Annotated in this window: 43 protein-coding genes; 19 read left to right on the top strand and 24 right to left on the bottom strand. The window is 61.5% G+C overall.

Features of this window, described 5'->3' with window-relative positions:
* Window positions 1-465 precede the first annotated feature (465 nt).
* Complete coding sequence (locus VOI27_RS19810; protein ID WP_323767769.1) at window positions 466-2,424, bottom strand: bifunctional 2',3'-cyclic-nucleotide 2'-phosphodiesterase/3'-nucleotidase; 1,959 nt, start codon at window positions 2,422-2,424, stop codon at window positions 466-468.
* Window positions 2,425-2,540: 116 nt separating this feature from the next.
* On the opposite strand from VOI27_RS19810, the gene VOI27_RS19805 reads away from it, so the two are divergent.
* The 12 genes from VOI27_RS19805 to VOI27_RS19750 all read left to right on the top strand — a co-directional run bounded on the left by VOI27_RS19805 (window position 2,541) and on the right by VOI27_RS19750 (window position 14,305).
* Window positions 2,541-3,116 (top strand): DUF6151 family protein, encoded by a 576-nt coding sequence (locus VOI27_RS19805; RefSeq protein WP_323767767.1) that lies wholly within the window; start codon window positions 2,541-2,543, stop codon window positions 3,114-3,116.
* Between the two features lie 119 nt (window positions 3,117-3,235).
* The gene (locus tag VOI27_RS19800; protein WP_323767766.1) at window positions 3,236-3,691 is read left to right on the top strand and encodes a TerB family tellurite resistance protein; all 456 of its coding nucleotides are present in this window, start codon (window positions 3,236-3,238) and stop codon (window positions 3,689-3,691) included.
* Between the two features lie 242 nt (window positions 3,692-3,933).
* Window positions 3,934-4,371: a TerB family tellurite resistance protein gene (locus tag VOI27_RS19795; RefSeq protein ID WP_323767764.1), complete on the top strand. Its 438-nt coding sequence runs from the start codon at window positions 3,934-3,936 to the stop codon at window positions 4,369-4,371.
* 149 nt (window positions 4,372-4,520) lie between these two features.
* Entirely contained in the window at window positions 4,521-5,297 is a 777-nt protein-coding gene (locus VOI27_RS19790; protein ID WP_323767762.1) for an ABC transporter ATP-binding protein, read from the top strand.
* Between the two features lie 26 nt (window positions 5,298-5,323).
* Window positions 5,324-6,052: a transporter substrate-binding domain-containing protein gene (locus VOI27_RS19785; protein ID WP_323767761.1), complete on the top strand. Its 729-nt coding sequence runs from the start codon at window positions 5,324-5,326 to the stop codon at window positions 6,050-6,052.
* A 277-nt stretch (window positions 6,053-6,329) separates the two neighbouring features.
* Window positions 6,330-7,214 carry an ABC transporter permease gene (locus VOI27_RS19780; RefSeq protein WP_323767775.1) on the top strand — a complete coding sequence of 295 codons (885 nt, stop codon included), beginning with the start codon at window positions 6,330-6,332 and terminating at the stop codon, window positions 7,212-7,214.
* Window positions 7,215-7,311: 97 nt separating this feature from the next.
* Window positions 7,312-8,118: an ABC transporter permease subunit gene (locus tag VOI27_RS19775; protein WP_323767759.1), complete on the top strand. Its 807-nt coding sequence runs from the start codon at window positions 7,312-7,314 to the stop codon at window positions 8,116-8,118.
* Window positions 8,119-8,242: 124 nt separating this feature from the next.
* On the top strand, window positions 8,243-9,577 hold the full coding sequence (locus tag VOI27_RS19770) for a glutamine synthetase family protein (protein WP_323767773.1): 1,335 nt from the start codon (window positions 8,243-8,245) through the stop codon (window positions 9,575-9,577).
* A 15-nt stretch (window positions 9,578-9,592) separates the two neighbouring features.
* Window positions 9,593-10,270 (top strand): type 1 glutamine amidotransferase, encoded by a 678-nt coding sequence (locus VOI27_RS19765; RefSeq protein WP_323767756.1) that lies wholly within the window; start codon window positions 9,593-9,595, stop codon window positions 10,268-10,270.
* Window positions 10,267-11,628 (top strand): glutamine synthetase family protein, encoded by a 1,362-nt coding sequence (locus VOI27_RS19760; RefSeq protein ID WP_323767754.1) that lies wholly within the window; start codon window positions 10,267-10,269, stop codon window positions 11,626-11,628. The genes VOI27_RS19765 and VOI27_RS19760 overlap by 4 nt, the downstream gene beginning before the upstream one ends.
* A gap of 79 nt (window positions 11,629-11,707) precedes the next feature.
* Window positions 11,708-13,003, top strand: a complete 1,296-nt coding sequence (locus VOI27_RS19755) for an FAD-binding oxidoreductase (RefSeq protein WP_323767753.1) — start codon at window positions 11,708-11,710, stop codon at window positions 13,001-13,003.
* Window positions 13,004-13,105: 102 nt separating this feature from the next.
* Window positions 13,106-14,305 carry a DegT/DnrJ/EryC1/StrS family aminotransferase gene (locus VOI27_RS19750; protein WP_323767751.1) on the top strand — a complete coding sequence of 400 codons (1,200 nt, stop codon included), beginning with the start codon at window positions 13,106-13,108 and terminating at the stop codon, window positions 14,303-14,305.
* 63 nt (window positions 14,306-14,368) lie between these two features.
* Here the strand turns inward: VOI27_RS19750 and phaR are convergent, their stop codons facing one another.
* The 4 genes from phaR to VOI27_RS19730 all read right to left on the bottom strand — a co-directional run bounded on the left by phaR (window position 14,369) and on the right by VOI27_RS19730 (window position 18,535).
* Complete coding sequence (gene phaR, locus VOI27_RS19745; protein ID WP_323767749.1) at window positions 14,369-14,917, bottom strand: polyhydroxyalkanoate synthesis repressor PhaR; 549 nt, start codon at window positions 14,915-14,917, stop codon at window positions 14,369-14,371.
* A 110-nt stretch (window positions 14,918-15,027) separates the two neighbouring features.
* Window positions 15,028-15,975 carry an HlyD family secretion protein gene (locus tag VOI27_RS19740; protein ID WP_323767747.1) on the bottom strand — a complete coding sequence of 316 codons (948 nt, stop codon included), beginning with the start codon at window positions 15,973-15,975 and terminating at the stop codon, window positions 15,028-15,030.
* A 172-nt stretch (window positions 15,976-16,147) separates the two neighbouring features.
* Window positions 16,148-16,609 carry a phasin family protein gene (locus tag VOI27_RS19735; protein ID WP_323767745.1) on the bottom strand — a complete coding sequence of 154 codons (462 nt, stop codon included), beginning with the start codon at window positions 16,607-16,609 and terminating at the stop codon, window positions 16,148-16,150.
* A 132-nt stretch (window positions 16,610-16,741) separates the two neighbouring features.
* Window positions 16,742-18,535: a class I poly(R)-hydroxyalkanoic acid synthase gene (locus tag VOI27_RS19730; protein ID WP_323767743.1), complete on the bottom strand. Its 1,794-nt coding sequence runs from the start codon at window positions 18,533-18,535 to the stop codon at window positions 16,742-16,744.
* 115 nt (window positions 18,536-18,650) lie between these two features.
* Here VOI27_RS19730 and phaZ point away from each other — a divergent pair, with 115 nt between their 5' ends.
* Window positions 18,651-19,913, top strand: coding sequence for a polyhydroxyalkanoate depolymerase (gene phaZ / locus VOI27_RS19725; RefSeq protein ID WP_323767741.1), 1,263 nt, complete (start codon window positions 18,651-18,653; stop codon window positions 19,911-19,913).
* Window positions 19,914-20,011: 98 nt separating this feature from the next.
* Here the strand turns inward: phaZ and VOI27_RS19720 are convergent, their stop codons facing one another.
* From VOI27_RS19720 to VOI27_RS19710, 3 genes are all read right to left on the bottom strand, one after another.
* Entirely contained in the window at window positions 20,012-20,986 is a 975-nt protein-coding gene (locus VOI27_RS19720; RefSeq protein ID WP_323767739.1) for a Gfo/Idh/MocA family oxidoreductase, read from the bottom strand.
* Window positions 20,987-21,232: 246 nt separating this feature from the next.
* On the bottom strand, window positions 21,233-22,129 hold the full coding sequence (gene rpoH, locus VOI27_RS19715; protein ID WP_323767737.1) for an RNA polymerase sigma factor RpoH: 897 nt from the start codon (window positions 22,127-22,129) through the stop codon (window positions 21,233-21,235).
* Between the two features lie 259 nt (window positions 22,130-22,388).
* The gene (locus tag VOI27_RS19710; RefSeq protein WP_323767735.1) at window positions 22,389-23,408 is read right to left on the bottom strand and encodes an RluA family pseudouridine synthase; all 1,020 of its coding nucleotides are present in this window, start codon (window positions 23,406-23,408) and stop codon (window positions 22,389-22,391) included.
* Here VOI27_RS19710 and VOI27_RS19705 point away from each other — a divergent pair.
* Window positions 23,407-23,718 (top strand): DUF6476 family protein, encoded by a 312-nt coding sequence (locus tag VOI27_RS19705; RefSeq protein WP_323767733.1) that lies wholly within the window; start codon window positions 23,407-23,409, stop codon window positions 23,716-23,718. The two genes, VOI27_RS19710 and VOI27_RS19705, sit on opposite strands and share 2 nt — an antisense overlap.
* On the opposite strand, the gene VOI27_RS19700 is transcribed toward VOI27_RS19705, so the two are convergent.
* Genes VOI27_RS19700 through VOI27_RS19690 form a run of 3 tightly spaced genes read right to left on the bottom strand, consistent with a single transcriptional unit; the run spans window position 23,705 to window position 25,667 of the window.
* Window positions 23,705-24,190 carry a hypothetical protein gene (locus VOI27_RS19700; RefSeq protein WP_323767731.1) on the bottom strand — a complete coding sequence of 162 codons (486 nt, stop codon included), beginning with the start codon at window positions 24,188-24,190 and terminating at the stop codon, window positions 23,705-23,707. The genes VOI27_RS19705 and VOI27_RS19700 overlap by 14 nt on opposite strands.
* A complete protein-coding gene (locus VOI27_RS19695; protein ID WP_323767729.1) occupies window positions 24,187-25,014 on the bottom strand; it encodes a c-type heme family protein in 828 nt (275 codons plus the stop codon). Before VOI27_RS19695 ends, VOI27_RS19700 begins: the two co-directional genes overlap by 4 nt.
* Window positions 25,011-25,667: a cytochrome c3 family protein gene (locus tag VOI27_RS19690; protein WP_323767727.1), complete on the bottom strand. Its 657-nt coding sequence runs from the start codon at window positions 25,665-25,667 to the stop codon at window positions 25,011-25,013. Before VOI27_RS19690 ends, VOI27_RS19695 begins: the two co-directional genes overlap by 4 nt.
* A gap of 520 nt (window positions 25,668-26,187) precedes the next feature.
* Between VOI27_RS19690 and VOI27_RS19685 the strand changes: the two genes are divergently transcribed.
* Both VOI27_RS19685 and VOI27_RS19680 read left to right on the top strand, forming a co-directional pair.
* The gene (locus VOI27_RS19685; protein ID WP_323767725.1) at window positions 26,188-27,297 is read left to right on the top strand and encodes an integrase family protein; all 1,110 of its coding nucleotides are present in this window, start codon (window positions 26,188-26,190) and stop codon (window positions 27,295-27,297) included.
* Between the two features lie 40 nt (window positions 27,298-27,337).
* Window positions 27,338-27,562, top strand: coding sequence for an AlpA family phage regulatory protein (locus VOI27_RS19680; protein WP_323767723.1), 225 nt, complete (start codon window positions 27,338-27,340; stop codon window positions 27,560-27,562).
* Between the two features lie 189 nt (window positions 27,563-27,751).
* Here VOI27_RS19680 and VOI27_RS19675 read toward each other — a convergent pair whose 3' ends face one another.
* Both VOI27_RS19675 and VOI27_RS19670 read right to left on the bottom strand, forming a co-directional pair.
* Complete coding sequence (locus tag VOI27_RS19675; RefSeq protein ID WP_323767721.1) at window positions 27,752-28,015, bottom strand: hypothetical protein; 264 nt, start codon at window positions 28,013-28,015, stop codon at window positions 27,752-27,754.
* A 1,309-nt stretch (window positions 28,016-29,324) separates the two neighbouring features.
* A complete protein-coding gene (locus tag VOI27_RS19670) occupies window positions 29,325-30,740 on the bottom strand; it encodes an MFS transporter (protein WP_323767719.1) in 1,416 nt (471 codons plus the stop codon).
* Window positions 30,741-30,808: 68 nt separating this feature from the next.
* On the opposite strand from VOI27_RS19670, the gene VOI27_RS19665 reads away from it, so the two are divergent.
* Both VOI27_RS19665 and VOI27_RS19660 read left to right on the top strand, forming a co-directional pair.
* Window positions 30,809-31,219, top strand: coding sequence for a helix-turn-helix domain-containing protein (locus VOI27_RS19665; protein ID WP_323767717.1), 411 nt, complete (start codon window positions 30,809-30,811; stop codon window positions 31,217-31,219).
* A gap of 39 nt (window positions 31,220-31,258) precedes the next feature.
* Window positions 31,259-32,236, top strand: a complete 978-nt coding sequence (locus VOI27_RS19660) for a hypothetical protein (protein ID WP_323767715.1) — start codon at window positions 31,259-31,261, stop codon at window positions 32,234-32,236.
* 1,435 nt (window positions 32,237-33,671) lie between these two features.
* Here the strand turns inward: VOI27_RS19660 and VOI27_RS19655 are convergent.
* From VOI27_RS19655 to VOI27_RS19630, 6 genes are all read right to left on the bottom strand, one after another.
* Window positions 33,672-33,995 (bottom strand): hypothetical protein, encoded by a 324-nt coding sequence (locus VOI27_RS19655; protein ID WP_323767713.1) that lies wholly within the window; start codon window positions 33,993-33,995, stop codon window positions 33,672-33,674.
* A gap of 195 nt (window positions 33,996-34,190) precedes the next feature.
* Entirely contained in the window at window positions 34,191-35,405 is a 1,215-nt protein-coding gene (locus tag VOI27_RS19650) for an IS256 family transposase (protein ID WP_323767711.1), read from the bottom strand.
* A gap of 589 nt (window positions 35,406-35,994) precedes the next feature.
* Entirely contained in the window at window positions 35,995-36,885 is an 891-nt protein-coding gene (locus tag VOI27_RS19645) for a calcium-binding protein (RefSeq protein ID WP_323767709.1), read from the bottom strand.
* Between the two features lie 503 nt (window positions 36,886-37,388).
* Complete coding sequence (locus tag VOI27_RS19640; protein WP_323767707.1) at window positions 37,389-37,832, bottom strand: cupin domain-containing protein; 444 nt, start codon at window positions 37,830-37,832, stop codon at window positions 37,389-37,391.
* A 155-nt stretch (window positions 37,833-37,987) separates the two neighbouring features.
* Window positions 37,988-39,478 (bottom strand): winged helix-turn-helix domain-containing tetratricopeptide repeat protein, encoded by a 1,491-nt coding sequence (locus VOI27_RS19635; protein WP_323767705.1) that lies wholly within the window; start codon window positions 39,476-39,478, stop codon window positions 37,988-37,990.
* Between the two features lie 526 nt (window positions 39,479-40,004).
* Window positions 40,005-40,997, bottom strand: a complete 993-nt coding sequence (locus VOI27_RS19630; protein ID WP_323767702.1) for a YHYH protein — start codon at window positions 40,995-40,997, stop codon at window positions 40,005-40,007.
* Window positions 40,998-41,280: 283 nt separating this feature from the next.
* Here VOI27_RS19630 and VOI27_RS19625 point away from each other — a divergent pair, with 283 nt between their 5' ends.
* On the top strand, window positions 41,281-41,913 hold the full coding sequence (locus tag VOI27_RS19625; RefSeq protein ID WP_323767700.1) for a tyrosine-type recombinase/integrase: 633 nt from the start codon (window positions 41,281-41,283) through the stop codon (window positions 41,911-41,913).
* Between the two features lie 232 nt (window positions 41,914-42,145).
* On the opposite strand, the gene VOI27_RS19620 is transcribed toward VOI27_RS19625, so the two are convergent.
* The 5 genes from VOI27_RS19620 to VOI27_RS19600 all read right to left on the bottom strand — a co-directional run.
* Complete coding sequence (locus VOI27_RS19620) at window positions 42,146-42,793, bottom strand: ABC-type transport auxiliary lipoprotein family protein (protein WP_323767698.1); 648 nt, start codon at window positions 42,791-42,793, stop codon at window positions 42,146-42,148.
* Entirely contained in the window at window positions 42,790-44,529 is a 1,740-nt protein-coding gene (locus VOI27_RS19615; RefSeq protein WP_323767696.1) for an MCE family protein, read from the bottom strand. The genes VOI27_RS19620 and VOI27_RS19615 overlap by 4 nt, the downstream gene beginning before the upstream one ends.
* A 1-nt stretch (window position 44,530) precedes the next feature.
* The gene (locus VOI27_RS19610) at window positions 44,531-45,328 is read right to left on the bottom strand and encodes an ABC transporter ATP-binding protein (RefSeq protein ID WP_323767694.1); all 798 of its coding nucleotides are present in this window, start codon (window positions 45,326-45,328) and stop codon (window positions 44,531-44,533) included.
* On the bottom strand, window positions 45,325-46,449 hold the full coding sequence (locus VOI27_RS19605) for an MlaE family lipid ABC transporter permease subunit (protein WP_323767771.1): 1,125 nt from the start codon (window positions 46,447-46,449) through the stop codon (window positions 45,325-45,327). Before VOI27_RS19605 ends, VOI27_RS19610 begins: the two co-directional genes overlap by 4 nt.
* A 651-nt stretch (window positions 46,450-47,100) precedes the next feature.
* On the bottom strand, window positions 47,101-47,435 hold a 335-nt coding region (locus VOI27_RS19600), incomplete at its 5' end, for a VIT1/CCC1 transporter family protein (RefSeq protein WP_323767692.1).

The raw sequence follows: 47,435 nt of genomic DNA, 5'->3' as shown, positions 1-47,435 counted from the left end.
CGCGAAACAGGCCATCATCGCGGTCGCCCGCAAGCTGCTGACGATCCTCAACGCGATGCTGCGAACGGGCAAACCCTTCGACCCGAAAACCGTCTGACACGCGGTGACCGATTACGGTTGCCGGATCCGGCCCGGACAGCGCCGAAGGCGCCGGGCCAGTGGCGCCCCGCCCCCCGGGCTGCCGCTTTGGCAGAGGCAGGCGCGCGATTGGTTAAATTAAGGACCTTGCCGGCATTAAGTGGACCCAAGCAAACCGGGTGGCGGCAGCCCGCGGGCCCCCGCTGGCCCGGTTCGGCAGAGGTTTCAGGCGGACAGGTCAGGCGGGTTGCAAACCCACCCTACGGCCCCCACCGTCCCGGAGCGGCCACGCTGCGCGCCAAGGAGACGGCCCGCCGCGCAGCCCGCTCCGTAGGGTGGGTTTTCAACCCACCGCCACCTGCAGGGTGGATTGCCCCACCCTCCGCCTCACAGCGAGATGCGGAACTGCGCAAACCCGCTGTCGGACATGCCGGCCTCCTCGATCGTCACCCCCGGTACACCATCGGCATATTGCGCCCCGGCAGGCCCGGTCTCGAAGATCACCGTGGTGCCCTCCATCGGCGCAAACGACCAGTTGCCATCGGCGCGCGGGCTGACCGTGCCCTTCTCGACGATGTAGCGCACGATCACGTCGCGGTTCGTGTCGGGGCCCTCGAACACCGTGGTCTCTGGCGAGGCCCCGGGGAAGTCACCGCCGCCACCGGCGCGGTAGTTGTTCGAGGCCACGATGAACGCCTGATCCGGGTCGATCGGTGCGCCGTTGTATTCCAGGTTCACGATCCGGCTGGCCTCGGGGTTGATGAGCTCGCCCTTGGGGCCGAACTTCGACGGCTGCGACAGGTCGATCTGATAGGTCACCCCGTCCATGACGTCGAAATTGTAGCTCGGGAACTCCGGGTTCAGCAGGGTGGCATCCTCGGCCCCCGGTGCGATCTGGTTGAACATGCCGGCCGAGCGTTCGAGCCAGTCCTTGACCTGCGCGCCGGTCACCTTCACCGCGCGCACGGTGTTGGGATAGAGGTAGAGGTCGGAGACATTCTTGATCGCCACGTCGCCCACTGCGACATCGGTGTAATACTCCGGCCCGCCGCGGCCACCGGCCTTGAAGGGCGCCGCCGCCGAGAGGATCGGCAGGCCCTCGTACTCGGTGCCCTGCATCATCTGCTCGATATACCAGGTCTGGGCGTTCGAGACGATCTGCACCGAGGGGTCATCGGCAACCAGCGCGAAATAGCTGTGCAGCGGCGCGTCGGTCTTGCCGACGGCGCGGCGCACATAGGCCAGGGTCTCCTGATGCTCCTGTTCGGCGGCGGCCAGCACCGCATCGACGCTCTCGACCGTGGGCGTGATCGAACGGTCCTCGCCGCGGGTGTAGATCGGCCGCGCCTCGGAGGTATGCGAGAGCACCCGCCACCCCGCGCCGTCGCGTTCGATCATCAGGTCGATCAGCCCCATGTGCGAGCCCCAGAAGCCGCCCATCACCGCCGGCGTGCCCATGATCGTGCCCGCCTCGACGTCGAGTCCGGCGAAATCGGCATAGGTGGATGAAGGGAACACCAAGTGGCTGTGGCCGGTGAGGATGGCGTCGATGCCGTCGACCGCGGCCAGCGGCACCGAGGCGTTTTCCATCCCTTCGACATGCTCCGCCGGGCCGATGCCGGAATGCGACAGCGCCACCACCAGATCGCAGCCCGCCTCGCGCATCTGCGGCACATAGGCCTTGGCGGTCTCGACGATGTCGCGCGCCTCGACGTTGCCTTCGAGATGGCGGCGATCCCAGTTCATCACCTGCGGCGGGACAAAGCCGATCAGGCCGAGTTTGATCGGATGGCTCTCGCCGGCACCATCGGTCACCGTGTGATCGAGGATCACATAGGGCGGCAGAAGGGTCTCGTCCTCGGTCGGGCTGGCGCCTTTTCTGGTGGCAATGTTGGCGCAGACCACGGGGAAGTTGGCGCCTGCGAGGGACTTTTGCAAAAAGCTGAGCCCGTAGTTGAACTCGTGGTTGCCCAGTGTCGAGGCATCGAAGCCCAGCGCGTTCATCGCGGCGATCACCGGGTGCATGTCACCCTCCTTCATGCCGCGCTCATAGGCGATGTAATCGCCCATCGGGTTGCCCTGCAGGAAGTCGCCGTTGTCGATCAGGAGCGCGTTGGTCGCTTCGGCGCGTACGTCGTTGATCAGTGCGGCGGTGCGGGCGAGGCCGACGGTGTCGATCGGCCGATCCGCGTAGTAGTCGTAGGGAAAGACGTGCACATGCAGGTCGGTGGTTTCCATGATCCGCAGATGCGCCTGGTTGGCGGCGGCGCGGACCGAGAACGGGTGCAGCGCGACGAACCCGGCCGTGCTGGCCAGAAAGCCGCGGCGGGACAAGGACATAGGCATGAGTAACCCCCCTTATTGGTCTGAGTATGTGGGCGGATGGTACACCGCCGGGCTGATTCCGCGAAGAAAAGCCGACAGGCTTGCCGTCGCGTCGCCCGGCGGCTAGCGTCGCGCGTATGGATGCAAAGTTTGCCTGCCGCTGCGGCGCCACCGAATGGCATGTCGCCGCGCCCCGACGGGGCACGCGGCTGATCTGCTATTGTGCCGATTGCCAGAGCTTTCCGCGCCACCTTGGCGCCGATGTGCTGACCGAGGCGGGCGGCACCGACCTGCTGCAGCTGGCGCCGTCGCAGGTGACCTTTGTTCGAGGCGCCGACACCCTGCGGATGCTCAGGCTGTCGCCCAAAGGGCTGTCGCGCTGGTACACCGGCTGCTGCGGCACCCCGGTGGGCAACACGCTGAAATCGGCAAAGCTGCCCTTCGTCTCGCTGCTCTGTGCCGCGCATCAGGGCGAGGACAGGGCGCTGGGGCGCGTGCGGGCGCAGGCCAACACCGTCTGGGCCAGCGGTCCCGGTAAGCCACGCAAGGACAGCGGGCTGGGCCGGATGGTGCTGGCGGTGGCGCAGAGGATGCTCTCCGAGCGGCTCTCGGGGCGCTGGCAGCAGACGCCGTTCTTTGCCCCGCCGGACTGGGCGCCGGTGGCCGAGCCGCAGGTGCTGAGCAAGCGCGAGCGTCTGAGGGCGCGCTCCTGACGTTACGTCATCGCGCTGCCGCGCGCATTTGCACGGGCGCCTGTCGACAAGCCGCACGGCTTTGCGCATCGTGGAACCAGCGCTCCGGTCGCGGGGCGGACCCCCGAGAGAGGCTTGCCATGCCGACGATCTTCGACCGACTGACCCGGTTCTTCAACGGCGAGGCGCCGCCCGCCAAGCCCTTGCCAGAGCTCGACGCCGCCCATGCTCTGGGCGCGCTTCTGGTGCGGGTGGCCAAGGCCGATCGCGCCTATCTGTTCGAAGAGCTGGAGCAGATCGACCGCATCCTCGCACATCGCAACGGGCTCAATGCCGTGGCGGCGGCCAAGCTGCGCGCCGAATGCGAACGGCTCGAGACGGCGGTGCCGGAGACACCGGAGTTCGTCGCCAAGCTGCGCGAGGGGGTGGACTATGAGGAACGCCGCAAGATCGCCGAGGCGATGTGGGCAGTGGTGATCGCCGACGGGGTGCGCGAGGAACACGAGGTGGCGCTGGTCGAGCTGATCGAGGACATGCTGGGCGTATCGAGCGACCACAGCCTCGAAGCGCGTCAGGCGGCCGAGAGCATTGGCTGAGGTGGTTCGGGCCGCGCCTTGAGGGCCGTTCCTTCCACGACCGTAGAACCTCGAAACGTGGTGCCTGCAGCAGCCAAATCGCCGTGCCAAGGGACGGCGTCATGCCGCAGGCATGCCTGCGGCATGACGATGTGCGGAGGCCTGCCGGTCTCTACTCAGGCGCCTCTCCCGAAGACCGCCCGAACACACACTTCGAGCAGATTTCCTTGGCCCTGCCCCGGCTTGCCCCTATATCCCTCACCATGTTCGCAGATTTCCTCAAACGGCTGACCCAGCCCGAGCCCGCCCAACTGCCCGACGAAGACGCCCGCCTCGCGCTCACCGCGCTTCTGGTGCGGGTGGCGCGGTCGGACGAAAGCTATGACGCCGACGAGGCCGCGCTGATCGACCGGATCGCCGCCAGCCGCTACGGGCTCACGCCAGACGCGGCCAGCACGCTGCGCCGCGAGGCCGAACAGCTCGAATCCGAGGCCCCCGACACCGTGCGCTTTACCCGCGCGATCAAGGACGCGGTGCCCTTTGAGGCACGGATCGCGGTGATCGAGGCGCTCTGGCAGGTGGTGCTGGCCGATGGCACGCGCGACGAGTCCGAGGATGCGCTGCTGCGCATGGTGGCGCCGCTGCTGGGCGTCAGCGATGTCGACAGCGCCATGGCGCGACAGCGCGTCGCCGGCGACTGACCGGAAGTCAGACCCCGCAAATCGGCCGGTATCCGGACTGCCGTGACGGCAAGACCGGCGGATTCAGCGCATTTCCGCCGTTTTGCAAGTTGCACCACCGCGAAATTACTGCCCTATTACAGGGACCCTTCACCGACAGAATGCGCACCGTGACCGACCAGCCTCCCGTCATCGAGATCCGCGACCTGCACAAGAGCTACGGCCAGCTCGAGGTGCTCAAGGGCGTGTCGATCACGGCGCAGCGCGGCGAGGTGATCTCGCTGATCGGCTCGTCGGGCTCGGGCAAGTCGACGCTCCTGCGCTGCGCCAATCTGCTGGAAGACAGCCAGCAGGGCGAAGTGCTGTTCAAGGGCGAGCCGGTCAGCTGGAAGGGCCGCGGCCTTGCCCGACGGCCGGCCGATGCCAAACAGGTGCTGCGGATCCGCACCAACCTCAGCATGGTGTTCCAGCAGTTCAACCTCTGGGCCCATATGACCATCCTGCAAAACGTGATGGAAGCGCCTGTGACGGTGCTGGGCCGCGACCGCTCCGAGGTCGAGGAGCGCGCCCGCCACTACCTGGCGCAGGTCGGCATCGGCGACAAATGCGACGCCTACCCGGCGCAGCTGTCCGGCGGCCAGCAGCAGCGCGCGGCGATTGCCCGCGGGCTCTGCATGGAGCCGGAGGCGCTGTTGTTCGACGAGCCCACCTCGGCGCTCGATCCCGAGCTCGAGCAGGAAGTCGTCAAGGTGATCAAGGACCTGGCCGGCGAAGGCCGGACCATGCTGATCGTCACCCATGACATGAAGATGGCCCATGACGTGAGCGACCACGTGGTCTTTCTCCACCAGGGCCTGATCGAAGAAGAAGGCGCGCCAGAGACGCTGTTCGGCGCGCCCAAATCCGAGCGGTTGCGGGGATTTCTGTCCTCGACACAAGCCGCCTGAACCTACCAACCAAGGGAGCCTCACTCATGAAATCCATCCTTCTCGGCACCGCCGCCCTGGCCCTGACCGCCGGCATGGCGATCGCCGCCAGCCATTCGGACACCGTGCGCCTGGGCACCGAGGGCGCCTACCCGCCGTTCAACTTCCTCAATGACGCGGGCGAGGTCGATGGCTTCGAACGCGAGGTCGGCGACGAACTCTGCAAGCGCGCCGAGCTGACCTGCGAATGGGTCACCAACGAATGGGATTCGATCATCCCCAACCTCGTCTCGGGCAACTACGACGCGATCATCGCCGGCATGTCGATCACCGAGGAACGCGCCGAGGTCATCGACTTCACCCAGAACTACACCCAGCCGGACCCTTCGAGCTTCCTCGGCATGGCAGGCAGCGAGATCGACCCGTCCGGCGCGGTGATCGCGGCCCAGGCCGGCACCATCCAGGCGGCGCATGTGGCCGAGATCGGCGCCACGCTGCTGGAATTCGCCAACCCCGAGGAGACCATCGGCGCGGTGCGTGACGGCGAGGCCGACGCGGTGCTGGCCGACAAGTCCTTCCTTTCGCCCTACGCCGAGGAAAGCGCCGAGCTCGACTGGGTCGCCGAGGACATCCTGCTGGGTGGCGGCATCGGCATGGGCTTCCGCAAGAGCGACACCGAGCTGCGCGACACCTTCGACGCCGCGATCCAGTCGATGAAGGACGACGGCTCGCTCAATGAGTTGATCGAGAAATGGGAGGTCGGCGAGACCTTCTGATCGGCGGGCGGTTCCGGCCGCGTATCGTGGTGGGCAGACCTGCCCAGCCTGCGGTTTATCCGAGGGCGCGCCTGATGGCCTGACGGCGTTCGTCGCACCTGTCAGGCGCCGCCCGACACGAGGTGGGCAATTCTTGCCCACCTTCCGACGCCTCCGGCAGGACGGGCCGTCTTGCCCTTGCCGACACCGACTTCTCCGCCAGGTCCGGCAACCGCCGCGCGCCTTGCGCCGCCCACTATCCGCATCTGACCACCACCCTGCCCCGAGGAGGTCCGCCATCTTCAGCAACTGCGCAGATCCCCAAATGCTCGAGGGCCTGAGCTGGCTCGGCTGCTACCTGACCACCGGCAAGCACATGGCCTTCTATGCCTCTTTCGGCACGGTGCTGCTGTTGCTGGCGATCACCGCGCCGGTGGCGCTGGGCTTCGGCTTTCTCGGCGCAATGTCGGCGCGCAGCCATGTCTTTCCGCTCAACTGGATCGGCCGGACCTATATCGCCATCGTACGCGGCGTGCCCGACATCGCCTTTTTCCTGTTCTTCGTGATCGCCCTCGACCAGGGCTTCGAATGGCTGCGCCACCAGGTGCTCTGCCCCGGCTGGGACCAGCCGATCCGTCAGGGCAGCGATTTCGTGGTCTGCGACGCCGCCAAGCTGCCGCTCAGCACCGCGCCGCAATGGCTGCACGAGATCTACGGCTTCCTCTTGGCGGTGCTGACCTTTGCCATCGTCTTCGGTGCCTTTGCCGCCAACGTGCTCTTCGGCGCCATGCGCGCGGTGCCGCGGGCGCAGATCGAGACCGCCGAGGCCTATGGCATGACCCGGAGGCAGAGCTTCTGGCGCATCCTGGTGCCGCAGATGTGGGTCTATGCGCTGCCGGGGTTGTCGAACCTCTGGATGGTGCTGATCAAGGCCACGCCGCTGCTGTTCCTGCTGGGGGTCGAGGATATCGTCTACTGGGCGCGCGAGCTGGGCGGCAGCAAGAACCCGCGCTTTACCGACTACCCGCATGGCGACTGGCGGATGTGGTATTTCCTGGCGCTGCTGGTGTTCTACCTGGGCTTTACCAAGCTGTCGGAGGTGGTGCTCGACCGGGTGATGAAACGTCTGACCCTGGGCCAGGCCACGGCCGGCGGCGAAGCAAAGAGAACGGCCGCGGCTTGAGCGGGGCTGGCGGTGTCCCGGGGGCTCTGCCCCCGTCGCCTCTGGCGACTCCCCCGAGGGTATTTGTGAACAGAAGAAGCTGCGGGGGATCTCTGGCATGAGCTGTTGGGAGACCATCGCCGATTACGCTCTGCGCTCGGTCGGCGTGGGCGAGCGGCTGTTGCCGCGGTCGGACTTCACCCTGTGTCAGCAGGTGGTGTTGATCGGCTCTGGGATGATCTGGAACGTCTATTTCGGGGTGCTGGCGCTTTTTGCCGGGTTCTTTCTGGCCACGGCGGTGGCGCTGGGCAAGGCGGCGCAAAACCCGCTGCTGCGCAAGCCGGCAGAGTGGTTCATCTTCCTGTTTCGCGGCTCGCCGCTCTTCATCCAGTTCTTCTTTGCCTATTTCCTGTTCCTGTCGCTGAAACAGGTGGCGCCGTTCTTCACCCCGCTGACCTCGGCCTGGGCCGGGGCGCTGGTGGTGCTGTTTCTCAATACCGCCGCCTATTCCGGCGAGATCTTCTATGGCGCGCTGCTCTCGGTGCCCAAGGGCGACACCGAGGCGGCGGACGCCTACGGGTTTTCCGGCTGGCCCCGGTTCCGGCGGGTGATCTGGCCGACCATGCTGCGGCTGGCCTGGCCGGCCTATACCAACGAGGCGATCTTCCTGTTTCACGCCACGACGCTGGTCTATTTCTCGGGGTTTCCGGCGTTTCAGCAGCGCGGAGATGCGCTCTATTACGCCAGCTACTTTGCCGACAAGACCTTCAACCCCTTCGTGCCCTACCCCATTCTTGCCGGGTATTTCATCCTGCTGACGCTGCTGCTGATCGGGCTGTTCGGGCTGATCAACCGGCGGCTCAACCGGCATCTGCCACAGGAACGGCGCGAGAAGATGCGGCTGCGGCTGAACCTCATTCGCTAGGCCGGACCGGGGTCCGGGGCGGGCAGGTTCCAAATCAAATCGCCCCTTGCCAAACACCCTGACGGGTCGCTATCCATAATTTGATCAAATTATTCATCCAAGGTGCCCCATGTCCGGCAATGCAATGAAATCCTGGCTGCGCAAGAACCCGCAGGTGCGCACCATCCGTGTCGCCGCTGCCGACCTCAACGGTCAGCCGCGCGGCAAGCGGGTGCCGGTGCGTTTCGCCGACAAGGTGGTCGAGAGCGGCACGCGGTTCCCGGTCTCGGTGCTCAACCTCGACATCTGGGGCGAGGATATCGACGACAGCCCGCTGGTCTTTGAAAGCGGCGACCGCGATGGTGTGCTGCTGCCCACCGAACGCGGCTTCCTGCCGATGCCCTGGCTCGAGGCGCCGACCGCGCTTCTGCCGATCTGGATGTTCCGCGAGGATGGCTCGCCCTACGAGGGCGACCCGCGACAGGCGCTCAAACGGGTGCTCGACCGCTACAAGGCCAAGGGGCTGACGCCGGTGGTGGCGGTGGAGCTGGAGTTCTACCTGATCGACGATTCCGGCCGCTCGTTGCAGGTGCCGGTGAGCGAAAGCACCGGCAAGCGGCGCAAGGCGGCCGAGACCATGTCGATCCGCGCGCTCGACAGTTTCGACCAGTTCTTCACCGATCTCTACGACGCCTGCGAAGAGATGGACATTCCCGCCGATACCGCGATCTCCGAGGCCGGGCTGGGGCAGTTCGAGATCAACCTGATGCATTCCGACGACGCGCTGCGCGCCGCCGATGACGCCTGGCTGTTCAAATGGCTGGTCAAGGGTCTGGCGCGGCGGCACGGCTTTGCCGCGTCGTTCATGGCCAAGCCCTATGGCGATTATGCCGGCTCGGGGCTGCACACGCATTTCTCGGTGCTCGACCAGGACGGCACCAACATCTTCGACGATGGCGGTGACAAGGGCACCGACGTGCTGCGCCATGCGATCGGCGGCTGTCTCGATGCGATGGCCGACTCGGCGCTGATCTTTGCGCCGCACCACAACTCCTATGACCGGCTGGTGCCCGAGGCGCATGCGCCCACCGGCATCTGCTGGGCCTATGAGAACCGGACAGCGGCGGTGCGCGTGCCCTCTGGCGATCACCGGGCGCGGCGGATCGAGCACCGGGTGGCGGGCGGCGACGTGAACCCCTACCTGATGCTGGCGGTGATCCTCGGCGCGGCAATGAACGGCATGGACGATGCCATCGCGCCCGCGGCACCGATCACCGGCAATGCCTATGCGCTCGAGTTGCCGCGGATCCCCGCCACCTGGGAGGGCGCGATGGATGCCTTCGAGGCCAGCGAGCATATCCGGCGGATCTTTGCCCCCGAGATCATCCGCAACTTCCTGCTCACCAAGCGGCAGGAGGCTCATTATATGGAAGAACTGACTGAAACGGAGCGAGTCGAGATCTATCTCGACACCGTCTAACCCCACAGGTGACCCATGAAGATCGGCATCCTCACCACCGGGCACAGGCCCGAGGCGCTGCCAGAGCACAAGACCTATTCCGGCATGTTCCGCGACCTGCTGGATGGCCAGGGCTTCGACTTCGACAATTACGACGTGGTCGATGGCGAGATGCCGGGCAGCGTGCGCGACGCCGACGGCTGGCTGATTACCGGCTCGAAACACGGCGCTTATGAAGACCTGCCCTGGATCGCCCCGCTCGAGGCGCTGATCCGCGAGGCCCATGCCGCCGACATTCCGGTGGTGGGCATCTGCTTTGGCCATCAGATCCTCGCCCAGGCGCTTGGCGGCACGGTCGAGAAATTCACTGGCGGCTGGTCGGTGGGCCGGGTGGAGTATGACTTCGGCGGTGAGATGCTGCCGCTTTACGCCTGGCACCAGGATCAGGTGACAGCGCGGCCAGAAGGCGCAGAGGTGGTGGCACGCACCGATTTCTGCGAGAACGCCGGTCTGGTCTATGGCGGCAAGGCCTTCAGCGTGCAGCCGCATCCCGAGTTCACCTCCGAGTTCCTCTCGGGCCTGATGGACGCCCGCGGCGAGGTGGTGCCGCCAGACATGCTGGCCGAGGCGCGCGCCACAGTGGACCGGCCGGTGGCCAATGACCGGCTCGGCGCAATGATTGGGCAGTTCTTTCGCGACAGGAGCCTCGCATGACCGACGACTGGATCACACAGGTGCCAAAGGCGGCGCAGGACTATCTTGAGGGGCGCCGGCTCGACGAGGTCGAATGCGTGATCCCCGACCTGCCGGGCATCGCCCGCGGCAAGGCGGTGCCGGCGTCGAAATTCGCCAGGCAGTCGCATTTCTTCCTGCCCGACTCGATCTTCTATCAGACCATCACCGGTGGTTGGGGCGAGGCGGCCGGCGCCGATGGCTTTATCGAGCGCGACATGATCCTCAGGCCCGACCTGTCCACCGCCACCGCCGCGCCCTGGACCGGCGACTGGACGCTGCAGGTGATCCACGACGCCTTTGACCGCGAGGGCATGCCGATCCCGGCGAGCCCGCGCAACGTGCTGAAACGGGTGGTCGACCTCTACCAGCAGAGGGGTTGGAAGCCGGTGGTGGCGCCGGAGATGGAGTTCTTTCTGGTGGCCCGCAACATCGACCCGGCCAAGACCATCGAGCCGATGATGGGCCGCTCTGGCCGTCCGGCGGCGGCGCGGCAGGCCTATTCGATGACCGCGGTCGACGAGTTCGGCCCGGTGATCGATGACATCTATGACTTCGCCGAGGCGCAGGGCTTCGAGATCGACGGCATCACCCAAGAGGGCGGTGCCGGCCAGCTGGAGATCAACCTGCGTCACGGCTCGCCGGTCAAGCTGGCCGACGAGGTGTTCTATTTCAAGCGGCTGATCCGCGAGGCGGCGCTGCGCCACGACTGCTTTGCCACCTTTATGGCGAAACCCATCGCCGACGAGCCGGGCAGCGCCATGCATATCCACCACTCGGTGCTCGACCTCGAGACCGGCCGCAACCTCTTTTCCGATGCCGAGGGCGGCGAGACCGAGGCTTTCGCGCATTTCATCGGCGGGCTGCAGACCTACCTGCCCTCGGCGATCGCGGTGATGGCGCCCTATGTGAACTCCTATCGCCGCTACGTGCGCGACCACGCGGCGCCGATCAACCTCGAATGGGCGCGCGACAACCGTACCACCGGCATCCGCATCCCGATCTCGGCGCCTGAGGCGCGGCGGGTCGAGAACCGCATCGGCGGCATGGACTGCAACCCCTATCTCGGCATCGCTGCCTCGCTGGCCTGCGGCTATCTCGGGCTGGTCAACCAGGTGGTGCCGGGGCCGCAGTTTTCCGGCGATGCCTATGCCGGCGAGCCGGACATTCCGCAGGTGCTGGGTTCGGCGCTTGACCTGTTCGACGAGGCGACCGAGTTGCACGAGGTGCTGGGGCCTGAGTTTGCGCGGGTCTATGGCATCGTCAAGCGGACGGAATACGAGGAGTTTCTGCAGGTGATCTCGCCCTGGGAACGGGAGCACCTGTTGCTGAACGTGTGAGATCGGGGGCTCTGCCCCCGTCGCCTGCGGCGACTCCCCCGAGGGTATTTTTGAACAGAAGAAGCAGGGGGGTGGGTTCATGAACCTGCTGTTTTCCAATGATCGACAGGGGGAGTATCCGGCGAGCTGGTATGCGGCGACGACCGAGTTCCTGCCGGTGTTCGCGCCCTTGCGGGGCGAGGTGTCGGCGGAGGTCTGTATCGTGGGCGCGGGCTATACCGGGCTGTCGGCGGCGCTGGAGCTGGCGCGGGCGGGGCGGCGCGTGGTGGTGCTCGAGGCGCATCGGGTGGGCTTTGGCGCCTCCGGGCGCAATGGCGGGCAACTGGGGTCCGGGCAGAGGGTTGATCAGCAGGGGCTGGAAAAGCTGGTCGGGCGCGCGGATGCGGCGACCTACTGGGCGCTGGGTGAGGACGCCAAGGCGCTGGTCAAGCGGCTGATAGCCGAGCACGGGATCGACTGCCATCTGAAGCCGGGGGTGGCCTGGACCGGCGCGAGCACGGCGCAGGTGGCGGAGTTGCATGGCTATGTGGACTTTCTCCGCGAGCGCTATGGTTATGCCCATGCAGAAACGCTGGATGCCGAGGCCTGCCGGGCGCTCTGCCCGTCGCCGGCCTATGTCGGTGGCATGATCGACCGCGATGCGGCGCATCTGCACCCCTTGCGGCTGGCCGTCGGGCTGGCGCGGGCGGCGCGGGACGCCGGGGCGGTGATCCACGAGGGGTCTTATGTGCATCACGTCGAACCGGGGCTGGTGCAGACGGCTGCGGACCGGGTCAGGGCGGACCATGTGATCCTGGCCGGCAATGGCTATCTTGGCAGCCTGGATCGCAAGGTTCGCGCGCGGGTGATGCCGATCAACAATTTCATCGCCGCCACCGAGCCCCTGGACGACCGCGCGGCGCAGGTGCTGACCGAGGATGTGGCGGTGGCCGACAGCCGCTTCGTGGTGAACTATTTCCGCCTGAGCCACGACAAGCGGCTGCTGTTCGGCGGCGGCGAGAGCTATGGCTACCGCTTCCCCAGCGACATCGCCGCCAAGGTGCGCAGGCCGATGACCGAGATTTTCCCGCATCTGGCCGATGTGAAGATCGATTACGCCTGGGGCGGCACCCTGGCGATCACCATGAAGCGCCTGCCCTACCTGGCGCAGGTGGCGCCCGGCGTGCTCTCGGCCTCGGGCTATTCCGGTCACGGGCTGGGCACGGCGACCCACGCCGGCTGGCTCATGGCGCGGGCGATCATGGGCGAACAGGAGGGGTTCGAGACCATGTCCGCCCTGCCGGTCCCGGCCTTTCCCGGCGGTGGCATGCTGCGCACGCCGCTGCTGAGCCTGGCGATGAGCTGGTACGCGCTGCGCGACCGGCTGGGGATCTGACGCCACAGGGACGCGCGCTTCGCCGCCTGTTACCGAAAGTTCACTTTCTTGCCGCATTGCTCTGTTTTACTTTTTCGGAAACCCGGATTAAGGAAAGCGAAAATGAGCAGTGCCCTGGCCCCCAATGTCCATGACGCCGAGCCGATCCCGGAGGCCGCCCGCGCCGAGATCGACCGGCTGCTGCAGAGCGGCGACCTGTTCCGCTATACCGCGCCCGAGAACGCCCCGGTCGCCCTGCTGGAGGCGGAATTCGCCGAGATGATGGGGATGCGCTATGCGCTGGCGGTCTCTTCCTGCTCGGCGGCGCTCTTCTTGTCGCTCAAGGCGCTGGGCCTGCCGCGCGATGCCAGGGTGCTGATCCCGGCCTTCACCTTTGCCGCCGTGCCCTCGGCGGTGATGCATGCGGAGTGCCGGCCGGTGCTCTGCGAGGTGGGCGACGATTACCGCGTCGACCTCAAGGATTTTGCCGCCAAGCTGGCCGGCGTCGAGGCGGTGATCATCAGCCACATGCGCGGCCATACCTCCGACATGGTCGCGATCATGACGCTGTGCGAGGCGCAGGGCGTTCCGGTCATCGAGGATGCGGCGCATTCGCTGGGCACCCGCTGGCGCGGGCGCATGATCGGCACCCTCGGGCGGATCGGCTGTTTCAGCTTTCAGAGCTACAAGATGATCAACGCCGGCGAAGGCGGCATTCTGGTCACCGACGACGCCGAACTGGTCGCCCGCACGATCATCATGTCGGGGGCCTATGAGCACAATTGGAAGAAACATCCCGTGCTGCGCGACCATTTCCCGGCGCTGCAGAACAGCCTGCCGCTCTACAACCAACGAATGTCAAACCTCTCGGCGGCGGTGATCCGGCCGCAGCTGCCGCATCTGGCGCGCCGCGTGCGTGACGGCCGGGCGAACCATGATCACGTGGCGGCGCGGCTCAACACCAGCCCCTGGATCACCGTGCCGGACAGCCTGCCGGGCGAAGAGCGCGCGCCGGATTCGATCCAGTTCAACCTCGACGGCATGTCCGAGGCAGAGCGTCGCGACTTTGCCGAGGCGGCCGGGGCGATGGGGGTGAAGGTGCAGATCTTCGGGCTCTCTGACGACAATGCCCGTGCCTTCTGGAACTGGCAGTTCGTGCCCGACCTGCCCCGCGACCTGCCCGCCACCCGGGCCATGCTGATGCGGGCCTGCGATGTGCGGCTGCCGGCGCGGCTGACCCGGGCCGAATGCGACTTCGTCGCCGAGGCGCTGATCGCCGCGGCCCTGACGGTGATGGGCGAGACGCGCGCCTATGGCACCTAAGCGCCTGACACCAAAAAGCCCCGCTTTGGCGGGGCTTTTCACAAGCAGAGCCTTTGCTCGGCTTTACTTGTCCATCTTTGACAGCTTGCTCTGCAGCTCAGCCAGCTGCTTCTTGATCGCGTCGAGGTCTTCCTCGCCCTTGGGTTCGGGCTTGCCCTCTTCCTGGCCGGGGCCCGACCATTGCGGCGAGATGCCGCCGGACATTGCCTTCATGAAGGCTTCCTGCTGGGCCTTCAGCGCGTCGAAGCCCGGCATCTTGGCCATCGGGCTCATCTCGAGCATGCGGTTCTGGCCTTCGCGCAGCATGTCGAACGAGGCTGTCAGGAACTGCGGCACCACGCTTTGCGCCTGGGTGGTATAGCTGCGCACCAGATCGGTGAGCACGCCCAGCGGCAGCACGTTCTCGCCGCGGCTTTCGTGTTCGGCCACGATCTGCAGCAGGTATTGCCGGGTCAGGTCATCGCCGGACTTGAGATCGACGATCTGCACGTCGCGGCCATCGCGGATGAAACCGGAGATGTCTTCGAGCGTCACGTAATCGCTGGTTTCGGTATTGTAGAGCCTGCGGCTCGCGTACCGCTTGATCAGAAGGGGTTTCGGTTTGTCCGCCACTTGGGCCGTCCTCCCGTGAGTTTCAGCGCTGCAGAAAAGCCTAGGCCAGGGTTTGCCAAAAGAAAAGCATTGTCACGCCGCGGTTGCGAAAAACATGATGCTGCGCAGCATCAGGCCGGGTTCGGCAAGGTTTCGATCTCGACCGCCTCGTTGAGGTAGAGCGCGGCGGCGCAGGCCTCGTCGACCTCGATCGCGGATTTGACGTATTGGTGCTCAAGGTCGGCCTCGGTGCCGATCCAGGTGAAGCTGCCACCGCAGGACTGGCCGTTGATCCGGGCGATCCTGACCGGGGCGCCGACGGTTACGCCGGAGGATTGCTGCGCAACCAGCTGGTCGACGCGCACGAAGACCTCGACCGATTTCTTCTCGGGGGCGTAGATCTGCGCCGCCGAGGCACCGGCGCTGACGCAATCACCGACGTTGGGTTCAAAGCCCAGCAGCACCCCGTCATAGGGCGCGTGCAGTTGCAGCGCCTCGAGCGCCACCTGCTGCGAGGTCAGGTCGAGCTGGCCGATCTCGAGCGCGATCTCGGCGCGGGTCTTGGCGGATTTGGCGCTGGCCAGCGTTTCGCCCGCCTGGTCGGCGGCGAAATTGGCGTTCATCATCCGGCTCTCGACACCCTCCATGGTGCTCTCGTTGATCAGCCCGCGGCGGAACATCTGCTCGTTGCGGGCAAACTCCTTGCCGACAAACTCCAGCTCCTGGGCGCGGCGGGCAACATTGGCCTCGGCGGCGTCGATGGCCAGCTGCTTCTCGGCGACCGCGGCCTCGAGATCGGCGACCCGGGCGCGCGCGGTCTCGAGCGCCAGTTCGGCGTCCTGAGAGTCGAGCGCGACAAGCATCTGGCCGCTTTTGGCGGTGCCGGTGCGGCGGGCAATGTCAGAGACGGCGGTGATGCAGCCGGCGGTTTCGTAAGACAGGCCGGTGATCTCGCGCGCGACCACGGTGCCGGCAAAGGTGAAGGGCTGAAACTCGGGCTCGGCCTCCTGCGCGCCGGGCGCCGATGCGGCAAATCCCCACGTCAGGGCCGCAAGACCCGTTGCAAACCTGCTGACCATGATACGCCCTTCCCCACTGCTACCGGCGCGATGGTGCGCAATGCGGCGCGCTCTGGCAAGGGTGCACCCGCGCAAAAGAAAAGACGGGCCCCGAAGGACCCGTCTTTCCGTGATGCACCGCGTATCAGGGGGGAGGAGATGGCGCGGGCTACATCCTGATCCTGGGATCAGCTTACTTTGCGGTCGCGGTCGAGGTCGCCTTCTTGGTGGCGGCGGTCGCGTCATTGGTGGCTTTCTTCACGGCAGCCGAAGCTTCTTCCGAGAATTCCTTGCCGGCCGCCATCATCAGTTCGACGGTTTCCATCTGAACTTTCTTGGCGATTTCAGCGAAAGCAGCCACGTTCTCGGCAGCAACTTCGGCTTGGGCCGACGCGAAATCGGTCATCGCCTTGGCGTAGTCGGCGGGCTCGGATTTGGCTTTCGACAGGTCGGCCAGTTTGGCCAGGGTGTCTTTGGTCCATTTCGAGGAGATCTCGGTGGATTTCTCGGCGGCTTCCAGAGCCACGTTCGAGAGTTTCTCGTTCAGGGTCGCCTGGGTCTTGAAGGCGTCTTCCAGAGCGGAAGTGTCCACCGGGAACGCGCCCATCATGTCTTTCAGGAGCGCGGTGACGTCTTGTGCTTTTGCAGCGGCCATAATCTAAATCCTTTGTTTCAGCGCTGAGCGGGCCCACCCCGTCTCTGCGTCTGAAAGGAATATAACCGCTGCACTGCAGCATTTCAAGAATTTTGTGCTGCAGTGCAGAAAAAAAGATAACCCTACGTAAATTCAGATACTTGCCTTCACTCTGACGTAGTCTCCGGGGGCGTCGCCCAGGATGGGATGCTCAGAATCACCCGGCTCTCGGGCGTCGACCATCTTGCCGGCCCGCGGCTTGAGCCAGGCTTCCCAGCGCGGCCACCACGAGCCCTCGTGGAACTCGGCACCTTCCATCCAGGCCTCGGCGGTGTCCGGCAGCTCGTCGTTGACGTAATGGCCGTACTTCTTCTTGGAGGGCGGGTTGACGATGCCGGCGATATGACCGGACTGGCCGACGATGAATGCCTTCGAGCGGCTGCCGGTCATCGAGAAGCCGCGGTAGCAATCCTTCCAGGGCGCGATGTGGTCGGTCTCGGTGGCGACGGCACAGATCGGCACGGTCACATCCTTGATCGACAGCTTTTCGCCGAACAGCTCGAAACCGCCCTCGACCAGCTCGTTGCGCTGACAGAGCCCGCGCAGGTATTGCATCACCATCCGCCCCGGCAGGCCGGAGCCGTCGCCGTTCCAGTAGAGCAGATCGAAGGCCGGCGGCGTGTCGCCCATCATGTAGCTGCGGATCGCCGGCTGGTAGATCAGGTCGTTCGAGCGGAGGAAGGACATGGTCCGCCCCATGATGAAGCTGCGCAGGATGCCGTGCTGGTTCACCTCGGCCTCGATGCCGTCGATGAAATCGTCCTGCAGGAAGGGGGTGAACTCGCCCTGGTCGGAGAAATCGGTCAGCGTGGTGAAGAAGGTCGCCGATTTGACCGACTTGTCGCCGCGCTTCTTGAGCAACGCAAGAACGAGGTTGAGCGTCGTACCGGCAATGCAATAGCCGATGGCATTGACCTGCTTGACCTTGCAGAGCGTCTTGGCCTCCTCGATGGCGGTCAGGTAGCCATGCTCGATATAATCCTCCATGCCCTTGTCGGCATAGGAGGGATCGGGGTTGATCCAGCTGACGATGAACAGCGTGTAGCCCTGGTCGACCACCCATTTGATCAGGCTGTTCTGCTCCTTCAGGTCGAGGATGTAGAACTTGTTGATCCAGGGCGGGAACAGCACCACCGGGATTTCGTGCACCTGCTCGGTGCTGGGGCTGTACTGGATCAGCTCCATCATCTCGTTGCGGAACACCACCTTGCCGGGCGAGGTGGCGATGTTGCCACCGACCTCGAAGGCCTCGGTATCGGCCAGCCGCACCACCAGTTCGCCGTCATTGGCTTCGAGATCGGCGACCAGGTTCTGCAGCCCCTTGACCAGAGAGTCGCCCTCGGTCTCGATCGCCTTCATCAACGCGTCGGGGTTGGTGGCAAAGAAGTTGGTCGGCGCCATCATGTCGACGATCTGCTGGCTGAAGTAGCGCAGCCGGCGTTTTTCCGTCTCGTCGATGTCCTCGATGTCTTCCACGGCCTGCTTGATGGCCTCGGAATTGATCATGTACTGCTGCTTGATGAAGTTGAAATAGGGGTTCGACTTCCACACCGGGTTCGAAAAGCGCTTGTCGTCGGGGGTGGTGTCCTCGGGCGCCGCCAGCTTGCCCTGGGCCAGCAGCTGCTGCGCCTCGACGACGTGCTTGAGCGACTTGCCCCAGTAGTTGACCTGATGTTCGAGGATCTTGGCCGGGTTTTGCATCCACTCCTGCCAATAGGCCGTCGCTGCACGTGCGAAAAGCTCGGATTCCGGCCCCGCAATCTGGGGATTCGGCGGCTTCCGCCGGGTCAGCGCCTTGGTCAGACGCTGTGTCAATTCGTCAATTTTGGCAATATTATCGTCTAGATGAGCAATATCATTACTCCGCTCAGTCTCATCGATTGTCATCTCAACGAATCCTCTTTAATCTTGCAGTCGCAGCATTAGGTCGCTTTGTGGGAGGGGTCAAAGCGACAAAACAACCGGGGGCTGAACAGCCCTCACAGCTCCGGAGTACGCGCAGATGCGTTTCATGGTCACCTACGATATGATGGAAACCCTTCGGAACACGAACCAGTGGCTCGGGGCGACGGCAGAGGCCATGGCCTCCTACCCGGCCTTTGCCATGTGGCCGAACCCGGCGATGAGCTGGCTTGCCGCCTGGGGCTCGGTGACCGAGCGCTCGTTCGAGCGGATGGCAGCCAAGCCCGACTGGGGCATCCACTCGATCACCTGCGAGGACGGCCGCGACCATCTGGTCAATGTCCGCACCGAGGTGAGCCGGCCGTTCGGCGACCTGATCCACTTCGAGATCGCCGGTCGCACGCCCGCGCCGCGCAAGGTTCTGCTGGTTGCCCCGATGTCCGGACACTATGCCACGCTCCTCCGCTCGACAGTTCGGTCCCTGCTTCCTGACTGTGAAGTCTATGTCACCGATTGGCACAATGCACGTGATATTCCGGTGTCGGAAGGCAAGTTCGATGTCGAGGATTACACCCTCTACCTGGTCGAGTTCATGCGGCACCTCGGTCCCGACACCCACGTCATCGCGGTCTGCCAGCCGGCGCCGCTGACACTGGCGGCCACTGCCTATCTTGCGGAAGAGGACCCCGAGGCGCAGCCGCGCTCGCTGACCCTGATCGGCGGCCCGATCGATCCCGATGCCACCCCCACCGATGTCACCGACTTCGGCCACCGGGTGACCATGGGGCAGCTCGAGCAATCGATGATCCAGCAGGTCGGCTTCAAATATTCCGGCGTCGGCCGCAAGGTCTATCCCGGGCTGTTGCAGCTGACCTCCTTCATCTCGATGAACGCCGACCGTCATTCCAAGGCCTTCGTCGACCAGATCGGACGCGTCGCCAGTGGCGAGGCCTCTGACCACGACGCCCACAACCGGTTCTACGACGAATACCTTGCGGTGATGGACATGCCGGCGGAATTCTACCTGTCGACGGTGGAGCGGATCTTCAAGAACTGCGAGATCGCCAAGAACGAATTCACCGTCGCCGGCAAGCCGGTCGACATCGGCAAGATCACCACCGTCGCGGTCAAGACCGTCGAGGGTGCCAAGGACGACATCTCGGCACCGGGCCAATGCGTCGCGGCGCTCGATCTCTGCACCGGGCTGCCCGACGACAAGAAGGCCAGCCACCTCGAGCCCGGCGCCGGCCACTACGGAATCTTTGCCGGCAAGTCGTGGCGCAACAACATCCGGCCGCTGGTGCTGGAGTTCATCGACGCCAACAGCGGCACTCCGCCGGCGACGAAAATCCGCGCGGTCTGACGCGACGGGCGCTGGGCCGAGCGGCCCACCCGACGCGACAGGCACCGACCCGTTAGGCCGCGCGGGGTGGGCTTTATGCCCGCCCCGCGCGCAATCCCCTACCCGCGCGCCTTGGCAAACACCGCGTCGATCATCGCTTGCGTCCCGCGGGAGAACTCCAGCGGACAGGGATAGTCGGCCCCGTCCAGCACCGCGGCGTTGAAATTCTCCACCTGGCAGACGTAGTGGTTCACCCCCGGCCAGCGCCAGGTGACCGTCTCCATCCCGGCCCGTTCCAGCGTCACCTCGGCCTGGTCGAAAACCCCGGCGTTGAACGGCGCCTTGACGGTGATCACCCCCTTGTCGCCCTGGATCGCCACGTATTGCCGCCCGGCCATGCGCATCGAATTGATGCCCGAGAAATGGAACGACGGGAATCGTGCGGTGACATGCGACCAGACGTCGACCCCGCCTTCCCAGCGCATCTCGGTCGAGAGGATCGCCTCGGGTTCCTCGCCGGTGACATAGCGCGCGGTGCCGTAGGTATAGACGCCGATGTCAGGCAGAGCACCGCCGCCGGTGTCGGCGCGGTTGCGGATATTGCCGGTGTCGGCGCGGTTGTCATAGGAAAACACCGTGTCCCAGAGCATCAGCTCGCCCAGCTCGCCGCCCTGCACCAGCTCGCGCACCTTCTGCCAGCGCGGGTGATGCACCACCATATAGGCCTCGGCCGCCAGAAGGCCGGTCTCGTCACGCAGGGCGATCACGCTGTCGAATTCGCCGGCCGACATCGCCAGCGGTTTTTCCACCAGCACATGCTTGCCGGCGCGCAGTGCCTTTTCCGTCCATTCCACATGCAGGTGATTGGGCAGCGGGATATAGACCGCATCCACCGCATCGCTGGCCAGCAGCGCGTCGTAATCGGTGAAGACCTCGATCCCCGGCGTCAGCTCCTGGAATGGCACGGCCTTCTCGGCGCTCGAGGTCGCCAGCGCCGCCAGCCGGCCGCGGCGGGCGCTTTGCAGGGCCGGAGCCATGTGTTTCCTGGCGAAATTCGCCGCCCCAAGGATGCCCCAACGAATATGGTCTGCCATGATCTCTCTCCTGAAAATATCTCGCGCGAACCCTAGCCACCTGCGTCCGGGCTGCAAGCCCGATGGGTGCCCTGACGGCGGCGCGGTTCCGAACAGCTGACCTGACCTGCGCCCGGACCGGGACCGCGCCGGTCACCGGCCGCAGGCGCTGCCGAGCGTTCCGCCCCGGCGGGACGCCCGCTGGCCAGCCAAACGCAAAACAGCCCGGGGTTGCCCCCGGGCCGTTCGCCGTTCCGTCAACAGAGATCAGACCTCGGCAGTCATGCCCTGCTTCTTGGCCAGGTCCTTCATCCGCTTCTGCAGCTTTTCGAACGCGCGCACCTCGATCTGGCGGATGCGTTCGCGGCTGACGTCATACTGACCCGAAAGGTCCTCGAGCGTCACCGTCTGGTCGCTGAGCCGGCGTTGCGTCAGGATGTCCTTCTCACGCTCGTTCAACACGTCCATCGCCTCGGCCAGCATGGCGCGCCGCGCCTCCAGCTCGTCGCGCGCCTCGTAGTCGGCGGCCTGGTCGGCGTCTTCATCCTCGAGCCAGTCCTGCCATTGCATCGTGCCCTCGCCCTCGGAGCCGACAGTGGCATTGAGCGAGGCATCGCCGCCCGACAGGCGCCGGTTCATGCTGATGACCTCTTTCTCGGTGACGCCGAGATCGGTGGCGATCTGCGCCACGTTGTCGGGGTGCATGTCGCCGTCTTCCAGCGCGCCGATCTTGGCCTTGGCCTTGCGCAGGTTGAAGAACAGCTTCTTCTGCGCCGAGGTGGTGCCGAGCTTGACCATCGACCACGACCGCAGCACATATTCCTGGATCGCGGCGCGAATCCACCACATCGCATAGGTGGCAAGGCGGAAGCCTTTCTCCGGGTCGAACTTCTTGACCGCCTGCATCAGACCCACATTGGCCTCCGAGATCACCTCGGACTGCGGCAGACCGTAGCCGCGATAGCCCATGGCGATCTTGGCGGCGAGTCGCAGGTGCGAGGTGACCATCTTGTGCGCCGCCTCGGTGTCCTGCTCCTCGACCCAACGCTTGGCCAGCATGTATTCCTCTTCCGGCTCCAGCAGCGGAAACTTCCGGATTTCCTGAAGATAGCGCGACAGCCCGCCTTCGGGCGTGGGCGCCGGGAGATTTGCATAGTTAGCCATGTTCGTCCCTCCAATGTTTAGGGCTTTAACATTCCATATGGTGTGGAAATCCACCCGTTCAAGAGCAGATATCCTCCTTGCCCACGATAATTGTACCGATCCGTTCAGATTGAAAGCCCGATGTCACGGGATCACGGGCATGTGCAGTTCACGACAAAACCTGTCATACGACCGTGAATAAATCGTGTCTACGTGCACCAGCGCACAGAGACTGCGGAGCAGCCCCCGGCCTCGGTGCATCTCGGCCCATTGGAATGTTTCAGCCTCTGAGCGTGGCGAGCAGGGTTTGCATGTCATCGGGCAGCGCGGCGGTGAAGCTGAGCGGCGTCTCGGTGACCGGATGGACAAATCCCAGCGTCTCGGCATGCAGGGCCTGGCGCGGAAAGCTCTGCACCGCCGCCTGCCCGGCCTCGGTCAGCGCGCCCTTGGCGATCTTGCGCTTGCCGCCATAGGTGGCATCGCCGATCAGCCCGTGACCGGCATAGGCCATGTGCACCCGGATCTGGTGGGTGCGGCCGGTTTCCAGACGACATTCCATCAGCGCCACCGCCGCGGGGCTGCCAAAGCTCTCGACCAGCCGCGCCCGCGTCACCGCGTGGCGCCCGCCCTCAGAACAGACCGCCTGTTTCTGCCGGTCAAACCGGTGGCGGGCCAGACGGGTGGTAATCTTGAGCACGTTGCCCGGCTCGAAGCTGATGCCACGCAGGCCGCGCAGCCGCGGATCGGCGGCATCGGGCATGCCGAAGACCACCGCCTTGTAGGCGCGCTCGGCGGTGTGTTTCTCGAATTGCGCCGCCAGACCGTGATGGGCTGCGTCATCCTTGGCCACCACCAGCACGCCCGAGGTCTCCTTGTCGATCCGGTGCACGATGCCGGGCCGTTTCATGCCGCCGACACCCGACAGCGTCTCGCCGCAATGGTGCAGCAAAGCGTTGACCAGCGTGCCCGACGGCGTGCCGGGTGCCGGGTGCACCACCATGCCCACCGGCTTGTTGACCACGATCAGGTGGTCATCTTCGTAGAGCACGTCGAGCGGGATGTCCTCCGGCAGGATGTGGCTCTCTTCCGCCTCTTCCACGCTGATCACCACCTCGGCACCCTCGCCGACCCGGGCCTTGGGGTTGACCTCGACCGCGCCGTCGATCCGCACCGCGCCGCTTTCCAGCAGCCGGGCGAGCCGGGTGCGTGACAGGGCGGCCTCCTCTGGCACATCGCGGGCCAAGGCCTTATCAAGGCGGCCGGGCGGATTGGCGCCGATGGTGAAACGGAGTTCCGGCATGGATGACCCTTCTGAAACGCAGGCGGAGCTGCCCGAGCCGGCCAACCTGCGCTTTCTGCGGCTGCTGGTGACCGTGCTGACGGGCGTGATGATCGCTGGCGTCATACTGATCATCGCGCTGATTGTCATCCGCTTCCGCGATCCCGGCCCGCAACTGCCCGAAGAGCTGAGCCTGCCCGCCGGCGTCAGCGCCCAGGCGGTGACCTTCGGCACCGGCTGGGTGGCGGTGGTGACCGAGGATGACCGTATCCTGATCTTTGACCGGGTGACCGGCCGGATGACCCAGGAGGTGACGCTCACTGATAGGTGAGCGCCACCCAGACATGCAGCCCCACCAGCGGCAGCAGCGCCGCTGACAGTGCGATATGCAGCCAGAGCCAGGCCTTGTAGAGCCGGCGGCTGCGATAGGGGATCACCTCGCGGTTCAGCAACCCGGTGGCGGCGATGGCGATGAAGGTCAGCACAAGCGCCAGGGTCCAGGCATGGCCGAAGCGCACCGCATGCACCGCGAACAGCAGCGTCAGACCGACGCCGACCCAGCGATGCGCTGCGTAGTGCCGCCGCACCCTGGCCGCCTGGCCGCCGCTGCGGGCAATCAGCAGCATCCATTGATAGCCCATGCCGGTGAGCAGCAGCGCCCCGGTCACCACCTGCCAGTTGAAGCCGAAGGACTTGGGCCTAAAGGCGGTGCCGGCGGTCAGCACCGTCACCACCAGCGACAGCGCGATCAGCCCGAGAATCACGTAAGGACGCCGTCTGAGCCGCAACAGGACCTCGGTCATGCCCCGCCCTCCGCGCTCAGCACCAGCGCCCGCATCACCGCGCCGCCGGCCTCGCGGCGGACCTCGGCCATGAAGGTCGCGGCATCCGGCAGCATCCGCAGACCCGGGCCGGGCCAGTCCGCCCCCGCCGCCACCGGATCGGCAAAGCCCGCCGCGCGGTCGAGATAGGCCCGATAGGCCTCTTCGACCGAGAGGTAGAAGGCCTCGGTGACCTCGAGCGCCGTCGCCGCGCCGAGCTCCGCCTCAGGGTAGGTCCAGGTGGTGGCCCCCATCACCTCGTCCAGCACCCAGTCCTTGCGCGGGCTGTCGGGGTGGTCGTTGTGGCAGCTCACACAGGGCCCGGCCGAGGCGAGGTCGGGGTACATCGCCACGTGATCGCCGCGCGCGGTGGTCGAGAACACCGGCGCACGCGCGGCGCGCACCCTGGCAAAGGCCTGCGCCTCGGCGCCGGCAAAGAGGTTCGAGGCGTTGATCGGCGCGTCGGAGCCAAGATAGAGCCCGAGCCGCGGCGGCCTTGCCTCGAGCCGCGCCGCCGTGAGCCGCAGGAAAAGCGCCGGCAAAGGCCCCTTCTCGACCCCGGGTTCGGCCCAGTCCTCGCCGAATTTCAGCCCCGCCTTGCCACCGGCACCGACGATTCGCGCGGTATATGTCTGCCGCGCCGCGTGGTTGATCGCATTGACCGCATCGAAGAGCCGCCCCACCGGCAGCACGCGGTCGCTCTCGGCCCGGCTGGCCTCGACCGGCAAGGGCGGCGGCGCGGTAACGAATAGATAGATCGCGAGACAGCTGAGCGTGCCGAGGGCAAGGATCGGTTTCAGGGTCATCGCGCCACCGCCTCGAAGAGTTTGAACGGGCCATAGGGCGGTGCGCCCTGGTGGAAGTAGCCAAGGATCGCAGCGCCGGGGATCATCTGCTGCACATGGGTCGGCGGGTCATAGGAATGGTTGCCGTGGAAATCGTGACACCCGAGGCAGGTGCTCCATTTTCCCGCCGCAATCAGGGTGACATGCGGGATGTTGACCGGATCCCTGGTCAACGCCAGGTCGGCATGGCACGCGCGGCAGAACGTGGGCTCGGCCGAGACCCGTTCGCCCAGGTGTTCGGAATGGCAGCCGAGGCAGCTGTCGGCCCGGACCTGCTGCAACGCCGGCTCGAATCGCGGTTCTCGGAAGCGGTAGATCGGATGACGTTCATTGGCGCGCTCATGACAGTCGAGACAGTGATCGCTGGTCACCGGCCCATTGCCGAAATCCACATCCGCCGCGCGCCATCCGAGGCTGTAGGCCAGCTTGGCCTGCACCTGCTGGCGCGTGCTGCCGGGACTGGGCGTATGGCAGCCGGCGCAGGACACCTCTTCATGGCCCTGCTGCAACGGCCCCTGCGCCAGCCAATGCGCCGCCGGCCGGGTCCAGAGACTCATCGCGCCGAGACAGAAAACCGGCAAGGCCATGCTGAGGGCAGTGCGGCGCAGGGTCATGGCGATCTCTCCGAGATGGTCAACGATGCGTGAAAATCACCCTCAGGTTGATTAACGTTCCTTAAGAAATCGTTAACCCCGGCAGCTTTGGCTAAGTTGCGTGACATCGGGGTGATTTCGAGCGCCACGGTCACCGGAGCACAGCACGCCCCCGGGCGGGATCAGGCGCCCGGCCTGCGGTGTGCCGGCCTCGGGACAAACATCCTCGCGCAAGGTGCATCACGTTGATGCAGCACTTGCGGAGCGTCGCACATGCAAAGGCGTGCAGCGATCCGGGCCGGACCTGCCGCTGCCGACACCGGGACGTCAACGAATGAGACTGCTGGTTTGAATGGTACCGCCTGCCCGGTTCGAACGGGCGACCTCTTGATCCACAAACAGCCCAGACAAATGAACATAGATCTACACTATTTAGCTTTTTTCCTTTATTATCATGATACAAGGAGAAATCCTCCGAACATGGCTGAACATAGAAACACCCTCTTACGCACGTGATTCAAGTGACTAAAAAGAGACTAAAATGAAGATCCGGTTGACCGATCTAGCCGTCAGGAAGCTGTCTCTGCGGGAGCAGGGACAAGTCACCTACTGGGATGTGTCGACGCCAGGGTTCGGGCTCCGTTGCTCTGCCAGGAGCAAATCCTACGTGGTAATGTATGGCCCGCGTCGTCAATTAAAAACCCTTGGCAGGTTTCCCGACCTAGCTCTTGCAGACGCCCGAAAGGTCGCACGCCAATTCCTTGCCACCTTTGCCGAAACCCCCTACCCCGAGCAAAGGTACACATATGCTCCGGTCCGCGAAGCCTTCCTCGAAGATTGCAAGACACGGCTTAGACCGTCGACTTGCGCTGGATACAAGCTCTACCTCAAACGCATCCAGTTCTCTGGATATCTGGATGACATAAGCCCGTCCCAAGCGATCAAGGCGATCAAGCGCCTCTCCAACAGCCCGTCCAGCCAGAACCATGGGTTTACCGCCCTGAAGGTCTTCTTTGGGTGGGCCTGCAATCGTCAGTACATGGAGCGCAACCCGCTTGCCGACCTCAGGCGCCCCCACAAGGTAAACGCCCGGGAACGCGTTCTAAGCGAGGAAGAAGTGGCATCCCTGCTCGATCATACCCTGGGCGCGCGGGACCGATACCACGATATCGTCACTCTCTTGCTGCTTACTGGACAACGGCGCGGAGAAATCGCCAACTTGCAATGGGGCGACATCGAACCCGATCTGATCACCCTGCCCAGCGAACGCACGAAAAATCACAAGCGGCACGCGTTTCCAATCGGGCCCCGCACCGCAGCTCTCCTTGAAAGCATCATTGGCGGCGAGCACCATGTCTTCGGCGAAACCTACTTCGACGTCCCCTACTCCGGTTGGTCAAAGGGACACCGTCGGCTTCTGAAAAAGACCGGATTGAAGCATTTTACACTGCATGATCTCCGACGCACATTCTCAACTATTCATGCCATTCTGGGCACACCTATCCACGTCACGGAGCGGCTGTTAAACCACTCCTCAGGCACGCTGAGCGGCGTAGCCGCTATCTACAACCGCTACGACTATAAGGAAGAAATGCGGGCCGCTCAGTTAAAATATGAAGATTATATCGCATCTCTGACGTCCGATTGGTAGCATCTTCCAACCTAGGAATCGTCGTAACCTGGGCATCGCGATGCTCTTCAGCAACGGAGACATCGTGATGAGGATACTTTCAAAACGCCAAGTTAAGGAGTTGGTCCTTTACTCACCGCAACACATCGCACGCCTGGAGACGGCAGGCAAATTCCCGATGCGGGTCAAGCTGGGCCCGAACCGGGTGGGCTGGGTTGAGGAGGAGGTATTGGAATGGCTTGAAGTCCGGCTTGCGCGCCGCGAAACGCCTGAACGACGCTCCTGATCCAGGAGCAGGACGACCAGGCGTGCACAGCCTGGTCGTCCGTCGCGGTTCGTGTTAGGCCACCTTTCGACAATAGACGACTGCTCGTCCCGATGGAGCAGCCAGCCCGTTATCGTGAGTCAGTCGAAAAAATCAGGGGCGTCCGCAAACCGTGTTGGCGCTCTTCGGTATTTCGCGGAAAGGCCTATATCACTCCGCTTTTCTGCGCGGCGGATACCCATGCGGCAACACGTTTTTCGGCGTATTCTCGATGCTCTCGACGACCTGAATCCGGCCCAGATCGAGGACGCCCAGACCAAGATCAGGGATCTCCGACAAAAGACGGAGGCGATCTCGGAGAACGAAGCACGGACAAACCGAGATCACAAGTGCCCCTTCTGCGGCGACGACCGCCGCCAGAAGTGGGGCCGCACACGGACCAAAATCCAGCGCTACCGCCGCATCGGCTGCCATTAAACTGTTCGGGCCGAACCGGCAAAGCCATCGGCCGCGCATCAATCGCCCAGACCCGTTCATCGTGGCGCTGCGGGATATGCTGAGCACCTCTGCTCCGCAGTCGGTGCGCAAGCTCGCGAGACGGTCGGACTCAACAAATACACTGTCTGGCGCTGGCTGATGCTGGTGTTTACGATCATGGGGAGCAGCGGCTCAACGGCGAGCTTCTCCGGGATCATCTAGCGGACGAGACCTACCAGCGGGAGTCGCGCAACGGAACTCGTGAATGGGTCCGGAACTTCGCCGAACCGCAGAACGTCCCGCGACCGCAGCGCCCTCGTTGGGAAGACTTCACGACACAAGAATTGGCACTTCGTGGTCGGCAGCAAGTCCGGCAAGCGCTTGGCCTCAGGCCGCCATCACATCCAGAACGTGAACTCGCTCCACGCCTGCTACGAGAGGTTCATCATGCCTTTGTTTGGGCCGGCCAGCAAGAAGCTGAACGGCTACATCCGTTGGCTCGGGGTGCAACTGACGGGGATTGGAACCGCGGAGCTTGTCCGCGCATCGTAGATCTGGGGCGTTGCAGAGGTCCGCTTCGAGCCTAAACTGTCTCCTCTGCTCGCCGATGGGTTCGCAGTTGCCGCATAGGTATGCCCATCGCGACCGGCCCAGAACCGACTTTTGACGTGACGATGAGCGAAGCACCGCAGCATCACCAAAGCCGGCACTCATCGTGGCCGCAGGGTTTTGACGGCTCCAAGGTCGGCAGCGCGGGACGTTCCTGCCATTCGCTACGGTCGCTTAGATTCCGCTGCGGCTGCGAAAACTTTCGTGAAAAGGGCGGTGACCTGCCGTTCGCTGCGTCGACCACGAATGGCAGCAACGCGCAGAGAGCGTCCTTTGCAAAGTACTGAGATCTGCTATCCGGGCGACGGTCACATGCTGCACGAGCAATGGAAGGAGTAGACCTTCGCCGCAGGTGCAGCCATCAACCATCATCGAAAGGAGGGGACGCGGACTAAGATGCCGGTCAACCGTTGAGATTCGATGTTCGCTTTCGCACATTGGTCGCCAATGGGGCCGACCCTCTCATGGGCTTCGTTCTCCACGTGCGCAGCAATTTTGGGGTTCAACCGTGGTCGTGATAGAGCGTAGGTCATCATTTGCGCTCCGATCTGGCCTGTGCGGAACAGGTGGGGTTCACTCCAATACCAACCGAACCTTTCCAATGCCCAATGCCCAATGCCCCATGCGCAATGCCCTATGGCCGCAGTTGTGGAGGAAACGGGTCCATGCCTCAGGGCGCGCGAATTATGTTTGAGCTTCACACCGGGTTCGGCGCACCTTGTTGGCGCCTGGGATTGCTCCAGATCGCAACTCCAAGGGCGATCATGGCCAGGGCGGCGGCGAAGAAGAATGTCATCGTAAAGGCATACGAGACGTCCGCTATCGTCGCCTTTGCCGCGTCACCTGTGCCCATTGCGGCGACGAACAGGGTGGACATCGCGGAAGCACCTGTCATCAATCCAAGGTTGCGAGACAGGCCGAGCAGACCGGAAAGGCGCCCGCACTGCTCCTTCGAAGCCCCGGACATGACTGCGGTGTTGTTGGCCGCCAAGAACATCTGAAAGGCCGGAGTCAGTGTGATCAGCGCGGCGATATACCCGCCGACGCCGAAATAGCGCGGCAGAAGGGCAAGGCAGAGCAGGCCGAGCATGGTCTGAAGCAGCCCGGCAAGCATCACGCGCCGCGCGCCGAACCGATCCGTCAACCGCCCCGCGGGCACCCCGGAGAGCGCGGCGACAACCGGCCCAATGGCCAGCACCAGGCCGACAATTGCCTCGTCCAGTCCAAGGGAGAACGTCAGGAAGAACGGGCCGACGACCAGCGTCGCCATCATGATGGTGCCGACCAGGATGTTCATGGCAAACCCTGCTGCCGTCATCCTGTCCATGAGGACGGTCATCGGCACCAGTGGCGTGCTCACGCGGGTCTCGACGGCCACGAAGATTGCAGCCGCGAACAGCGCGCCTGCCAAAAGCACCGCCGGTGAAACCGGAACGCCTGAGGCGCCACCGCTCGTGCCGAGTGAATAGGCCGCAAGCGCAACGATCAGCACAACGGTTCCCGGGAGATCCAACGACTTGAACCGTGCCCGAGACCGCTGACTCTCATGCTGGATGAAGAGGACAACGAGAACCAGTGCCAGCGCGGCAAACCCGGCGAGGAGCCAAAAGGTCATCCGCCAGTCGCTCCAGGCCAGCACGAAACCGCCAAGCGAGGGCCCGAGCGCGGTCCCGGCGGCGGAGGTGGTTCCTAGCAGGCCCATGGCGGTGCCGAGCTGCCCAGGAGGCACCATGTTCCGGGCGATCGACATCGGGAGCGCGATCAGGATCGCCCCGCCAACTCCCTGAAGCGCGCGCCCTAGGATCAACACGCCGAGACTCGGTGCCGTAGCGCTGAGGAGCGACGCAGCCATGAAGACGACCAAGCCGGAAATCATGACCCGGCGATGGCCGAACAGATCGCCAAGCCGCCCGGCCGAGACAATGGCGACCGTCACCGCCATGAGATAGGCCAGCACGACCCACTGGGCGTCCGACACGGTCACATCGAAACTGCGTGTCAGGGTGGGCAGCAGCACCGAGGCGACGCTGAGCCCCAGCGAAGCGGTCAGGGAGGCGGCGGCCAGCGCCGTCAGGATGGGAAGTGGCGCGCGCGCCTCGTTCGGTTTTTTCATGATAAGTTCACTAGCGTTGACGATCAGTGGAAGCTAACTTGCCACTTCAAGCCAACTTGAGGTCAACCGTGAAACTTCTCGATATCGGGATTCTGTCGGAACAGAGTGGCGTCTCCTCCTCGACGCTGCGCTACTACGAGGAGATCGGACTGATCCAATCGGTCGGGCGGCACGGGTTGCGGCGGCAGTTCGATGCGCAAGCGGTCACCCAGCTCGCGCTGATCTCGCTGGGCAAGATGGCCGGGTTCTCACTGGAAGACATCAAGGGCATGTTCGCCAAGGACGGTACGCCCCAGTTGCCGCGTGCCGAGTTGCACCTGCGCGCCAATGCGCTCGACGAGCAGATCCGGGGTCTCACGCGGCTGCGCGACGCCCTGCGTCACGTCGCGGATTGCCCAGCCGAAAGCCACATGGACTGTCCGAAGTTCAGACGCCTGATGGAATTCGCCGCCCGCACGCCAACCAAACGCCGGACATAAGCCCTTACGACAGAAGATCTCGCTGAACAGGAAAGACCCATGCTAAAATCCATTTCGACCCTTCTGGTGGCATGTCTTTGTGCCGCACCCGGTATCGCGGAGCCCCGTATCGGGGTTCACACCATCACGACGCATGGCGAGGACGACCTGCGTCACCTGTCGCTTTCGATTTGGTATCCTGCGCAGGAAGGCGGATCGCTGGAGGATGTCGGTGGCAACGCGGTCTTCGTCGGACAACCTGCCTATCGCGATGCCGCGATGGCACCGGGACCGTATCCCCTTGTCTTGCTCTCGCACGGCGGATTGCGATCAGCGGCGGATTCCGGGGCTTGGCTGAGTGGCCGGCTGGCAGAAGAGGGCTTCTTTGTGGTCGAAGTGAACGGCCCGCGCCCGGAGAGCGCAGCAGATGCCGTGGACGAGATCTGGCGGCGGCCGCAGGATGTGTCGCACGTGCTTGATCGGATTCTTCAGGACCCGGTCTGGTCGACTGCCGTGGATCAAAGCCGGATTGCCGTGGCAGGATATGCGCTTGGCGGCACTGCCGCCCTGGCCCTGGCGGGCGGTGCGTTCGACACCAACGTTTTCGCGAGCTCATGTGAGGCCAACGAAAGCGGCCCTGATTGCGGATGGTACAAAGCACACGGTGTATCGTTGGGCTCCGTTGATGCCGAGGCATTGGAACGCACACATCGCGATCCCCGGATCGGCACCGCCATTGCCATCGACCCGGAATATGCGGATGTCTTCCTTGCCCCGAGCCTGAGGGCGCAAGAGGCCGATATTCGGGTGATCTGGCTGGGCGCCCCGGATCGCGGCCGGTTCTCTACCGCCGGCCTGCCGCAGGCGGTGATCGAGACCGCGAAACGCTATGACGCCTTCCCCATCTGCACGCCAAAGGGCAAATATATTCTGGCAGAGGACGGCGGCGTTGTCTCCCTGTGTGACACAGAACCCGCCGAGCGTGCGCGCATCCACGACGAAATCGCGGATCGTCTCGGCGTGGTTCGCGGACAATAGGTATGTCGGCATGGCCCACCCCGGTCCACCAAATGCCGGGACTGGACACCTCGTTTCACTGGCTGTGTCTGCTACCGGACATTGGAACTGGCCGCGGCAATGGTCAAATTGGGCTCGAAGCCGACATGCGGCACCGCGGCAGCGTGGTTGCAGCGAATCCGCACCAGTTGCGAGCGGCCAGATGACTTCACCCAGCCCTAAGCTGCCATTCGATCCGGCCACGGTATCCTGATTCCGGCGGCAAACTGCTGAACTGGCCTTTCCGACATGTGCAAGGTGAGCAGGCTCCCCGCTGCCTTGAGGTTCGCTGTCGATGCTGCACTTCATACAAAACGATCGCGTTGGAGGCGAGGGCCGGCTTGGTTAGTGGCTGAGATCGATCGACGCCGCAGTGAAAGTTGGATAGATAAGCAGGTTATGTGCGTGTTGAGTGGATAGAGTTAAGTTGAACCGACGCGCATACAGCGGTAGTTGCGATGGCTAAGTGCACATTTTCGTCGAGCTTCGTAGTGGCCTTTGAGAGCAGGTGTAGTCCTTGGAATTTGAATTATCAAAACTCTATAAAAGGCTAAACTATTGCCGATCATGTGTTGCGTCCATCAACCAGCGACTACAGTCTCTCTCGAGAATAGAGGTTGAAGCTGTTTTTTCGGAGGATCGTAAGACGAGTTATCACGTCATAAAAAACACCAATCAAGCGGAATGGACACGTATTTCTTTTGATCTATCGTCTGCGGTCCACCACTTAAGATCGATCCTAGACAACTTAGCCTATGAAATTGTGACATCCGAGAACGCCTTTCTCACCGAGAGAGAGAAGCGCGGGATCTACTTTCCAATCCTTGAAACGGAGAAGGGTTGGCATTCAAGCGCTGGAGCGCGCTTGATACGAAAAAGTTGCCAGAAAAAATACGTGCGACTATTTCTTGATCTTCAGCCCTTTAGCAAGAATCTGTCTTGGACTGATGCGACTGGGCATCCTCTGCACTGTTTGTCCGCAATCAGCAATCAAGACAAGCACCACCAACTTTCGATCTCATTAAAAATGACATCGGAAATATCAACCGATTGTACGGCACAGTATCATTCGAGAAAAACGGTGTGTCAGCCGAAGTCAACCTTTCTCAAGGGTAAGATTTTAATAGAAGTCACACAAAATGTTATTGAGTCTGACTTTCCGATAAAGCACTTTAGCGACCCCGATTCGGTCCTTGTGGTGGCGATAATAGAGCCATTGAGATTGCCAGTTTCTAGTTTCCTTACTGAACTGGTGTGCAATGTAGAAGCAATAGTGGAGAATTTCGAAAAACTTGGCAAGTTAGGTGATTGAAGTAGTCGGTGTATGTGACCCTCCCTGTTATGTTCCCGAAAGACGCTCGCTGCGATGGGAGATTTGCGTAGCCGGGAAACACCCTCGCGTCCTGTTTGACATAATTCAGGAGCCGCAAGCTGGCTTGATCAAAAGTACAAGGTCTACTTCTTGTCTGCGGCCACGTATTTCGTGAGCGAATAGCTCCAACCCTTCGGTTTGCAGTAAACGCTTCATCTTCTCGACAATTTTGAACTCCCTTTCGACGATGACGTCGGCTTTATCTTCGAGATTGGCAAATCGCTCCAGAATAATCCAACGCAAGCCCTGTTCACGCACGACCGAAGTTGGGAAATTAAAAGCAACCAAGCCGTATCGAACTTGGTGAGCTTGAGTTTTTACTAATACGGAGCAACAATAGCCCCAGTGCGCTTGATCAATGTCTTCCATCACTAAACAACGTAAGGTCAAGTTGTTAACGAATAGTTAACGATGCGGTCGCGGTTCGCCTCGCTCTGACGAACGCAAAAAAGTCCAATTGGCTATTAGCGAGGTTATCAATTAGAAAAATCCCGAGCAGACGCTGCTCGAGAGGAAGTGTCCTAAACTTTGTGTATCTGGCCCGGTCCATGCGGTTTCAGATACTCAAGCGTCGAAGCGCTCGCCGAACATTATGGCGAACTGATTGCAGGCCGCAAACCATTCCCGAACATTTCGACCGTCCTTCTCGAAGTTGCGGATCGCGAGGTAGATCAGCTTGGTTGCGGCCTCATCCGTCGGGAATGATCCACGCGTCTTGATGGTTTTGCGGATCACGCGGTTCAGACTTTCTATGGCGTTCGTCGTGTAGATGATCTTGCGGATCGCTGGATCGAAGCCAAAGAACGGGATCACCTCCTGCCATGCCCGACGCCAGGCCGGCGCGATGGACGCGCATTTCCCGGCCCATTTCTCCTCGAAGGCATCGAGCTCGGCCTCGGCCAAATCGGCGGTCGGGGCGCTGTAAATTCGGCGCAGGTCGGCCGCCACGACCTTGCGGTCCTTCCAGGAGCAGAAGTTCAGGGAATGGCGCACCAGATGCACGATGCAGGTCTGGACCATAGCCTCCGGGAAGGCGGCGGTGATGGCCTCGGGGAAGCCCTTCAGCCCGTCCACGACGGCAATCAGGATGTCCTGCGTGCCCCGGTTCTTCAGCTCGTTCATCACCGAGAGCCAGAACTTGGCGCCCTCATTTTCGGCGATCCACAGGCCCAGGACCTCTCGCTGGCCATCGCGGGCAACGCCCAAGGCCACGTAGACCGCCTTGTTCTTGACCGTCCGGCTGTCGGCATCGCGGATCTTCACTCGTAGCGCATCGAAGATCACGATCGGATACATCCGCTCCAGCGCCCGGCTCTGCCATTCCCGAACCTCATCCAAGACGGCGTCGGTGACGCGGCTGATTAGGTCGGGCGAGACCTTCAGGCCGTAGAGGTCGAGCAGGTGGGATCGGATATCTCGCACCGTCAGCCCGGCTGCATAGAGCCCGATGATCTTGTCGTCCATCCCGTCGATCCGGGTCTGGCCCTTCTTCACCAGTTCCGGTTCGAAGCTGCTGTCGCGGTCGCGGGGCACCGCCACCGGCATCTCGCCGTCCTGCCCCTTCAGCACCTTGGTCGAGGCGCCATTCCGGCGGTTGCTCTGACCGGCGGGCGGTTCCTTGCCTTCGTCGTAGCCGAGATGCGCTGTCAGCTCCGCGCCCAGCATCCGCTCCATCAGCTTGATCTTCAGCTCCTTCATCAGCCCGGCATCGCCGAGCAGGTCCTCGGGGCGCTCGACGCCCTTCAGCAGTTCATCCAGTAGTTCCTTGGAGATCGTCATGCATGCTTCCTTTCGGTGAAGCATGGACCGGATCACTCATACACAGAAGATCTGACACTCTCGCTCGAGATCCAAAATGAGACAGGTTCGCCCGTGTCTGAGTTTATAAAGCTGAGAGAACTTTATAGCAAAAAGACCTTGCCACCTGCATTTCCGCGGCGCTGAGCACGATATCGGCGGCTACATGCACGTTGCCGCGGTTGTTCTTGCAACCTACCGCGAGGTCCCGCGAGGGCGATAGAGCTCGACACACTTTGGCTCCTGCAGGGTATAGACTGGGATCGACCCTAGTCGAAAACATAGTCGTCAATACAATCGGGTTATACTTTCCCTTCCAGGTTCCGCGCTCGAACTTGCAGAAGAGATCCCAAGGTTGCGATACTTGAAACCGTTGTCTTTTCGGGTCTGGCCTATCGCCTGGCGGTACCCCTGGAGGAGGAACGGGACGCTCAAAATTAGGCCTTGTGTAGGTAGGTTTGACCGGCGGATCGTCGAGTGCCCAGGCGGTTTCGGCGGCTAAGATGCACGCTACCGCACCCAATATGGCCATTTTCTTCTTCATGGTCTGCTCCTCATGGCGGAACCGGGACTAAACGAACCGGTCGCTTTCAAGAACGAACAGTTGACTATCAGTCACCGGCACAGTTGGTGAGTGGATGATAGTGACGACTTCACCGTTGGCAAGCACTCTGGTGTCACCGGTGTCGGGATCGGTTTCATGTGTGATGACAAAGTTCCCGGCTTCCCCAGCAGGGACAGTGAAATACAGGTAGTCATCTTCGTCGAAATCTTCAATCACAGGAGGATTGTCAGGGTCAATCCAGACGCCAGAGAAGAAGAGATCCGTGGAACCGCCGCCCGACGCTGTATCGCCGCTTCCCAAGACGATCTGGTCAGTCCCATCGCCCCCCATGATGGTGTCCGGATCGACAATGTCCTCATCTCTGAACGAGCCGTCTCCGACGCTGTCATGATACCCTTCGATTAGATCATCATCGTCGCCACCAGACAACAAGTCGGAGCCGGAGCCGCCCCTCAGAAAATCAATGCCCTCTTCCCCATAGAGGCTATCGTCACCTTCATCACCAAAGAGGGAATCATCACCTGCACCGCCTTGCATTTCATCATTGCCTTCACCCCCCACAAGCGCGTCGTTTTGGGAGCCGCCGGACAGGGTGTCGTTTCCGTCATCTCCGAACAGCTCGTCGTCACCGGCGTCGCCATGAACAACATCGTCTCCATCCTCGCCAGCAAGCAAATCGTCACCGGTTCCGCCGGCCAATGAGTCATCCCCGCTGGCGCCGAATAGTTCGTCATTTCCGGCACCGCCGTTTAGTTCGTCATCCCCTTCCGAACCATCGATGACATCCGCCCCCCCGAAGCCATTTAGCACGTCGTCGCCTTCTTCACCCACAAGTGTGTCATCGTCGTCGCTACCATCTAAGAAATCATCATCGCCACTTCCAAAGATGATATCCAAGATTGAGTCCTGACCTGTCTCATCGTCTTGGGAGCCGTCTTCGGTTTCATCTTCGTTCTCGTCTGACGGTTCGCTAACGTCGTCGTCCGACGAGCCAGAATCTAGGCCAAACATGAAACTAGCGGCCCCAACACTCACGAGAAGAAGCAGTATTAATTCCATGACCAAAACCCTACCTTTTAGAATCAAGCTGAGAGTATATCGATGCTGACTTGCGATCGAACCAAGGTGCTACCGTAGATACCTAAAACCGCAAAGAAAATTCGAATATGGTTTCTGTTCTGGAAACAATGAAGCCGCCAGGAGCATAATTGGCGCTGCGTTGGTGGACTGCGCGACTGTGCTATGCACTTTTGATATTAAACCAAGTAGTTCAGGTCTCGGTCATGTTGGCTGGATTCAGAGAGCTGAACTCTTATGAGGCAATTGGCTGTCGAACGGCGGAGCTGGTCTGCATTTTCCAAAACCGCCGCCCTTACCATTTAAGGAAACCAAAGGTTCAGTTATTTAACGAACATTGTGTCGATAGGCCCTTCGAACTGAAGGTATAGGATCGTTTCTTCATCCGTCGGAAAGCTGTCTTGGTGCTCATGCCCGGCTTCTTGGAACCAATAATCGCCGGGCATCTGCAGCGCTGCTGCGGCTTCGGTCTCGTCATTGCCCCAATGTTTTGACGCACCACTCACCACAACCGCATGATACGCATAAGTGTGTGTGTGCATGCCTCCAGGAAAATTGGATGGAAATTTCATCATTACAGCTGAAGGTCCCTCCTGAGGGTTACCCCAAAGTACAGCGATTTGAATTGGCAGATCACCGATGGGGAAAAATTCGAGCTCGGCAAGCGATTTTGCCGAATAGCCGCTATGGCCGTCGGCCAATGCTGGCGAGACAGCTAATGTCGCTACAAATGCCGTCATAAATCCCAGTGTTCTCAATTTGGTCATTGCTTCACTCCATAATTCTTCGATCGCCGAGCAACAATTTGATGCTACAATCCGTTGCGTCATGACACTAATAGTAGTGGAATCAAATTTGGAGGGCAGGAAATCAGTATGAAATTTGTCCGAAATTTCACACCTAAAGCAATCAGCAAGCACGATCAGGACGTTGCCGGATACCCAGCGAGGGCCAACCGCTCTTCCAGCACTTCGACGTCGCGCGAGTTGGTGAACGGCAGGTCGCGAAAATGCGTGAAAGGCAAGTCGGTGCTAACAATCATGCGCTTGAAGTCTTGGGTTGTTGTTATCTTTGGGCTCGACGCGGCGGCTGTCGCGTAGACAAATTTACACCAATGGTCATTGGGCGCACGATCATGACTTTCGCGCGATGTCTGCACTGCTGCGCTCTCGTACCCTGCCAAAATCTGGCCCAAGGCCAGCAACGTAAGGTAGTGCGGGTAACGCGGGTTGGTCGCAGGACTGAGGTCGATGAACTTCTTCACTCGTTGTATGCCCCGTTCATGTTCCCCGGAAAGAATTTCGCTGGTCGCTAAGAACTGATGTGCCAAATGGAACGCTGGGCTAATTTCGAGGGCACGATTGAAATCGGCTCGTGCCCCGTCATGATCGGCGTTAAGCCACATCCGTACACACCCCCGCGTGAGCATCACGAAGTCAATATGCGAGGCGATGCCGACCGCACGATTGGCGAGCTCAATTACGTATTCCGGAGGATCCGGAACTTTCTTTGGGCCTTCCTGTAATACAGATATGACAGATGTCGAAGCGCGCATTGCCAATGCAATAGCATTTTCAGGCTCGCGTTCGATAGCCACCGTCATCGCATCTCGGGCCACATCCCTGTTATGCATCTGGATCCGTGACATGTGATAGGCCGCCTTGGCCAACAGTTCTTGAGTGTTTAGCTCGTCATTCTTTCGGTCAATATGTTTCTCACCTGCAAAGTTAAACATGTGGACGCGTAGAACATTATCGACTCGTTCAGCGATCTGGCGAGGGAGGTCCTCTGCCTCCGACATCAGAGAGTTCCAAGTCTCAGCGAAAGCAACGTCACCCGACTTGCCTCGGATCAATTGCACAAACACGCGGAGGTGTTCACCTGACTGGCTCACTCGTCCATCAATGGCGTAGTCAACATCCTTGCGTTGCTCTTCATCGGAGGTAACTATAAGGCCTGATCGAGGGGACAGCCCAATGATGAGCTCTTCGGTGATGACTTCGGCGATTTCTGCAAGTTCAGGTGAATGGGCCGTAGCGCGCAACATGGAGATATAGAGCTTTGGCAGTTCCCCCGGTTCGACAGGTATTTCGCTCACGCCGTGAAGGCTGTAGCCACGTCCAATGGCAGTGCGTAAATACTGACGGCCGCTGTCTTCTAATGCGAATCGGATGTCCTTGATACACTGCACGAGACTGTCGTCGGAAACAAACTTTCCTGGCCATGCGGCATGGATAAGTTCGTCCTTTCCTATCGTTACTTCATTATGCGCTGCCAATTTACCAAGTACGCGCAAAGATTTGTCTCGCAACGCAATCGGAAGACCCTCTTGGTCGATCAGCTGACACGCAGTTAGATCATAGATGACATGACCAAAGCGAAGGCAAGGTTCGCGATCATTGGTGTCATTCATCAGTCGACACTCCCTTTCGGAATGTACCGATCATGACCGCCACCAACATTCACGGCAATGTTTTGTTTAACCCGTGAGCGGGCCAATAATGGGAAGTTCGACCAGAGGTGCTGCCCAGCAAACATCAAAGGACTAACTCGCTGCTCAAACGCTGGATGGATCAAGAAATTTCTAATCAGTTAGGTTCGGGAGCCTGAGGCCTCTTTGCAAGGCAATCACAGAAGCCGACATTCGCTACCTCACAGAAAATCAGTAAGATGGGCTCCAAGCGGACCTGCGGCGGTGCAGCGAACGGAGCTCCGGTTCATCCAGGCTGTCGTCGTTCACGGCCCTAAGAGGCCGTTTACTCAGGTTGTCGATCGCCGCGGTGCGGCCCGTCACATCGGCCATTCGCTGCGGATGCAAAATCGAGCCGACAGCGAACTGGTAGTATGCGGACGAAGTTGTCTAGTCAGAGACCGCCACTTGCAGCCATTTACATAGTAGTACTAGCATTCACGCGCTCGTTGTTCTTCCGATATCCTTTTCACGGACGCGGGGGACGGGCTGTCGCGTCGCAGGTCTCGCCTTCCTCCCCTTGCGAGCAACCAGCCTGCGCTGTCAGACATCCAAGGTTCTGGTTCGAGCCCGGCTTACCTGCGTGATAGTGGTAGCCAAGATCACTCGTGCTGTGTCCGTAGCAGGCATCTAGATCGTCAGGCGCGCTGCCATCAGTATTCAGATGCGTTGCGATGAAGTGCCCGTCCAGGGCCAGCCCGACAACAGAAGCATGGCCTTCAACCTGCGCCGAGTCTTCTTCATGACTATGGGCAAGACAATCGGTGACCGCGTGATAGTGGTATCCAACTGGCAGGTTGACGTGACCACCACAGTCATCGAATGTTGCGATAGTGTACGCGCCGAGGATGGCCTCTAACGGGGCTGGGCCGTCAATGCGGATGCCGTTAAAGGCAACACCGACACTTGTGCGACGAACATCCGCCGGTGCCTCGGAAGCGACGGGTTCGACGGGGATTGAATAGGTCACTGTCAGATCTCCATCGATATATTCGATCAGGCATTGCACACAGCTGTTCTGATATTCTTCAGCAACATCTGGACGAGCGGCTGCCGCGCAAGCCTCGGCGGTCGCCGTATAGCGAACATCGCCGGTTTCGGGGTCGACAACTTGCCAGTTATCGTCCTCGTAGAGCATTGCCAACTGGCTAAAAAAGGCACCGTCTGCGTCGACAACTTCACCATCGTAGAACCAGATGCCCGAACTCTCGGGACCGTCTTTGACGTTCGTGGGACACCACGGGCCTGCCTCGTAGGTCGTAGGAGCCGGAACAACCGTGATCTGAATGCAGGTCGTCTGCGCGCCACCGGAGAGGGTACATTCCACCTCAACAGGGTTTGAAACCAGTTGGGCCTCCGAGAACAAGTCTTTGACGATTTCAACTGTGAGTGGTTCGGCATTCGCGCAAAAAGGAATGCCAAACAGAAAAAGCGCTGCGGCAGAGTGACGAAGGTACTGCAATATTTTTCTCCTAGATCGTTTCTTAGCGACTTGGCAGGCTCAAGCTTTTTTAAGCTTATCCAGTAATACGTGGTTGTAAACGAGTTCCGTCGCCCGGCTCGACGATCCGGCGCTTTTTCGACGAGTTCGATATTCTATTGAAGCAGCTATTCGATCAGTTTGCAGCATCTGTGGTTTTGGGCTCCGACCGGACCTTCTCCGCAGTCACACCACGGCGTGCTACCATGAGGCACCAACGTCGGGTTTGTGCTGTGGCGGATCGTGGCGGATGGGAGTATCCATCATGACCATCGCCAACCTTCGCGCTATCCGCGCATGTCGCCCCGCCTGGAACAAGGGCCGCGTCGTTGGCCAAAAGCGTCCCCTTATGCCGAAACACGTCTGGGCCATACGGGTGCGCCTGGAAATCGCGAAGAACCACCGCGATCTGGCCCTCTTTAATCTGGCCATCGACAGCAAGCTGCGCGGCCGCGACCTCGTCAAGCTGAAGGTCGCCGACATCTATGCCTCCGGGCAGGTCAAGGAACGCGCGTCAATCATCCAGAGCAAGACCCAGCGGCCGGTGCGCTTCGAGATCACCGAAGGCACGCGCAAGACGATCCCACGATGGATGGAGGAACCGCTGATGATCGGCTCCGAGTACCTACGGCCGGGGCGGTTTCACGAGCGGTTGCACATCTCGACGCGCCAGTATGCCCGGCTGGTTCGAGAGTGGGTGAAATCCATCGGTCTTGATCCGACGCCATACGGGACACATTCGATGCGCCGGACAAAAGTCGCGTACATCTACCGCAAGACTGGCAACTTGCGAGCGGTTCAGCTTCTGCTGGGTCACACGAAGATGGACAGCACCGTTCGGTATCTCGGCGTCGATCTTGAAGATGCCTTGGCGATTGCTGAAGCAGTCGAAATCTGAACAGTCTGGGCCGTTCCGAAGGGACGGCCCAGAGCCGCCGTCCACCCACCACGTCGATGCCGCACCGCAGCTTCATCAGACCGGCCATTAGTCTATGGTGCAGCATTTTCGGAGGCTGAGGGTCGGCAGAGCGGACTTTCCTGCCGTTCGACGTGCTTCATGCAATAACCGCTCTGCTCGTCTTAGCGGACGTTAATCTTTAACGTTGCACACCCTGCCGCATTCAAAATCTCTATCGACCTGCCAAAGCGCTCGGCAGCCAATCCGCAAACTCAGAGAACAGTTGAACGGATGCAACGTCGAATGCTTGGATCACGATCAGTGTTTCCGTCGAAGCTGCGACCGCGTTTGCCGCGAAGGTCCGGTTCGCGATAATTCGGGCATCTGCCTCTCTAACAACTTTGACGATGAGGCTAAGGCGCACAGTGGCGCTGTCGGTGTCCTCAGCCAACTCCGCTTGGAAATCGACCACCTCAGTGAGGACCGCGTAATCCCCGCTGACACCAAGCGGCTCGCGTCCGACGTAACGAACCGCACCCGTTGCCTCAAGTGTGCGTAGCATCAGCGTTTGCACCATGACGGGTGTCGGCTCGCTCCAGCGCACATCTGGCAGGTACTGTGCTTGCAGTGTATTCGGTCGAATCATGATACGATCAGTTGCCAAAGCCCCGCTGGTTCTTGGCAGTTCGACAATCACATCGCGCGCCAAAACCTGCTGCGATGTTGCCTTAATTCCGGGCGGCGCGCGCAGTTCGAAAACATCCAGTGGCGTCGCGGCCTCGTCAAAGGCGGAAATCACGGCACACCCGCTAAGGATGCCCCCCAGAACAAGCCCGCCGAACGCGCGAAGACTGTGCTTAAGCAAGTGCAAATGGATCATCTTCTGAACTCCGGTCTTTCGCGGTCTAGAAAGAAGCGGGTCGGGTCACGCTGAATCTGGGTCGTAAGGCGATCCAGATTGGCTATCAGTGTCCGGCTTTCCTGTGCAAGTCGCGTGTAAAGGGGAAGCGCCGTTTTCGTGAACTCTTGAACGGCGGGCGCCGCGGCGCCGGTGACACGCCGCAACTCTGCAAACGTATCTGATGCAGACTGGCTCGCCGCGCGCAGGTTTTGCGAAATTCCCGGAAGGTCGCCCGACACCTGGCCGACGGCGGCATTCAAATTGTCGAGCGTGCTCTCCAATTTGGTGATAATACCAGCCAAGTCTTCGTTTAGGACACGGCCCGCACCAGAAAATGCACTCTCCGCCGCAGTGAGCGCGCGGTCGCCTGTTTCAAGGGCTGCATTGATCGCACTCAGCGTATCGTTGGCATTCGAAAAGGCCAGGCTGGCCTCTTCCAGTGTGCCACGCGCGGTTTCGATAAGTTGACCGGCGGATTTGCCATGAGTGGTCAGATCTTCACCGACTTCGGCGGTGACCTTGCGAAAGGTGGTTGCGGCGGATTTCATATCAGCAATGATGATTGGCAGATCTTCCGTTGCGACGGAGGCAACCGAGGCGATCGCGCGCTCCGCGTCGGCCACCATCGCGCGCACGTCCGACAGCAGCGGCGCGGCTTCGTCTTGCAGTAGCTTGTCGATATTCGTGACCGTACTCCCAACGACGGCGGTGGTTTCATTTAACCGCGCGATCAAAGCATCAGCGGCTTGCAGCGTCGATTCCGCCTCGCTCAACCGGGCGGTCGCGGTCTCACCTGTCGTGCCCAGCGTGGCCATCAAGGCGCTTACATCCTCACCAAGACTGGACGCTTGGAGTCTCAATTCGGCGGCGGTCTGTCTCAATTCCTCCGCCGTGAGGCTGAGTTCTCCCTCCACAAACCGCTCGGTCCTTTCGATGGCCGCCTGCGCACTGGTCAGGGTTTCCGTGCTGATGCTCAGAACCCCTTTGCCCTGCTCTGACAACTCGCCAATCGAGACAATTGCGACGTCTGCGCTTTCAAGAACGCTCGTAATATCGCCCGTAAGTGTATCTAGTGTCGCGTTGAAGCGATTGATTTGTTGGGCAAAATCGCCAACTGTCGCCGTTACGGAAGAGAAGTCTTGCAGTGTCTGCGCGAAGTTTGCTGATGCGGTTTCGACATTGGACAGAATGTTTTCGAGGCGTTGGCGATTTTCGGCCCCCAAAAGCTCGCTGACATCTTCGACCGTTTCAAGCGATAGTTGCAACAGCCTTGGGGCATCCTCCGACAGAGTCTGCAACGTGGACCGGCCCGCTGTGATCTCGGGGAACGGCTGCGCTTCCGTGGGTTCCAGAAGTGGCGACGAGGCCGACCCGGGCTTGATGCCTACGAAGGAGACGCCGGTGACGCCTTGCGCTTCGATCGTGGCGATGCTGTCTGTCCGCACCGGAGTTTCTGCGTCCACCTCGACACGAACAAGGATGGTCCCGTCCCGTTCGGGGGACAGGCGCACATCCACGACCTGACCGATGGGCAAACCACTAAAGCGCACGTCGGAGGCATTGCCCAACCCGGCAACCGAAGAGAAGCGGATGTCGTAATAGTCGAATTGTCGATCAAGCTCGACCTGCGCGAACCACAAGAAGAACGTGAGGATACCGCCCAAACCCCCAAGGGTGAATGCGCCAATCAGAAAGAAATTCGCCTTCGTCTCCAACTCAGTTGCCTTTCTGACTGGTGCTGATCCGACCTTCGGAGGCTGCGGCACGGGCGCGGGGGCCGTGGAAGTACTCATGCACCCAAGGATGATCGACATTCAGCATATCTGCCATGTTGCCAGTCACCAGAACTTTTCTTTCGGCCAGAACGGCAACGCGGTCGCAAACGGTATATAGCGTGTCAAGATCGTGGGTAACGAGGAAGACGGTAAGGCCCAACGACCGGCTGAGCCCAAAAATAAGCTGGTCGAAAGCCGCCGCGCCAATCGGGTCCAGACCTGCTGTTGGCTCATCGAGGAATACGATATCGGGATCAAGCGCCAGTGCCCGCGCAAGACCCGCACGTTTCCGCATCCCGCCCGAGAGTTCGGAAGGGTACTTGTCTCCGGCCAGATATGGCAGGCCAACCATAGATATCTTCAGATCGGCGAGTTTGCTGCGGATGCTAGGGTCTAGCCGTTCGATGCCGCGCATTGGAACCTCGACATTTTCTCGTACGGTTAGCGAGGAAAACAGCGCGCCATCCTGAAACATCACTCCCCATCGGCTTTCGAGGGCCTGCCGGGTGTCTTCATCGGCGCTCATCACATCGGTTCGAAGAACGACGACACTGCCCGCTGCCGGTCTCTGTAAGCCCGCGATCGTCCGCAACAGAACCGATTTGCCGCTGCCCGATCCGCCGACCACGCCTAGTATTTCACCTCGATAGACATCCAGATCGAGGTTTTCATGCACCACTTGAGAGCCGAACTGGTTGCGAATACCACGCAGTTCGATGACAATTTCGCGCGTATTCATAAACCGATCCGCGCAAAGAAAATCGAAAAGATCGCATCGGCGACGATCACGGCGAAAATTGCAGTGACGACTGCATTGGAAGTCATCCTTCCGAGCGATTCGGCATTGCTTTTGACCTGCATCCCTGCATGACAGCCGACGACGCCGATTATCAGCGCGAAGACCGGCGCCTTGACCAACCCGACAAAGACATGAGTCACGGAGGTTCCCTCGATCAGCCGCGTGCGAAACATCGCCGGAGAAATACCCAGATCGATCCACGCCATCAGCGCGCCGCCAAACAGCCCGGCAAGATTGGCGATCAGGCCCAGGATCGGCAGCATGAACAGAAGCGCCAGAATCCGCGGCACAAAGAGCACCATCGCGGGATCGAGACCAAGGGTACGCATTGCATCGATCTCCTCGCGCATCCTCATCGAGCCAATGGCCGCTGTGAATGCGGATGCCGTGCGACCGGCAACAATGATTGAGGTCAGGAGAATGCCCAATTCACGCAGGATGGAGATGGCGATCAAATCAACCACAAAAACCTCTGCTCCGAACTGGCGAAGTTGGGTCGAGCCTTGAAAGGCCAAAACGATGCCGATCAGGAACGCCATGAGTGCGACGATGGGAACGGCTTTCAAGCCGACTTCCTCGCAGTGATGCACCAGCGATGTGAACCGAAACTCGCTTGGATGCCTTGCCGCACGAACCAGCTTGTGAAGAAAGATGCCCAGATATGCGGTCAAATCGCGAAGAAACAAAACACCTGACAACACACGCTTGCCCAATGTTTCCATAAATGCCGTGACTGACAAGCGCCTTGTTGGCTGGCCCTCGGCAACCGGTAGCGCGCGTTCCACGCTGCTAAGCAGGTTTCCGGTTTCCTCGTGCGCTCCCAGAAACTGCACAGATTGGTTCGATGCTTCGATACGTCTCTTGAGCATCACCAGCGCCCATGCACCTGCGGTGTCCAGTCCCTCGAGCTCTGAAAGATCAATGTCTACCGTTTCTTCAGACGGCAGGCAGGCAAGGGCACTCTGCGCCTCGGTTACCGTGTAGATTGTCAGGAAACCAGACAATTTGACAAGCTGCGGTGCGCTGTCGGGCTCCTTGTTCAGTGCGAAGAACTGGTCGATGCTTACACCGGTTGACTGTTGCAAGCAGTTTGCACTTAACTGCTTGCTGTTGCTCTCAAACTCATCATTATTTTCTATCAATATTTGCCCCACCAAGGAAGGGGTGCTTTCACGAAAGCCTTCAGCGTTTCTAAGTCCGTTTTGGTCAAAAGCGTTTCGATTGCATTGCTCGACAGCCCCTTTACTCGGCTTAAGTTCGGATAGTGAAGCGAATGACTACTTTCCGTTGCTGCCGTTCGTTCATCTTACATCATCCGAGACTTTGGGCTCCAAGCGGACCTGCGGCGGTGCAGCGAACGGAGCTCCGGTTCATCCAGGCTGTCGTCGTTCACGGCCCAGACCAGACCTTGCCAAAGTAGCCCAGCGCCGCAGCGCAGCTTCACCGCACCGGTTGTTCGCTGCGGGTGCAAGGTGAATCCGAAGGCGAATTCACACAGGACAAACTGGCTTGATGTAGGCGCAGCAAATGTGATAGCTTGGAGCCCCACCCAACCCTGCACCTGCAGCATGGCGATTGCTGCGTCGCGGCAAACGTCGCCATACCGGTCGTAGAATTGCTCACAAGACCCCCGGATTTGATCCGGTCTTTCGCCGCGCCGTCGACGAACTGGGAGGTGCGGACGAAGCGGTCATAGGCGCATGAGACGCCCTCTACGCATGGAACAACGCTCCGACTAAATACGCAATTGCGGCGGCCACCCCCCCAATCACCAGGGTTTCGCCAGCAGATCGCCACCAGGGGCTGAGAGACCAGACGCTTTTCAGCGCGCCGATCGCGAAAAAGGTCACCATGGTCAGCGCGGCCGAGACAGAAAATGCGTTGCCCAGTCCAAGAATGAACGGGAATAAAGGCACGATTCCGGCCGCCAGAAAGGCCAGAAAGGTGGTTGCGGCGGATTTCACAGGATGTGGATCGACACCGCTTAGCCCGTATTCCCCCTCCATCATCAAGGCGATCCAGCTTTCGCGATCTTTCGTGATCGCGT

The sequence above is a fragment of the Marinovum sp. genome, assembly GCF_034669705.1.
Taxonomy (GTDB): Bacteria; Pseudomonadota; Alphaproteobacteria; order Rhodobacterales; family Rhodobacteraceae; genus Marinovum.
The sequence above is the reverse complement of the archived record's forward strand: the minus strand, read 5'-3'. Positions and strand labels throughout refer to the sequence as shown.

What these genes read in the sequence shown, in the direction of transcription:
- VOI27_RS19730 (WP_323767743.1), bottom strand. Translation starts at nt 18,535, where the DNA reads ATGACAATCGATGAGACTGAGCGGAGTAATGATATTGCTCATCTAGAC.
- VOI27_RS19795 (WP_323767764.1), top strand. Translation starts at nt 3,934, where the DNA reads ATGTTCGCAGATTTCCTCAAACGGCTGACCCAGCCCGAGCCCGCCCAA.
- VOI27_RS19720 (WP_323767739.1), bottom strand. Translation starts at nt 20,986, where the DNA reads ATGGCAGACCATATTCGTTGGGGCATCCTTGGGGCGGCGAATTTCGCC.
- VOI27_RS19660 (WP_323767715.1), top strand. Translation starts at nt 31,259, where the DNA reads ATGCTAAAATCCATTTCGACCCTTCTGGTGGCATGTCTTTGTGCCGCA.
- phaZ (WP_323767741.1), top strand. Translation starts at nt 18,651, where the DNA reads ATGCGTTTCATGGTCACCTACGATATGATGGAAACCCTTCGGAACACG.
- VOI27_RS19625 (WP_323767700.1), top strand. Translation starts at nt 41,281, where the DNA reads ATGACCATCGCCAACCTTCGCGCTATCCGCGCATGTCGCCCCGCCTGG.
- VOI27_RS19680 (WP_323767723.1), top strand. Translation starts at nt 27,338, where the DNA reads ATGCTCTTCAGCAACGGAGACATCGTGATGAGGATACTTTCAAAACGC.
- VOI27_RS19650 (WP_323767711.1), bottom strand. Translation starts at nt 35,405, where the DNA reads ATGACGATCTCCAAGGAACTACTGGATGAACTGCTGAAGGGCGTCGAG.
- VOI27_RS19770 (WP_323767773.1), top strand. Translation starts at nt 8,243, where the DNA reads ATGAAATCCTGGCTGCGCAAGAACCCGCAGGTGCGCACCATCCGTGTC.
- VOI27_RS19775 (WP_323767759.1), top strand. Translation starts at nt 7,312, where the DNA reads ATGAGCTGTTGGGAGACCATCGCCGATTACGCTCTGCGCTCGGTCGGC.
- VOI27_RS19610 (WP_323767694.1), bottom strand. Translation starts at nt 45,328, where the DNA reads ATGAATACGCGCGAAATTGTCATCGAACTGCGTGGTATTCGCAACCAG.
- VOI27_RS19695 (WP_323767729.1), bottom strand. Translation starts at nt 25,014, where the DNA reads ATGACCCTGAAACCGATCCTTGCCCTCGGCACGCTCAGCTGTCTCGCG.
- VOI27_RS19640 (WP_323767707.1), bottom strand. Translation starts at nt 37,832, where the DNA reads ATGACCAAATTGAGAACACTGGGATTTATGACGGCATTTGTAGCGACA.
- VOI27_RS19675 (WP_323767721.1), bottom strand. Translation starts at nt 28,015, where the DNA reads ATGGCAGCCGATGCGGCGGTAGCGCTGGATTTTGGTCCGTGTGCGGCC.
- VOI27_RS19635 (WP_323767705.1), bottom strand. Translation starts at nt 39,478, where the DNA reads ATGAATGACACCAATGATCGCGAACCTTGCCTTCGCTTTGGTCATGTC.
- VOI27_RS19810 (WP_323767769.1), bottom strand. Translation starts at nt 2,424, where the DNA reads ATGCCTATGTCCTTGTCCCGCCGCGGCTTTCTGGCCAGCACGGCCGGG.
- VOI27_RS19620 (WP_323767698.1), bottom strand. Translation starts at nt 42,793, where the DNA reads ATGATCCATTTGCACTTGCTTAAGCACAGTCTTCGCGCGTTCGGCGGG.
- VOI27_RS19785 (WP_323767761.1), top strand. Translation starts at nt 5,324, where the DNA reads ATGAAATCCATCCTTCTCGGCACCGCCGCCCTGGCCCTGACCGCCGGC.
- VOI27_RS19710 (WP_323767735.1), bottom strand. Translation starts at nt 23,408, where the DNA reads ATGCCGGAACTCCGTTTCACCATCGGCGCCAATCCGCCCGGCCGCCTT.
- VOI27_RS19690 (WP_323767727.1), bottom strand. Translation starts at nt 25,667, where the DNA reads ATGACCCTGCGCCGCACTGCCCTCAGCATGGCCTTGCCGGTTTTCTGT.
- VOI27_RS19755 (WP_323767753.1), top strand. Translation starts at nt 11,708, where the DNA reads ATGAACCTGCTGTTTTCCAATGATCGACAGGGGGAGTATCCGGCGAGC.
- rpoH (WP_323767737.1), bottom strand. Translation starts at nt 22,129, where the DNA reads ATGGCTAACTATGCAAATCTCCCGGCGCCCACGCCCGAAGGCGGGCTG.
- VOI27_RS19740 (WP_323767747.1), bottom strand. Translation starts at nt 15,975, where the DNA reads ATGGTCAGCAGGTTTGCAACGGGTCTTGCGGCCCTGACGTGGGGATTT.
- VOI27_RS19765 (WP_323767756.1), top strand. Translation starts at nt 9,593, where the DNA reads ATGAAGATCGGCATCCTCACCACCGGGCACAGGCCCGAGGCGCTGCCA.
- VOI27_RS19685 (WP_323767725.1), top strand. Translation starts at nt 26,188, where the DNA reads ATGAAGATCCGGTTGACCGATCTAGCCGTCAGGAAGCTGTCTCTGCGG.
- VOI27_RS19705 (WP_323767733.1), top strand. Translation starts at nt 23,407, where the DNA reads ATGGATGACCCTTCTGAAACGCAGGCGGAGCTGCCCGAGCCGGCCAAC.
- VOI27_RS19800 (WP_323767766.1), top strand. Translation starts at nt 3,236, where the DNA reads ATGCCGACGATCTTCGACCGACTGACCCGGTTCTTCAACGGCGAGGCG.
- VOI27_RS19750 (WP_323767751.1), top strand. Translation starts at nt 13,106, where the DNA reads ATGAGCAGTGCCCTGGCCCCCAATGTCCATGACGCCGAGCCGATCCCG.
- VOI27_RS19670 (WP_323767719.1), bottom strand. Translation starts at nt 30,740, where the DNA reads ATGAAAAAACCGAACGAGGCGCGCGCGCCACTTCCCATCCTGACGGCG.
- VOI27_RS19760 (WP_323767754.1), top strand. Translation starts at nt 10,267, where the DNA reads ATGACCGACGACTGGATCACACAGGTGCCAAAGGCGGCGCAGGACTAT.
- VOI27_RS19655 (WP_323767713.1), bottom strand. Translation starts at nt 33,995, where the DNA reads ATGGAAGACATTGATCAAGCGCACTGGGGCTATTGTTGCTCCGTATTA.
- VOI27_RS19735 (WP_323767745.1), bottom strand. Translation starts at nt 16,609, where the DNA reads ATGGCCGCTGCAAAAGCACAAGACGTCACCGCGCTCCTGAAAGACATG.
- VOI27_RS19805 (WP_323767767.1), top strand. Translation starts at nt 2,541, where the DNA reads ATGGATGCAAAGTTTGCCTGCCGCTGCGGCGCCACCGAATGGCATGTC.
- VOI27_RS19700 (WP_323767731.1), bottom strand. Translation starts at nt 24,190, where the DNA reads ATGACCGAGGTCCTGTTGCGGCTCAGACGGCGTCCTTACGTGATTCTC.